This is a genomic window from Streptomyces sp. NPDC048278 (assembly GCF_040652195.1).
Lineage (GTDB): Bacteria > Actinomycetota > Actinomycetes > Streptomycetales > Streptomycetaceae > Streptomyces.
In genome coordinates this window covers 171,430-212,378 of sequence record NZ_JBEZLP010000016.1, presented here as the reverse complement: position 1 = coordinate 212,378, position 40,949 = coordinate 171,430, and the positions used below count along the sequence as shown (strand labels likewise).

The 40,949-nt window shown below is 71.8% G+C and carries 42 protein-coding genes and 1 riboswitch; of the genes, 17 read left to right on the top strand and 25 right to left on the bottom strand.

The window, feature by feature from the left end; all coding sequences use genetic code 11:
* Positions 1–131: 131 nt before the first annotated feature.
* Together AB0D74_RS27320 and galU are read right to left on the bottom strand one after the other, a co-directional pair.
* On the bottom strand, positions 132–1,121 hold the full coding sequence (locus AB0D74_RS27320; protein WP_362592265.1) for a ParB N-terminal domain-containing protein: 990 nt from the start codon (positions 1,119–1,121) through the stop codon (positions 132–134).
* Between the two features lie 110 nt (positions 1,122–1,231).
* Positions 1,232–2,128 (bottom strand): UTP--glucose-1-phosphate uridylyltransferase GalU, encoded by an 897-nt coding sequence (gene galU, locus AB0D74_RS27315; RefSeq protein WP_362592262.1) that lies wholly within the window; start codon positions 2,126–2,128, stop codon positions 1,232–1,234.
* 380 nt (positions 2,129–2,508) lie between these two features.
* On the opposite strand from galU, the gene AB0D74_RS27310 reads away from it, so the two are divergent.
* Positions 2,509–3,639 (top strand): transposase, encoded by a 1,131-nt coding sequence (locus tag AB0D74_RS27310; protein WP_362592260.1) that lies wholly within the window; start codon positions 2,509–2,511, stop codon positions 3,637–3,639.
* Between the two features lie 48 nt (positions 3,640–3,687).
* Here AB0D74_RS27310 and AB0D74_RS27305 read toward each other — a convergent pair whose 3' ends face one another.
* The 4 genes from AB0D74_RS27305 to AB0D74_RS27290 all read right to left on the bottom strand — a co-directional run bounded on the left by AB0D74_RS27305 (position 3,688) and on the right by AB0D74_RS27290 (position 7,073).
* Positions 3,688–4,293 carry a TetR/AcrR family transcriptional regulator gene (locus AB0D74_RS27305; RefSeq protein WP_362592257.1) on the bottom strand — a complete coding sequence of 202 codons (606 nt, stop codon included), beginning with the start codon at positions 4,291–4,293 and terminating at the stop codon, positions 3,688–3,690.
* Positions 4,294–4,733: 440 nt separating this feature from the next.
* The gene (locus AB0D74_RS27300) at positions 4,734–5,501 is read right to left on the bottom strand and encodes a glucose 1-dehydrogenase (protein WP_362592254.1); all 768 of its coding nucleotides are present in this window, start codon (positions 5,499–5,501) and stop codon (positions 4,734–4,736) included.
* Positions 5,502–5,559: 58 nt separating this feature from the next.
* Positions 5,560–6,453, bottom strand: coding sequence for an NAD(P)H-binding protein (locus AB0D74_RS27295; protein WP_362592251.1), 894 nt, complete (start codon positions 6,451–6,453; stop codon positions 5,560–5,562).
* Positions 6,450–7,073, bottom strand: a complete 624-nt coding sequence (locus AB0D74_RS27290) for a ScbR family autoregulator-binding transcription factor (RefSeq protein WP_362592248.1) — start codon at positions 7,071–7,073, stop codon at positions 6,450–6,452. The genes AB0D74_RS27295 and AB0D74_RS27290 overlap by 4 nt, the downstream gene beginning before the upstream one ends.
* Before the next feature lie 123 nt (positions 7,074–7,196).
* Here AB0D74_RS27290 and AB0D74_RS27285 point away from each other — a divergent pair, with 123 nt between their 5' ends.
* Positions 7,197–8,120 (top strand): ScbA/BarX family gamma-butyrolactone biosynthesis protein, encoded by a 924-nt coding sequence (locus AB0D74_RS27285; protein WP_362592245.1) that lies wholly within the window; start codon positions 7,197–7,199, stop codon positions 8,118–8,120.
* A gap of 67 nt (positions 8,121–8,187) precedes the next feature.
* On the opposite strand, the gene AB0D74_RS27280 is transcribed toward AB0D74_RS27285, so the two are convergent.
* From AB0D74_RS27280 to AB0D74_RS27260, 5 genes are all read right to left on the bottom strand, one after another.
* The gene (locus AB0D74_RS27280) at positions 8,188–9,660 is read right to left on the bottom strand and encodes a DHA2 family efflux MFS transporter permease subunit (protein ID WP_362592242.1); all 1,473 of its coding nucleotides are present in this window, start codon (positions 9,658–9,660) and stop codon (positions 8,188–8,190) included.
* 137 nt (positions 9,661–9,797) lie between these two features.
* Positions 9,798–10,220: a hypothetical protein gene (locus tag AB0D74_RS27275; protein ID WP_362592296.1), complete on the bottom strand. Its 423-nt coding sequence runs from the start codon at positions 10,218–10,220 to the stop codon at positions 9,798–9,800.
* Positions 10,221–10,324: 104 nt separating this feature from the next.
* A complete protein-coding gene (locus tag AB0D74_RS27270; protein WP_362592240.1) occupies positions 10,325–10,900 on the bottom strand; it encodes a hypothetical protein in 576 nt (191 codons plus the stop codon).
* A 222-nt stretch (positions 10,901–11,122) separates the two neighbouring features.
* Positions 11,123–11,890, bottom strand: a complete 768-nt coding sequence (locus tag AB0D74_RS27265) for a DUF4328 domain-containing protein (protein ID WP_362592237.1) — start codon at positions 11,888–11,890, stop codon at positions 11,123–11,125.
* Between the two features lie 115 nt (positions 11,891–12,005).
* Positions 12,006–13,676, bottom strand: a complete 1,671-nt coding sequence (locus tag AB0D74_RS27260) for a glycoside hydrolase family 20 protein (protein WP_362592235.1) — start codon at positions 13,674–13,676, stop codon at positions 12,006–12,008.
* Between the two features lie 164 nt (positions 13,677–13,840).
* Here AB0D74_RS27260 and AB0D74_RS27255 point away from each other — a divergent pair, with 164 nt between their 5' ends.
* The 5 genes from AB0D74_RS27255 (at position 13,841) to AB0D74_RS27235 (ending at position 18,000) form a co-directional block, all read left to right on the top strand.
* On the top strand, positions 13,841–14,389 hold the full coding sequence (locus tag AB0D74_RS27255; protein WP_362592293.1) for a 2-oxo-4-hydroxy-4-carboxy-5-ureidoimidazoline decarboxylase: 549 nt from the start codon (positions 13,841–13,843) through the stop codon (positions 14,387–14,389).
* A gap of 192 nt (positions 14,390–14,581) precedes the next feature.
* Positions 14,582–14,962, top strand: a complete 381-nt coding sequence (gene sdhC, locus AB0D74_RS27250; protein WP_362312441.1) for a succinate dehydrogenase, cytochrome b556 subunit — start codon at positions 14,582–14,584, stop codon at positions 14,960–14,962.
* A gap of 5 nt (positions 14,963–14,967) precedes the next feature.
* Positions 14,968–15,447, top strand: coding sequence for a succinate dehydrogenase hydrophobic membrane anchor subunit (locus AB0D74_RS27245; protein ID WP_351714984.1), 480 nt, complete (start codon positions 14,968–14,970; stop codon positions 15,445–15,447).
* A 19-nt stretch (positions 15,448–15,466) separates the two neighbouring features.
* Positions 15,467–17,221, top strand: coding sequence for a succinate dehydrogenase flavoprotein subunit (sdhA, locus tag AB0D74_RS27240; protein ID WP_362592231.1), 1,755 nt, complete (start codon positions 15,467–15,469; stop codon positions 17,219–17,221).
* Positions 17,221–18,000, top strand: coding sequence for a succinate dehydrogenase iron-sulfur subunit (locus AB0D74_RS27235; RefSeq protein ID WP_362592228.1), 780 nt, complete (start codon positions 17,221–17,223; stop codon positions 17,998–18,000). The genes sdhA and AB0D74_RS27235 overlap by 1 nt, the downstream gene beginning before the upstream one ends.
* Before the next feature lie 62 nt (positions 18,001–18,062).
* Here the strand turns inward: AB0D74_RS27235 and AB0D74_RS27230 are convergent, their stop codons facing one another.
* Complete coding sequence (locus AB0D74_RS27230) at positions 18,063–18,503, bottom strand: hypothetical protein (protein WP_362592225.1); 441 nt, start codon at positions 18,501–18,503, stop codon at positions 18,063–18,065.
* Between the two features lie 131 nt (positions 18,504–18,634).
* Here AB0D74_RS27230 and AB0D74_RS27225 point away from each other — a divergent pair, with 131 nt between their 5' ends.
* The 4 genes from AB0D74_RS27225 (at position 18,635) to AB0D74_RS27210 (ending at position 20,794) form a co-directional block, all read left to right on the top strand.
* Complete coding sequence (locus AB0D74_RS27225; protein ID WP_362592222.1) at positions 18,635–19,045, top strand: VOC family protein; 411 nt, start codon at positions 18,635–18,637, stop codon at positions 19,043–19,045.
* Positions 19,046–19,139: 94 nt separating this feature from the next.
* Positions 19,140–19,547 (top strand): hypothetical protein, encoded by a 408-nt coding sequence (locus AB0D74_RS27220; RefSeq protein ID WP_362592219.1) that lies wholly within the window; start codon positions 19,140–19,142, stop codon positions 19,545–19,547.
* Positions 19,544–20,038, top strand: a complete 495-nt coding sequence (locus AB0D74_RS27215; RefSeq protein WP_362592216.1) for a DCC1-like thiol-disulfide oxidoreductase family protein — start codon at positions 19,544–19,546, stop codon at positions 20,036–20,038. The genes AB0D74_RS27220 and AB0D74_RS27215 overlap by 4 nt, the downstream gene beginning before the upstream one ends.
* 9 nt (positions 20,039–20,047) lie before the next feature.
* The gene (locus AB0D74_RS27210) at positions 20,048–20,794 is read left to right on the top strand and encodes a TetR family transcriptional regulator (protein WP_362592213.1); all 747 of its coding nucleotides are present in this window, start codon (positions 20,048–20,050) and stop codon (positions 20,792–20,794) included.
* Here the strand turns inward: AB0D74_RS27210 and AB0D74_RS27205 are convergent.
* Complete coding sequence (locus AB0D74_RS27205; protein WP_362592290.1) at positions 20,787–23,207, bottom strand: MMPL family transporter; 2,421 nt, start codon at positions 23,205–23,207, stop codon at positions 20,787–20,789. The genes AB0D74_RS27210 and AB0D74_RS27205 overlap by 8 nt on opposite strands.
* 171 nt (positions 23,208–23,378) lie before the next feature.
* On the opposite strand from AB0D74_RS27205, the gene AB0D74_RS27200 reads away from it, so the two are divergent.
* Positions 23,379–24,068, top strand: a complete 690-nt coding sequence (locus tag AB0D74_RS27200) for a response regulator transcription factor (protein WP_351485385.1) — start codon at positions 23,379–23,381, stop codon at positions 24,066–24,068.
* The gene (locus AB0D74_RS27195) at positions 24,065–25,498 is read left to right on the top strand and encodes a HAMP domain-containing sensor histidine kinase (protein ID WP_362592209.1); all 1,434 of its coding nucleotides are present in this window, start codon (positions 24,065–24,067) and stop codon (positions 25,496–25,498) included. Before AB0D74_RS27200 ends, AB0D74_RS27195 begins: the two co-directional genes overlap by 4 nt.
* A 104-nt stretch (positions 25,499–25,602) precedes the next feature.
* Here AB0D74_RS27195 and AB0D74_RS27190 read toward each other — a convergent pair whose 3' ends face one another.
* The 3 genes from AB0D74_RS27190 to AB0D74_RS27180 all read right to left on the bottom strand — a co-directional run bounded on the left by AB0D74_RS27190 (position 25,603) and on the right by AB0D74_RS27180 (position 28,030).
* Positions 25,603–26,004 (bottom strand): ATP-binding protein, encoded by a 402-nt coding sequence (locus tag AB0D74_RS27190; RefSeq protein ID WP_362592287.1) that lies wholly within the window; start codon positions 26,002–26,004, stop codon positions 25,603–25,605.
* Between the two features lie 5 nt (positions 26,005–26,009).
* Positions 26,010–27,566, bottom strand: coding sequence for an ABC transporter substrate-binding protein (locus tag AB0D74_RS27185; protein ID WP_362592207.1), 1,557 nt, complete (start codon positions 27,564–27,566; stop codon positions 26,010–26,012).
* A 224-nt stretch (positions 27,567–27,790) separates the two neighbouring features.
* A complete protein-coding gene (locus AB0D74_RS27180) occupies positions 27,791–28,030 on the bottom strand; it encodes a hypothetical protein (RefSeq protein ID WP_362592205.1) in 240 nt (79 codons plus the stop codon).
* Positions 28,031–28,121: 91 nt separating this feature from the next.
* On the opposite strand from AB0D74_RS27180, the gene AB0D74_RS27175 reads away from it, so the two are divergent.
* Complete coding sequence (locus AB0D74_RS27175) at positions 28,122–29,384, top strand: D-alanyl-D-alanine carboxypeptidase (RefSeq protein WP_362592202.1); 1,263 nt, start codon at positions 28,122–28,124, stop codon at positions 29,382–29,384.
* Here the strand turns inward: AB0D74_RS27175 and AB0D74_RS27170 are convergent.
* The 4 genes from AB0D74_RS27170 to AB0D74_RS27155 form a co-directional block, all read right to left on the bottom strand.
* Positions 29,332–30,237, bottom strand: a complete 906-nt coding sequence (locus AB0D74_RS27170; protein WP_362592199.1) for a YihY/virulence factor BrkB family protein — start codon at positions 30,235–30,237, stop codon at positions 29,332–29,334. The two genes, AB0D74_RS27175 and AB0D74_RS27170, sit on opposite strands and share 53 nt — an antisense overlap.
* Complete coding sequence (locus tag AB0D74_RS27165) at positions 30,225–30,650, bottom strand: GtrA family protein (RefSeq protein ID WP_362592196.1); 426 nt, start codon at positions 30,648–30,650, stop codon at positions 30,225–30,227. The genes AB0D74_RS27170 and AB0D74_RS27165 overlap by 13 nt, the downstream gene beginning before the upstream one ends.
* Positions 30,647–31,591 (bottom strand): decaprenyl-phosphate phosphoribosyltransferase, encoded by a 945-nt coding sequence (locus AB0D74_RS27160; RefSeq protein ID WP_362592284.1) that lies wholly within the window; start codon positions 31,589–31,591, stop codon positions 30,647–30,649. The genes AB0D74_RS27165 and AB0D74_RS27160 overlap by 4 nt, the downstream gene beginning before the upstream one ends.
* 71 nt (positions 31,592–31,662) lie before the next feature.
* Positions 31,663–32,160 (bottom strand): phosphatase PAP2 family protein, encoded by a 498-nt coding sequence (locus AB0D74_RS27155; RefSeq protein ID WP_362592193.1) that lies wholly within the window; start codon positions 32,158–32,160, stop codon positions 31,663–31,665.
* A 139-nt stretch (positions 32,161–32,299) separates the two neighbouring features.
* On the opposite strand from AB0D74_RS27155, the gene AB0D74_RS27150 reads away from it, so the two are divergent.
* On the top strand, positions 32,300–33,655 hold the full coding sequence (locus AB0D74_RS27150; RefSeq protein WP_362592189.1) for an FAD-binding oxidoreductase: 1,356 nt from the start codon (positions 32,300–32,302) through the stop codon (positions 33,653–33,655).
* A 26-nt stretch (positions 33,656–33,681) separates the two neighbouring features.
* Positions 33,682–34,437, top strand: a complete 756-nt coding sequence (locus AB0D74_RS27145) for a decaprenylphospho-beta-D-erythro-pentofuranosid-2-ulose 2-reductase (protein ID WP_362592186.1) — start codon at positions 33,682–33,684, stop codon at positions 34,435–34,437.
* 98 nt (positions 34,438–34,535) lie between these two features.
* Here the strand turns inward: AB0D74_RS27145 and AB0D74_RS27140 are convergent, their stop codons facing one another.
* The 3 genes from AB0D74_RS27140 to AB0D74_RS27130 all read right to left on the bottom strand — a co-directional run bounded on the left by AB0D74_RS27140 (position 34,536) and on the right by AB0D74_RS27130 (position 37,826).
* Entirely contained in the window at positions 34,536–35,114 is a 579-nt protein-coding gene (locus AB0D74_RS27140) for a 2'-5' RNA ligase family protein (protein WP_362592184.1), read from the bottom strand.
* Positions 35,115–35,256: 142 nt separating this feature from the next.
* A complete protein-coding gene (gene trpS / locus AB0D74_RS27135) occupies positions 35,257–36,270 on the bottom strand; it encodes a tryptophan--tRNA ligase (RefSeq protein WP_362592180.1) in 1,014 nt (337 codons plus the stop codon).
* Between the two features lie 101 nt (positions 36,271–36,371).
* Positions 36,372–37,826, bottom strand: coding sequence for a glycine hydroxymethyltransferase (locus AB0D74_RS27130; protein ID WP_362592178.1), 1,455 nt, complete (start codon positions 37,824–37,826; stop codon positions 36,372–36,374).
* 32 nt (positions 37,827–37,858) lie between these two features.
* Positions 37,859–37,949, bottom strand: a riboswitch (ZMP/ZTP riboswitch).
* Positions 37,950–38,053: 104 nt separating this feature from the next.
* Between AB0D74_RS27130 and rocD the strand changes: the two genes are divergently transcribed.
* Positions 38,054–39,262, top strand: a complete 1,209-nt coding sequence (gene rocD, locus AB0D74_RS27125) for an ornithine--oxo-acid transaminase (protein ID WP_362592175.1) — start codon at positions 38,054–38,056, stop codon at positions 39,260–39,262.
* A 109-nt stretch (positions 39,263–39,371) separates the two neighbouring features.
* Here the strand turns inward: rocD and AB0D74_RS27120 are convergent, their stop codons facing one another.
* Together AB0D74_RS27120 and AB0D74_RS27115 are read right to left on the bottom strand one after the other, a co-directional pair.
* Positions 39,372–40,556: a glutathionylspermidine synthase family protein gene (locus tag AB0D74_RS27120; RefSeq protein WP_362592172.1), complete on the bottom strand. Its 1,185-nt coding sequence runs from the start codon at positions 40,554–40,556 to the stop codon at positions 39,372–39,374.
* Between the two features lie 7 nt (positions 40,557–40,563).
* Positions 40,564–40,908 (bottom strand): hypothetical protein, encoded by a 345-nt coding sequence (locus AB0D74_RS27115; RefSeq protein WP_362592169.1) that lies wholly within the window; start codon positions 40,906–40,908, stop codon positions 40,564–40,566.
* Positions 40,909–40,949 lie beyond the last annotated feature (41 nt).

Here is a 40,949-nt window from a genome sequence, read left to right as displayed (position 1 = left end):
GCATCCGCGACGACAACCCACCCGAACCACCCCCACCCACACCAGACCCCACCGACCCCACCGGCCCATCCACCACACCATCCACCACAGACATGTCTTTCCTCTCAGTTCTCATCGGTTCTCATCGGTTCTCATCGGTTGTCCGCCGCGGCCTTTTCGTCCAGGCCGAGGCGGGTGTGCTCGAATCCCGCCGCCATCTCCTGCCAGATCTGCCGGCAGCGGGCGGCCACGACGGCGACCGTCGCGATCTGGTGGGCAGGGACCACCGAGGCGATCCGGGCGGAACTCCGTTGTGCCGCCAGATGCAGATCGAGCAGCCTCAGCAGCAGCCGGCCGTCGGCGGAATGCCGTAGCGAGGGCTCGTTGCACAGGCGTTTCACCAGCGCCGGGAAATCCGCCGGGTCGATCGTCTGCGGGCCGCCGCGGGGCGGCGGGAACTCCGGGTGTCCGGGCCGTCTGCCCGGAATGGGGTCCTGGCCGCTGTCGATCCGGCGTTTCACGTCCCGCACCGTGGTCGCCGAGATCCCGGCGAGGCGTCCGACCCGGCGCAGCGAGGCATCGGGCTCGCTGCGCAGGATCTCGGCCGCACGCCGCCGCCGTTCGTCCGCGTCGATCGGGCGCAGCCGTCCGTCACGGCCCAGCCGATGGGTCGGATCCGTCCCGGACCGCGCGTCCTTGCGCAGGTCGGCGACGGTGCGCGGGGACAGTCCCGCGGCCCTCGCCACGGACCGGTCCGACCAGTGCGGATGCGCCGCCAGGATGCGTTCGGCCGCCGCCGCCCGGTCGGACCGGCTCAGCGGAAGGCCGTGCCGGACGTTCTCCCGGACCGAGCGGACGAACGCGGTCTCCAGCGGTTCGTCGCAGAACCGCACCGCGATGTCGGTCTCGCCCCGCAACCGCGCCGCGTGGAAACGGTGGACGCCGTCGAGTATCGCCATGGTGGGGCGATGGACCAGGATCGGCGGGAACTCACCGGATTCGGCGAGGGCCCTGGTGTGCCGTTCGTCCGGGCCGTCGAGTCTGACCCTGACGGAGGTGTTGAGCGCGGCCAGCGGGATCCGTTCCGTCTGCCCGGATCCGTTGTCGGTACCGCTTCGCTGTATTCGCTCGTGGTGGACCATACGGAGATCTCCTGTCGTCATCCAGGTGGCGGACCCGGGCCGTGGCGACATCGCCAACTCGCCGAAGAGGGGACGGCGTTCAACCGGTGCTCCGGGGACACTTGGACGCGTCAGGCGGTGAGCGCCGCCCGGTCGCCGGCCAGGAACCCGTGCAGCCACTCGACGAAGCCGGGGCCCAGGTCGTCGCGGTCGGCGGCGATCCGGACCACCGCGCGCAGATAGTCGGCGCGGTCACCGGTGTCGTAGCGCCGCCCCGAGAACACCACCCCGTGCACCGGATGCCCCTGGAGGGCGAGCGTCCGGATGGCGTCGGTGAGCTGGATCTCGCCGCCGCGTCCCGGCGGGGTCCGGCGCAGCACCGGGAAGACCGCCGGGTCGAGGATGTAGCGGCCGATGACCGCCAGATCGCTCGGCGCGGTGCCGGGGGCCGGTTTCTCCACCAGATCGGTGACCCGCACGATGTCCCCGCCGTGCTCCCGTTCCACGGCGGCGCAGCCGTAGAGATGGCTGCGCGCGGGGTCGACCTCCATCAGGGCGACGACCGAACCGCCGTACCGGCGGCGCACCTGCTGCATCTGCGCGAGGAGCGGGTCGCGCGGGTCGATCAGATCGTCGCCGAGCAGTACGGCGAAGGGTTCGTCGCCCACGTGCGGGGCGGCGCAGAGCACGGCGTGGCCGAGGCCGCGCGGGTCGCGCTGGCGGGTGTAGTGGATGTCGGCGAGTTCGGTGGAGGCGTGCACGGCGGCCAGCCGTCCGGTGTCGCCCTTCTTCTCCAGGGCGAGCTCCAGCTCGCAGTTGCGGTCGAAGTGGTCCTCCAGGGCGCGTTTGTTGCGCCCGGTGACCATGAGGATGTCGCGCATCCCCACGCTGACGGCCTCTTCGACGACGTACTGGATGGCCGGCTTGTCCACCACCGGCAGCATCTCCTTCGGGGTGGCCTTGGTGGCGGGCAGGAAGCGGGTGCCGAGTCCCGCGACCGGGATGACGGCTTTCGTTATCTCACTCATGTGGGATGTCCAAAGACGTGTGGGAGTGCCGTGTTGCACGGCCTGGGGAGGGGCGCGCGGCGCCCGGGGCGAGGGATGCGTACCGGCTCGCCGTCGGCCGTCATAGTGCGCACCACCGACCGCGCCGCCGCGAGCCCGGCGCCCCGAACGGACGCGACTTAAGGGAGTCGTCGAAGAGTCCGGGGGTCCACGCGCGCCCGCCGCGCGGGCTGTTTCGCGTTGCCTGCACGGTGCTGTCGCGGTGCTTTCGTGTTGCTTTCACGCCGTTCGCCGCACCGGACTTGCCAAAGTCGCCGTGGATCACCTTTTCGGCGCAGCAACATAAAGAACGCTATTTATGCTGGACGGGTCGACGTCGTCGTATGGGAGGGACTGTTCAGATGACCGTGCTGTACGAGCCGGATCCCGGGGGTCCGGCCGGCCTCGACGGGATGCGTCGGCTCAGCTCGTTCACCGACGCGGTCTTCGGCCGGCTGCCGCGGGCCGACCAGCGCCGCTGGGCCGAGCTGTACGTCAGGGCACTGCTGAGCACACCCGGGAAGAAGTCGGTGCGCAGGCTCGCGGACTCCGTCAGCGGCTCCCCCACCGCCTCGCAGTCGATGCACCAGTTCGTCAACGCCAGCCCCTGGGACTGGCAGGCGATCCGTCAGGACCTGCTGCGCTGGGTGGAGCAGCGGACCACCGCCACGGCGTGGGCGCTGGCCCCGGCGTTCATCCCCAAGAGGGGCGACCACTCGGTCGGGGTGCACCGGCGCTACGACCCCTTCCTGGGCCGGGCCACCACCTGCCAGCTCGGCATCGGGCTCTTCCTCTGCGGTCCCGCCGGTCCGCTCCCCGTCGACTGGAACCTCTACATCCCCGACGACTGGCCGGCCGACCCCCGGCTCGGCGCCCGGGTGCGGCTCCCCGAGGGCACCGGCGGCCCGATGTGGTCCCAGGCGGCCGGACTCGCGAGCCGGGCTCTGTCATGGACCTGCGGTCCGGAGGTGCCGCTCACCGCGGACCTGTCCTGGATGCCGGACCGGGGCGCTTTCCTCTCCCGACTTGCCTACGGGGAGCGGCCGTTCGTCGTGGAGGTGCCCGAGACGGCGGCGGTGCGGCCGGTCGCGGCCGGACATCCGGCGCCCGCCCCGGTGACGGTACGGCGGCTGCTCGACGGCCGGGGCGGTCTGCCGGCCGGCGGTGAGCACCACCACGGGGTGGACATCGTGTCGATGCCGGTGACCCTGCCCGGAGCCACCGCGCGGCAGCCCCGGCTGCGGCTGCTGGCCCGGCGGCGGGCGGGCGGCCGGGGCACCGCGGTGTGGCTGACGAACCTGGTCGACCGGCCGCTGGCACAGCTGCTGCCGCTGATGCGCCAGCCGCTGCTGGCGTCCGCGGTGGTGAACTCGCTCAGCGGCGACTTCGGCCTCCAGGACTTCGAGGGCCGTTCCTACCCGGGCTGGCACCACCACGCGACCCTGGTCTCCGTGGCCTTCACGCACTACCGGCTGCGCGGCCCGGACGCCTGAGCCGCAGGCCGGACCTCGACCCGGCGCGCGCGGCGGGGCGGCGGGGGCTCAGGGCAGGCCCACGGTGGTGGGCCGGGACCCCGCCGCCAGGCCGGTCAGGGCCGCCTGCCAGACCTCGGCGAAGTCCGCCGCGCCCGGGGCGGCCCGGCCCCTGGTCCCCCGGGCGTCGGCCGCCGACCCCTCCACCAGATGCCGGACGAGCCGGGCGGCCGTCCTCGGCCGGATGTCCTCGGCGAGCTCCCCGGCGTGCCAGGCGAGCTCGATCAGCTCCTCGACCTCGTCGCGCCAGTCCGCGGGCCAGGTGGAGTGCACCTGGCCCTCCGCGATCAGCCGTGCCGCCGACCGGGCCCGCACGCTCTCGCGCAGCACCACGGCCACCGCCTGGACCAGCGACGACAGGTCCTCCAACGGCCGCCCGGTGCGCGGGCGCGCGGCGCGGGCGCGCTGGAGCTCGGCGGCCCCCTCGTCCGCCACGGCCGCCGCCAGCGCGGCCTTGCTGCGGAAGTGGAAGGTCAGCGCCCCCATCGAGATGCCCAGCGCGCCGCAGACCGAGGCCAGCGAGGTGCCGTCGTAGCCGTGGCGGTCGAAGTTGTCCGCCGCGGCCAGGACCAGACTGCTGCGGGTGCGGGCGGCTTGCTCTGTCTTCTTCGTCATGTGGGGCCTCGGTGATCGCGGTCGTGAACTGAGGGGCGGACAGCGGCGGCTTCGGGGTCCGCGCCCTCACCGGTGCGGGCGCCGGCCGTGCGGGTCACACGGCCCGGGCGCCTTCCGGCCGGGGTACCGGAGGTCCATGGCCCGGGGGCGGGCGGACGGCTCGGCGCCGGGGCCGGGTCGCCCCGGTCACCGGCCGCCGGACCCGCTCCTCGGGGTGCTGCGACGGGGTGCGTCGGTTCTGGTCGCTGCGGCTCGGTCACATGCGTCCTCGGAGGTCACCGGCTGCCAGGGGTCGCCGCGCCGGCCCGCGCACCGGGCGCGGCGGGCGATTCGACCATAAGGCGGCCGGCGGAGGACGGGAACGGAAACGGGAGCAGGCCGGAACGTTCTCGGCAAGTCCGCCCCTGCGACCGGTCCGCCCCTGCGACCGGTCCGCGCCGCTACCTGGAGGTCCAGCCCCCGTCCACCTGGACGGCCGCGCCGGTGGTGAACGACGCGCGGTCCGAGCAGAGCCAGGCCGCCGTCTGCGCGACCTCCTCCGGTCCGGCCAGCCGCCGTTGCATGGCCCGTTCGGTGAACGGCCCCAGCAGGGAAGGGGTGTTGGTGAGCACCTCGTCCATCAACTCGGTACGGGTGCTGCCGACGACCAGCGCGTTGACCCGGATCCCGCGGTCCGCGTACTCGTCGGCGGCGGCCCTGGTGAGCCCGATGACGGCGTGCTTGGCCGCGATGTACGGGGCGGACGCCCCGGTCGCCCGCATCCCGGCCACGCTGGAGGTGTTGACGACGGCGCCGCCGCCGTGGTCCAGCATCACGGCCACCTGGGCGCGCAGGGCGTTCCACACCCCGCGGGCGTTGACGTCCATGATCCGGTCGTACTCGTCGTCGGTCATCAGGTGCATCGGGGTGCCGGTGGACGTCCAGCCCGCGTTGTTGAACGCGGCGTCCAGCCCGCCGTGGGCGTCCAGCGCGGCCCGCGCGACCTTGCGCATGTCGTCGGCGCTGGTGACGTCGGCGACGACGGCGGTCGCCGTACCGCCGGCCGCCCCGATCCGCTCGACGACCTCCCGGAGCCGGTCCCCGCGGCGCGCGGCCAGCACCAGACGGGCGCCCTCCCGGGCGAAGAGCAGGGCGGCGGCGGCGCCGATCCCGCTGCTGGCCCCGGTGATGACGACGGACTTGCCGTGCAGCAGACCTCGTTCGGACATGACTCTCCTCGGAACGTGGGACATGGGTGTCCTCCGGCTGGGCGCAGCCGCCGGCGGATCAGATGAAGCGGTGCAGATGGGCGGTGGCCCACCGGGTGAAGCTGGTCGGCGGGCGGCCGGTCAGGCGCTCCACGGTGTCGCCGGTCGCGCTCTTCGCACCGGCGGCCTGCCGGTCGGCAGAGAGCAGCAGCGCCTCCGCCATCGCCGGGGGGTACCGGCGGAGGAAGCCGGCGCGGGCCTCGCTCCGGGTCAGCGCCCGGCAGGTGAGGGGCCGGCCCAGCAGCTCGGCCAGGATCCGGGTCTGGTCCTGGGCCGAGAGGGCCTCGGGGCCGGTGAGCTGGTACGACCGGCCGTGATGGCTGTCGTCGGTGAGGGCGAGGGCGATCACCTCGGCGATGTCCTCCGGCGCCACGCAGGCGTTGCGGCTGTGCGGATGCAGCGCCGCGGTGGCCGACCCGGCCCGGATGTCCGGCGCCCAGGCCAGGGCGTGCGTCATGAAGGACCGGGGCTGGATCATGGTCCAGGGGATGCCGGCGGCCCTGATGCGCCGCTCGTTCTCCCGCTGCCACGAGGTGACCAGGTCGTCGGCGCCGGAGTCGTGGACGGCGGCGGCGGAGAGTTTGACGAGGTGGCCGACCGACGCGTCCAGCGCGGCCCGGACGATGTTCCGGTCCTGCTGCGGACGGGTCGGGTCGTTGGTGACGACGAGCACCGCGTCCGCGCCCCGGAACGCCGCCCGCAGGCTCGCGGGGTCCTCGTGGTCGCAGACCAGGTGCCGTACCGCCGCCCCGGGACCGCCCGTGCCGTCCCAGGGCCGGTCCGCGGGGACGGTGCGGCCGGTGAGGGTGAGCCGGTGTCCGGAGGGCGCCAGCCGCCGGGCCACCAAAGAGGCGACCGTACCGCCGGCCCCGGTCAGCACCAGGTGCCGGGTTCGGTGCGCGGTGGCGGTCACGTGGCCGGCACCCGCTGCGGGTCGACGCTGATGTTGGCGCGCACGGCGGCCGGGGAGAGGCTGGGCAGCAGCAGCCGCCACATGTCGCAGACGCGCTCCATCAGGTCAGCGCGGCCGGTGGCGAGCTGGGAGTAGACCTGCATCCCGGTACAGGCGGCCACCACGAAACGGGCCACCCGGTCGGGTTCGGCCGTCGCCTCCAGCTCCCCGTCGGCCCGCGCCGTCTCCAGCAGATCGCGCATCAGCCTGCGCCAGTCCTCGAACGACGTCGCGTCGTTCATGCCGTGACTGCCCTGTTCGACGGCGAGCCGGACACCGGCGCGCAGGATCGGGTCGTGCTGCATCCGCTGGGCCCACACCAGCGTGATGTCGACCAGCCGCTGCAGCCCGGTCGACTCCAGATGCGGCTCGATGGTCGTGGCCTGGGCGTTCATCAGCGCCTCGGCCACGCCCTGCTTGGAGCCGAAGTGGAAGTAGAGCGCGCCGAGGGTGAGTCCGGCGCGCTCCACGATCCGGGTGACCGCGGCGCCCTCGTACCCCGCCTCGTCGAAGATCTCCGCTGCCGCGAGGAGGAGGCGCTGGCGGGTCCGCGCGGCACGCTCTGCGTTGGCCGTCTTCATGGGCAATCCATTCCTCGACAAAAATAGAGAACGTATTTTATGTTAGCGCGGTCACCGCAGCCAGCGGCCAGTCACACAGGGGGAGAGTCAGCAATGTTGCCTACGCACACCAGCGGCTTTGACATGTCCCAGCTCAGCACCGCGGTACCCAGAGAACTCGTCCACAAGCGGGCGCACGCCGAAGTGCTGCTCACCGGTTGGACCACACACGCCGACGACCGGCACACCGTCCGGGCCCAGTGGCCCCGGTTCCACAGCTTCTACTGGCCGCGGGGCCAGCGGTTCGACCCCATGCTGTTCGTCGAGTCGGTCCGCCAGATCCTGCCACTGCTGTCCCACACCGCCTACGGCGTCCCGTTCGGCAACCATCTGATCTGGGACGACTTCAGCTACCGCGTCGAACCGACCGCGATGGCCGTCCCCGCGTCCCCCGCCGACGCGGTGCTCGACGTCGTCTGCGAGGACGTACGCACCAGGAACGGCGCACTCGTCTCGATGGTCATGCACACCACCGCCCACCTGGACGGCGAGCGCATGGGCACGGCCACCGCCCGCTTCGCCAACCGCGCCCCGGCCCTCTACCGCCGGCTGCGCGGCGACCGCAGCGACCCCGCGGCCGTACGCTCCACCGCGCTGCCGCTGCCCCCGGCGCTGCGGCCCGCCGCGGTGGGCCACTGCCTGCCGTACAACGTGGTGCTGGCCGACAGCACCCGCACGGACCGCTGGCAGCTGCGGGCCGACCTGGACCACCCGGTGCTCTTCGACCACCCGGTCGACCACGCGCCCGGCATGCTCCTGCTGGAAGCGGTACGGCAGGCCGCGCACGCGCACCGGCCGACCGACACCGGCATGGTCACCGGGATGTCCGTCACCTTCGACCGCTGGGTGGAACTGGACCAGCCCGCCTGGGTGTGCGTGGCGCCGCTGGGCGGCGACGGGCTGCGGATCACCATCGAGCAGGGAGAGGAGGTCTGCCTGGGCGCCGAGGTGACCACCACCCGACCGGTCCCGCTGCCCACGGCCGAGCGGATCCCCGCCCTCACCTGACCGACGGCCGTCCGGGCCCGTGGCCGGAGCCGGTGCGCCGGTTGCGGCCGGGGGCCCGGCGGGCGGCTCAGGTGGCCGAGTCCACCGGTTCCGGGGTCCGTTCCTGGGCGGCCTGCGGCATGGGGGCACGGTCCGCGTTGACGACGACCCCGGCGATCAGGGCGCCCAGCAGCAGCGCGGCCATCGCCCACCAGGTGGCCACGTTGAAGCCGTGCACCGCGGCCTTCGCGGCCAGCAGCGTGCGGTCCGGGATGGTCGCGGCGTGCGCGGTGGCGTACCGGGTGGTGACGCTCGCGGCGATGGTGTTGAGGAGCGCCGTACCGATCGAACCGCCCACCTGCTGGGCGGTGTTGAAGGTGGCCGAGGCCGCGCCCGAGTCGCGTGGGGCGACGTTGCCGGTCGCCAGGGAGACGGAGGTCATCATCGCCGTGCCCATGCCGAGGCCGAGCATCAGCATGCCGGGCAGGATGTGCGAGGCGTACGCCGGTTCCACCCCGACCTGGGCTATCAGCGCCAGCGCCCCGGCCGCCAGCAGCAGCCCGGGCACCATCAGCACGCGGGGCGGGACCCGGTGCAGCAGCCGGGCGGCGACCTGGGTGGAGCCGGTGACCATGCCCACGGTGATGGGGAGATAGGCGACGCCGGTCTTCACGGGCGAGTAGCCGAGGACGCGTTGCATGTAGTACGTCAGGAAGAGGAAGACGCCGAACATGCCGATGGTCACCAGCAGCACGGTGAGGAAGGCGCCGACGCGCTGCCGGTCGCGGACCACGGTCATGGGGAGCAGCGGGACCGGGGCGCGGGTCTGCCAGAACCCGAAGAGGCCGAGCAGCGCGACCCCGCCGATCAGCAGCGTCAGGACCAGACCGTCGGTCCAGCTCCGGGACTCCGCCTCGGAGAAGCCGTAGACCAGGGCGAGCATGCCGGCCGAGCCGAGCAGCGCGCCGGGGACGTCGAGGCGGGCGTCGGGATGCCGGCCGCCGCCGGGCAGCAGGGCCCAGGCGCCGGCGAACGCGACCAGCGCGATCGGCACGTTGACGTACAGGCACCAGCGCCAGTCCAGGTACTGGGTGAGGAAGCCGCCCGCGAGCAGCCCGACCGCGGCACCCGCGCCGATGATGGCGCCGAAGATGCCGAACGCCTTCCCGCGTTCCTTCGGGTCGGTGAACGTCGTCGCGAGCAGCGACAGCGCGGCCGGCGCGAGCAGCGCGGCGAACACGCCCTGGAGGGCCCGCGCCCCGAACAGCATCCCCTGGTTCACCGCGGCCCCGCCGAGCGCGGAGGCGGCGGCGAAGCCGACCAGCCCGGTCATGAACGCGATCCTGCGTCCGGCCAGGTCGGCGATCCGGCCGCCGAGCAGCAGCAGTCCGCCGAAGGCGAGGGTGTAGGCGGTGATCACCCACTGCCGGTTGCCGTCGGACATGTGCAGAGCGACCTGCGCGGAGGGGAGCGCGATGTTGACGATGGTCATGTCGAGCACGACCATCAGCTGGGCCAGGGCGATGACGACCAGAGCCCACCAGCGTCGGTTGTCGGCCATGGGCCAATCGTGCTCCCCCACCGCCCAGTTGGGAACGCCCGCGTCTCTTATTACGGTGTTTTTGCCGAACCGCGCGCCTCCCGCCGCCCCGGGCCCGCCCCACTCCCCGGGCCCGTCCCTCTCTCCGGGCCTGCCCGTCACCCCAGGGCGTCCCGGCACAGCAGCCGCAGCGAGCCGTGGCCGCCGTAGCAGCGGCCGGCCTCCTCGATCGGGGCCCAGAGCCGGCCGTCGGGGGTGCGGATCCAGTACTCGCCGCCGGACGCCCACCACTCGGCGTCGGTGTGACGGGCGATCACCTCACCGGCGTAGGCCCCGAGGCCGCGCAGCGTCTCCCGCACGGCGTCGAAGGGCGCGCCCTCCCGGCGTATCTCCTCGATCACCCGGTCGACCCGCCACAGGCTCTGCGCCGAGTAGTCGAGCCGGACCCGGGCGCCTTCGCGCATCATCGCCACCGCGTCCGCCGCCCACCGGGCCGGTCTCGCGGCGGCATGCGGCCTGGTCTGCTGCTGTGCTGTCCCGTGGCGGGGTGTCACGTCGTGGTGGGCTGTCGCGCCGGTCACATGGGTCACACAGGAAAGAGCGAGTCGGGCGGCGGATTCGTCACCCGGATCCGGGGGTGTTCCCGCAACCGGCGCAGGACCCGCGCACCGCCCTCACCATTGGTTCACCCGAGCCCGCGGGCCCGCCGCGACACCACCGCGCGCAGCACCCGGCGGCCCTCGGTGGAGACGTCCAGCGCGCGGCGCAGCCCGGCCGCGCCGTGCCCCGCGAGCAGTTCGAGCACCGTGACCTGGCGGCGCAGTTCGGCGGCGACCAGCGGGGACATGCCCTCCGTGCCGCCCTCCCGGCGGCTGTCCACCGAGGGTGCCCTGTCCTCGGCGGGGTCGAGCAGCCGGTGTATCTGCAGCGAGGCGACGGAACAGGCGTCGGCCCACAGGCGGACCCCGGCGGCCTCCGGCGAGCCGGGCGCGGCGTCGAGCATCCGGCGGGCGAGCGCCTCGGCCTCGTCGGCCCGGCCGCCCGGCCCCGCCCCCGCGCCGGTCTCCTCGCCGGCGCCGAGCGAACCGCGCGCCTTCTCCAGTCCCGCGCTCCAGTCGGAGCCGTCGGCGAGGCTCGCCCACAGCGGTCGCAGCACGAGGTCGTCCCCGCCCAGCAGGGGTACGCACCGATCCAAACAGGCCAACCCGCTGGCGGCCAGTCCGCGTTCATCGGCCTGAGCGATCAGCTCCACCAGGCTCATCCCACGCCTCCCAGAAACGGTACATACCAAGGCCCCACTTGCACGGAGCTCGTACTTTCCCTAACTGCGTGCGACGGTACGGCAGTGTCACACGGGCAGGGCACCCGGGATCCGGAGGAGTCCGAAGAAAGGCTTTTCGGCCAAAGGCGGGTGGCGTGGGTGCGCGGATGTGCCGATGTGCCGGTGGGCCGATGTGCCGGTGGGCCGATGTGCGGCCGTGGGTCAGAGCCCGGCCGGAGCGGTGCCCGCCATCGCCTTCTCGTGCTGCATGCGGGTCAGCCGCAGTACGAGGGCGATCGCGAGCACGGCGGCGGCGATGTCGAGGGAGTCCGAGAGCATCATCCGCAGGGCGCCGTCGCGGACCTGGGCCGCGCCCTCGGTGTCGTCGGCGTAGCCGGTCGTCCCGACGCGGTCGGCGAACAGCGAGGCCAGCCACAGCGCCCACCAGGTGTTGACCAGCGTGTGCGAACGGGTGGTGCCCCAGGGGCTGCTGGCGTCCCAGATGTCGAGGGTGATCCGGCGCGGGTACCAGAGGTTCACCACCGGCACGAACCAGCCGCCGATCGCCCAGCCCGGCGACTTGCGGTGCCCGAGCGGGTCGAACACCTGGGCGTTGGCCCGTACCCGCTGGAACCAGCACAGGTAGACGATCACGCAGGCGACCAGCGAGACGGCCTGGGCCCCGGCGGCGACGGTCAGCAGTTCGTCGGCGCGGTCGGCCCGGCGGAACGCGGCGGCGCCGGTCTCGCCTTCGGCCAGCGCGCCCGTGGCGTCGTACTGCAGGAAGTCCGCCCAGAGGGCGAACAGGTCGGCGGCGACCACCGTCCCGAGCAGTACGGCGGCGGCCCAGCCGAGGCCCACCGGCGAGCGCAGCCACAGTCCCGGCGTGCTGCCGAAGACGGGGGCCGGCTCGGGCGAGTCGCCGAGGCAGCGGTGGCACAGGGTGGCGCCGGGCGCGGCGGCGAAGTGGTGGCAGCGGGCGCAGATCAAGACGGTTCCCCCGGGACGCGGCAGTGCACGGAGCCCTCCCCTGGCCCGCGCGCGGAATGCGGAACATACGGCCCGCCACCGCCGCACGTCCACCCGTATCGCCTTGTCCCCCGGGTCAGCCCAGTCTGTTCGCGAGGGCCCTGAAGTCCGTCCAGGACATCGTCGGGGGGTCCGGGTCCCAGAGTTTCTGGATGGTCGCCCGCAGCGGCATCCGGATGCCGGCCGCCACCTGGTCCTGGGTCTGGGAACCGGCGAGGTCGCACCAGACGGCGAAGGAGCCGCCGAGGACCTGGGGCTCGTACCGCGCGGCCACCGCCGAGGTGCCGCGCAGCATGCGCGGGATCCACTGCTCGTAGATGCGCTGCCCGGTCGGGTAGACGAAGGTGTTCGGTTCCCCGAGGACGTAGTAGAGGTACTCGTCGTTGTAGTTGAGGACCTTGCGGCCCGCCCTGAGGTACTCCACGGGCTGCCGGGCGCCGATCTCCTTGCCGGTCCAGTAGGCGACCTGGAGGTCGTCGGCGGGCTGCACGGAGGCGCCCCGGAGGAATCCGTCGTTCCAGGCCCGCAGGGTGCGTTCGTGGGCGCGGACGGTGTCGGCGCGGGCGTTCAGCCAGCCGGTGGTGAGGTCGGCGACGGTGGCCCCGTCGCCGTACTCCTGCTCGGCGGCTGCCGCGAGCTGCGGGTAGGAGGCCTGCGGGTCCGCGACCGTCAGGGCCTGGTACTCGTCGCCGCCGAGGTTCCAGTCGGAGCCGGGGAACAGGTCGGCGTACTCGTCGAGCAGGTCGTCGACGAGTTTCGCCGAGGCGTCCAGGGAGATGTCGACGGCGCCCCTGGTGGCGACGCCCTGCGCGTTGCGCAGTTGCAGCTCCGGGTGGGCGGCGAGGACGGCGCCGAGGTGTCCCGGCGAGTCGATCTCCGGTACGACCTGGATGTGCCGGGAGGCGGCGAGCGCGACGATCTCCCGTACCTGCGCCTTGGTCAGGTGGTCCCGGGAGACGATCTCGGGGTGGGTGTCGGACTCGATCCGGAAGCCCTGGTCGTCGGAGAAGTGCAGCCCGAGCTCGTTGAACTTCAGGTCGCCGAGTTCTCGTATCCGGTCCTCTATCCAGCCGGCGGTGAACGGCTTGCGGGCGATGTCCAGCATGAACCCGCGCTGCGGCTTGGCGGGCTGGTCCCGCACCACCCCTTCCGGGGCCGTACCTCCGCCGTGCACCTCCTGCTTCAGCGTCCGGGTGCCGTAGAAGACGCCGGCGTCCCCGGGCCCGCTGATCCGGACCGACCCGCCGCGCACGGTCATGGTGTACGACTCCGGGTCCCCCGTGCCGCCGAGGTCGAGCCGCACGTCGCCCGGCCGGACGTCGTCGTCCGCGCCCTTCTGCCCGGCGTACGCGAGCCCCAGCTCGCCCGCGGTCAGCCGCCCCTCGTCGGCGAGCGCCGGATCGCTCACCACGACCCGGCCGCCGCGCTGCGGGCGCCAGCCGGGTCCGCGGGCGGCGGTGTGGGAGCGGACGGCGGGGATGGTGCGCGGGGCCTGGGAGAGGGGGTAGCTGCGGGTGGGCGTGGGAGCGGGGGTCGGCGCCCCGGAGCTCGCCCCCGACGACGCCCCCCGGTCGCTGCCGGAGGGCTGCCGGGCCGCTCCGGCGGTGTTCCCGCCGTCGCCGCCGCCCGAGGAGGCCCATACCCCGATGCCCGTGCCGAGCGCGACGGTCCCCGCGAAGGCCGCGGCGACCACCGCCCGCCTCCGCGTGAACTGCCGTGCCGACGGCCTGCGCCTGTGCTGGCTCACGGCTACAACTTACGACGCACCCGCCGCACCTCCGTCACCGACGCAATCCGAAACTCTCCCGTTCGGGTGAAATTCAGGCAACCAACGGACACACCGTGAACGTCCTCGATAACGTCGACGACACATCTCTCACGGCATCCACTGCCGCCCCGGCCACACCGCATGTGACGCGAGGACCCACGCTGCCCGCCCACCGCCTGCCCCATCTCCCCACCCCGCTGGACGCGTTCAACGCCGCCCCCGACGACGAGGCCGGCGCGCTGCTCCTGCACTGCCTGCACAGCCGCCGCTGGTCCCACCGGCTCACGGCCCACCGCCCGTACCCCGACCTGGACTCCCTCCTCGCGGCAGCCGACGAGGCCACGTACGACCTGTCACCGGGCGACCTGGCGGAGGCACTCGCGGGCGAGTCCCTGCCAGACCTCCCCCATGACACCTACTCGGCAGCCGCCACCGCCCTGACTGCGGCGCACGCGGCCTACGAAGCCAAATTCGGGCACGTGTTTGTCATCTACCTGGGCGACACCCCTCCCGAGGAGCGCTTGGACCGCGTCCTGGAAGGCATCTACTCCCGTTCGACGACCGATCCGGAGGACGAGCGCGTGATGTGCGTGGAGCAACTCCGGCGCCTTGCACGAGCGCGTCTGGACACTTACCTGAGGGGCGCGGGGAACTGCGCGACCAGCCACCCACAACCCGCACCCGGCGCATAACAGCACAGCCCACCCCAGAAGCCGCCCGGCTAACCCATCCGCGTGCCACTTTGATCACACCGGTAGGCCCGGCGTAAGCCCAGCGGCAGCGCCTCGCTACGATGCTGGGGGCCGGTGGACCGTACCCGGCCGGGCCCGACCGACACCCACAAGCCGGCGCGGCCCCGATACCCCGCTCCCGGAGGGACTTCCGTGCCGGCTGGAACGCTGTACCGCGGCCGGGAAGGAATGTGGTCCTGGGTGGCTCACCGAGTCACCGGCGTCCTCATTTTCTTCTTCCTGTTCGTTCACGTGCTGGACACCGCTCTCGTCCGCGTCTCCCCCGAGGACTACGACAAGGTCGTAGCCACGTACAAGACGCCGATCGTCGCACTGCTGGAGTACGGCCTCGTGGCCGCCATCCTCTTCCACGCGCTCAACGGCCTGCGTGTCATCGCCGTCGACTTCTGGTCGAAGGGCCCGCGCTACCAGAAGCAGATGCTCTGGACGGTCGTCGGTGTCTGGGTCGTCCTCATGGTCGGGGCCATCTACCCCGTTCTCGGCCACGCCGCTCGTGTCCTGTTCGGGAGCTGACGCAGATGTCGACCACTGAAACCACCGCCGGCGTCGGTCCCGTCGAGGGCGCACCCCTCTTCAACGTCGACAACCCGGCCCCCCTCATCGAGGCCCCGCGCAAGCGCACCAAGAAGACCCCGCGCTCCACCCGCGGCAACTTCGAGATGGCCGCCTGGCTGTTCATGCGCCTGTCCGGCGTCGTGCTGGTCGTCCTCGTCCTCGGCCACCTGCTGATCCAGCTGGTGCTCGACGGCGGCGTGTCGAAGATCGGCTTCGCCTTCGTGGCCGGCCGCTGGGCGAGCCCGTTCTGGCAGGTCTGGGACCTGCTGATGCTGTGGCTCGCGATGCTGCACGGCGCGAACGGCCTGCGCACGATCATCAACGACTACGCGGAGCGCGCGAACACCCGGCTGTGGCTCAAGGGCCTGCTCTACACGGCCACGGTGTTCACCATCCTGCTGGGCTCGCTGGTGATCTTCACCTTCGACCCGAACATCCGCTAGGCACGGGGCTGCGAGAATCATGAAGATCCACAAGTACGACACCGTCATCGTCGGCGCCGGCGGCGCGGGCATGCGCGCGGCCATCGAGTCCACGAAGCGCAGCCGCACCGCGGTCCTGACCAAGCTCTACCCGACCCGCTCCCACACGGGCGCCGCGCAGGGCGGCATGGCCGCCGCGCTCGCCAACGTGGAGGAGGACAACTGGGAGTGGCACACCTTCGACACGATCAAGGGCGGTGACTACCTGGTCGACCAGGACGCCGCCGAGATCCTGGCGAAGGAGGCCATCGACGCCGTCCTCGACCTGGAGAAGATGGGCCTGCCGTTCAACCGGACCCCGAACGGCACCATCGACCAGCGCCGCTTCGGCGGTCACTCCCGCAACCACGGCGAGGCCCCGGTCCGCCGGTCCTGCTACGCCGCGGACCGCACCGGCCACATGATCCTCCAGACGCTGTACCAGAACTGCGTCAAGGAGGGCGTGGAGTTCTTCAACGAGTTCTACGTCCTGGACCAGCTGATCACCGAGGAGGACGGCGTCAAGAAGTCGTCCGGCGTGGTCGCCTACGAGCTGGCCACCGGCGAGATCCACATCTTCCAGGCGAAGGCCGTCATCTACGCCTCCGGCGGCACCGGAAAGTTCTTCCGGGTGACGTCGAACGCCCACACGCTCACCGGTGACGGCCAGGCCGCCGTCTACCGCCGCGGGCTGCCGCTGGAGGACATGGAGTTCTTCCAGTTCCACCCGACCGGCATCTGGCGCATGGGCATCCTGCTGACGGAGGGCGCCCGCGGTGAGGGCGGCATCCTCCGCAACAAGGACGGCGAGCGCTTCATGGAGAAGTACGCGCCGGTCATGAAGGACCTCGCGTCCCGTGACGTCGTGTCCCGCTCCATCTACACGGAGATCCGTGAGGGCCGCGGCTGCGGTCCCGAGGGCGACCACGTCTACCTCGACCTCACCCACCTCCCGCCGGAGCAGCTGGACGCGAAGCTCCCGGACATCACCGAGTTCGCGCGCACCTACCTGGGCATCGAGCCGTACACGGACCCGATCCCGATCCAGCCGACCGCGCACTACGCCATGGGCGGCATCCCGACCAACGTCGAGGGCGAGGTCCTCTCGGACAACACCACGGTCGTCCCGGGCCTGTACGCGGCCGGCGAGGTCGCCTGCGTCTCGGTCCACGGCGCCAACCGCCTCGGCACCAACTCGCTCCTCGACATCAACGTGTTCGGCCGCCGGGCGGGCATCGCGGCCGCCGAGTACGCGCACACCGTCGACTTCGTCGAACTCCCGGAGAACCCGGCCGAGTTCGTCGTCGACCAGATCGAGCAGCTGCGCACCTCGACGGGCAACGAGCGGGTCGCCACGATCCGCCGGGAGCTTCAGGACACGATGGACGCCAACGTCATGGTGTTCCGCACCGAGCAGACGATCAAGACGGCGGTCGAGAAGATCGCGGAGCTGCGCGAGCGCTACAAGAACGTCTCGATCCAGGACAAGGGACGCCGCTTCAACACGGACCTCCTGGAGGCGATCGAGCTCGGCAACCTGCTCGACCTCGCCGAGGTCATGGCGGTCTCCGCGCTGGCCCGCAAGGAGTCCCGCGGCGGTCACTACCGCGAGGACTACCCGAACCGCGACGACGTCAACTTCATGCGCCACACCATGGCGTACCGCGAGGTCGGCGACGACGGCGCCGAGTCCATCCGTCTCGATTACAAGCCGGTCGTCCAGACCCGCTACCAGCCGATGGAGCGTAAGTACTGATGGCAACCCCCGTTCTGGACAAGGCGGACGCGGCCGGCCAGCCCGAGCCCGGCTTCGCCGACTCCCCCTACATCACGGTCACCTTCCGGGTCCGCCGCTTCAACCCGGAAGTCTCCGCGGACGCGGTCTGGGAAGACTTCCAGCTGGAGATCGACCCGAAGGAGCGCGTCCTCGACGGCCTCCACAAGATCAAGTGGGACGTCGACGGCACGCTGACCTTCCGCCGCTCCTGCGCGCACGGCATCTGCGGCTCGGACGCGATGCGGATCAACGGCAAGAACCGGCTCGCCTGCAAGACGCTGATCAAGGACATCAACCCCGAGAAGCCGATCACGGTCGAGCCCATCAAGGGCCTGACGGTCCTGAAGGACCTGGTCGTCGACATGGAGCCGTTCTTCCAGGCGTACCGGGACGTCATGCCCTTCCTCATCACGAAGGACACGAACGAGCCCACGCGCGAGCGTCTCCAGACCGCCGAGGACCGCGAGCGCTTCGACGACACCACGAAGTGCATCCTCTGCGCGGCCTGCACCTCCTCGTGCCCGGTCTTCTGGAACGACGGCCAGTACTTCGGCCCGGCCGCCATCGTCAACGCGCACCGCTTCATCTTCGACAGCCGTGACGAAGCGGGCGAGCAGCGCCTGGAGATCCTCAACGACCGCGACGGCGTCTGGCGCTGCCGCACGACCTTCAACTGCACGGACGCCTGCCCGCGCGGCATCGAGGTCACCAAGGCGATCCAGGAAGTCAAGCGCGCCCTGATCACGCGCCGCTTCTGATCCCCTCACCCGCTGGAAGGCCCCGCCCCCACCCGGGGGCGGGGCCTTCCGCGTACCCGGCCTCACCTCGCGGGCGGTCTGCGCCACTCCCGGGCGCCCGCCGCGCGCATGAGGGCGAGGGCGGTGTCCGGGTCGCCGGAGACCAGGGGGTGCACGAGTTCGACGTAGTGCACCTGGCCGGCCAGGGACCTGCGGAGCCGGCGGAGGGTGCGGGCGTCGAAGGAGACGTGGCCGGGGCGGTCCACGAGGCCGGCCGAGACGGCCAGCGTCTCTATGCCGACCTTGCACTCGGTCAGTGCGGTCCTGCGGCAGACGTGGATCTCGACGTCGCCCTGCCACAGGCCGAGGACCGCCGTGTAGGTCACTCCCGAGCCGGCGTAGGCCGCGACCGCGAGATGCGGGTCCCCCTCCCCGCCGCCCGGTCCGTCCAGGCCCAGCCGCCGCGCGACCCCGGCGAAAGCCGCCCGCGCCTCGCCGTGGAAGGCCTCTGCTCCCGGAGCCATCCCCGCCCCCTCGTTCGCCCGGCACCGACGACGGCTCAGCGTAGCGACGTACCGGGCCCCTTCTCGGCCCATTGAGTGACCCGACGGTCAGCCCGCCCGGCAACCGTCAAGTCCGCTCCTAATCTGATCGCATGTCAGATGACGAGTCGTACGAACTGCTCGGGTTCGACAACGTGGTGATGCCCGTCGGGAGGCTCGCGGACGCCGTGGGCTTCTACGAGCGGGCCGGGTTCACGGTGGGGTTCCGGTTCGACGAGGGCGGGATCGCGCTGCTGAAGGTCGGGGGCGAGACACCCGGGATCCTGCTGCGGGCCGAGGAAGGGCTCGGGCACCGGCCGGCGGTGTGGGCGTCGCCGCGCGTGTGGCTGGAGGTGCCGGACGCGCGGGCCGCGGCCGAGCGGTTCAGGGCGGCGGGGATCGCCGTGCTCGACGAGCCGTTCTCCGTGGCCACCGGCTGGACCGTCGAGGTCGCCGACCCCTGGGGGAACATCCTCGGTTTCACGGACTACAGCAAGCGGCCGGAGCTGGCGCGGCGGGGGTGAAACGGGTCACTCCGCAACCGAGTTGAACATGTTCAAAAGCAGGTCTACAGTCATCCCTGTCAGCGTTTTGAACGCGTTCAAGAAGGGGTGGGGCATGGACCGCACGGTCATCGCCTACGTCATCTACCTGCTCGTCAGCATCGGTCTGACCATCTGGGTGGCCCGCACGCTCAGCCGCAACGGCCGGATCTTCCTCTCCGACGTCCTGCACGGCAACGAGCAGCTCGCCGACGCCGTCAACCACCTCCTGGTGGTCGGCTTCTACCTCGTCAACCTCGGCTTCGTCGCGCTCTACCTGCACACCACCGACACGGTCGCCGACACCCGGGGCATCTTCGAGGCGCTCTCCTCCAAGCTCGGGGTGGTGCTGCTGGTGCTCGGCGCGATGCACCTCGGCAACGTCTACGTGCTGAACCGGATCAGGCGCCGCGGGATCATGGAGAAGGAGCAGTTCCCGCCGGTCCCGCCGCAGGGCTGGACCGCGCCGGCGGCCGGGGCGTGACCGCCGTGACCGCGACCGACGACCGGGGCGCCGCGCGCGTCCCGGTCCACGGGCTCACCGTCCTCTACGACGCCGAGTGCGGCCTCTGCACCCATCTGCGCGACTGGCTCGTGCGCCAGCCGCAGCTGGTGCCGCTGGAGCTGGTCCCGGCGGGCTCGCCCGAGGCCCGGACCCGGTTCCCCGGCCTCGACCACTCGGCCACCTTCGACGAGGTCACCGTCGTCGGTGACGCCGGCCAGGTCTACCGGGAGACCGCCGCCTGGATCGTCGTGCTGTGGGCGCTGCGGGAGCAGCGACCGCTCGCCCACCGGCTGAGCACCCCGGCCGGGGCCCGGCTGGCCCGGGGCGCGGTGCTCGCCGCCGCCTGGTGGCGGGGCGGCTTGGGGAACGGGAAGCCCTTCCGCAGGGAGGACGGGTGGGTGTACGAACCCGCTGTCGGGTGGATCTTCAACCCTCCGGGCTGTTCCGACGGCGCATGCGCCACTGGTTAGGCTCTGTCCGTGTCCGCGAAGAACGACGGCCCGGTCGAGGCCGCTGCCCAGAGCAAGTCCGAGCAGACCCGCGCGCTGATCCTGGAGACGGCGATGCGCCTGTTCCGGGAGCGGGGCTACGAGAAGACGACGATGCGGGCCATCGCCACGGAGGCCGGGGTCTCCGTCGGCAACGCGTACTACTACTTCGCCGGCAAGGAACACCTGATCCAGGGCTTCTACGACCAGCTCGCCGCCGAGCACCGGGTGGCGGTCCGCGAGGTCCTGGACAAGGAGACCGACCTGGAGGCGCGGCTCGCGGGGGTGCTCAAGGTGTGGCTGGACATCGCCCGGCCGTACCACGAGTTCGCGGTCCACTTCTTCAAGAACGCCGCCGACCCCGACAGCCCGCTCAGCCCCTTCTCCCCGGAGAGCGAGCACGCGCGCGTGGAGGCGATCAGCGTGCACCGGGAGGTGCTCGCCGGGGCGAAGACCAAGGTGGCACCCGAACTGCGGGACGTGCTGCCCGAGTTGATGTGGCTCTCGCAGATGGGCCTGGTGCTCTACTGGATCTTCGACCGGACCGAGGGGCGGGAGCGCAGCTACCGGCTCGCCGAGCGGGGGGCCCGGCTGACCGCGCGAGGGGTGTCCCTCGCGCGGTTCCGGGTGCTACGACCGCTGGTCCTTGAGGTGCACGAGCTGTTCACGGACTTCCTGCCGGGGATGACCCGGGTACTGCCGGATCCGGGCGGCAGGGCCAGGGGTCCGGCTAGCTGACCGCGTCCACCTCGTCCCCGGTCAGCTCCACGTCGTACACCACCGGCCCCTCCGCCACCGTCACGTGCCGGGCCTTCGAGCCGTACGACGACGACGCGACGGCCAGCAGGTACGAACCCGGCTCCGGGACCGACACGATGTACGAGCCGTCCGCCAGGGACGTCACCCGGTCCAGCTGACGTCCGCCCTTGGACATCAGCGTCACCGACGCCTCCTCCACCGGCTCACCGTCCGGCGTGCGGACGAAGCCGTGGATCGCCGTGGCCGGGCCCGCCGGGCCTGCCGGGCCTGCGGCCTGCTCCGGGGCGGGCGTCTCCCGGGGTTCCACCGCGAGGTGCGGGAGCCGCTTGTCCAGCCAGGCCGGCAGCCACCAGTTGGAGTTGCCCAGCAGGTGCATCGCCGCCGGGACCAGGGCCGTACGGAGGATGAAGGCGTCCAGGGCGACCGCCGCCGCCAGGCCCACGCCGGCCGTCGCCGCGCCCGAGTCGCCGCTGAGGACGAAGGCCAGGAAGACGCAGACCATGATCAGGGCCGCGGAGTTGATGACCCGGCTGGTCTCCGCGAGGCCGACCCGGACCGCCCGCGCGTTGTCCTTGGTGTGCACCCACTCCTCGTGCATCCGGCTCACCAGGAACACCTGGTAGTCCATGGAGAGGCCGAAGAGCAGGGAGAGCATGATGACCGGCAGGAACGCGTTGATCGGGCCCTCCTTGCCGAGGCCCAGCAGGTCCAGGCCCCAGCCCCACTGGAAGACCGCCACCAGGACGCCGAAGGAGGCCGCCGCCGCGATCAGGTTCATCAGGGCGGCCGTCAGCGGGACGACCAGGGAGCGGAAGGCGACCAGGAGGAGCAGGAAGCCCAGGGTGATGATGGTCGCGATGAAGAGCGGGAGACGGTCGCCGGTGACGGAGGCGAAGTCCTTGGACACCGCCGTCACACCGCCGACGTGGGCCTCCGCGCCCGCCTTCGGGATCACCTGGTCGCGCAGGGTGTCGATGAGGTCGTCGGTCTCCTTCGACTGCGGGGAGGTGGTCGGGACCACCTGGATGACCGTGACGCCCTGGGACGACGGCAGTTCGGCGACCTGGGCGATCCCCGGGGTCGACTTCAGGCCCTGGACCAGTTGCGCCGTGTCGCCGCCGACGCTGACCACCTGGAGGGGGCCGTTGAAGCCGGGGCCGAAGCCCTCGGCGAGCAGGTCGTAGGCCTTCCTGGTGGTCGTGGACGCGTCGTCGTTGCCCTGGTCGGTGGCGCCGAGGCGGAGCGAGAAGACCGGGATGGCGAGGACCGCCATGACGACCACGGCGAGCGCGGCGATGCGGCGCGGGCGCTTCTCGACGTTCGCCGACCAGCGGGCCGCGAGACCGCTCGCCCTCTCCGGCTCCGGGCCCTCGGCGGCCAGCCGGCGGCGCTGGCGGCGGCTGAGGACGCGCGGGCCGAGGAAGCCGAGCAGGGCGGGCAGGAGGGTGGTGGCCGCGAGGACGCTCAGGACCACCGTCAGGGACGTGGCGATGACCACGCCCTGCAGGAAGGCCAGCCGCGTGACCAGCATGCCGGCGAGTGCGATGCAGACCGTGCCGCCCGCGAACAGCACCGCCCGGCCGGAGGTGTTGAGGGCGGTGACCGCCGACTCCTCCGGGTCCATGCCGCGCAGGATGCCGCGCCGGTGCCGGGTGACGATGAACAGGGCGTAGTCGATGCCGACACCGAGGCCGATCAGGGAGGCGAGCAGCGGCGCGATGTCGGGGATGTCGGTGGTGTGGCTGAGCAGCTGGGTGGAGAACAGGCCCATGCCGACGCCGAAGACGGCGATCGCGATGGGCAGGGTCATCGCGAAGAACGAGCCGAAGGCGAGGAACAGCACGACGGCCGCGGCGATGATGCCGACCATCTCGGACAGGCCCTGCGGCGGCTCCTGGACGCGCTGGATGGCCTGGCCGCCCACCTCGACCTGGAGGCCGTCGCGTTCGGCGGCCTGCGCGGTGTCGAGGACCTTCTGCACCTGCTCCTTCGGGATCTCGTTCGCCCGCTTGGTGAAGGTCAGCTGGGCGTAGGCGATCGTGCCGTCCTTGCTGATCTGTGCGGATCCCCGGGCGCCCGCGTAGGGGCTGGTGACCGCGCCCACGCCGGGCAGCTTGGCGATCTTGTCGAGGGCCGGCTGGACGCGGTCCTCGACCGCCTGGTCCGTCACCGAGCCGCTGTCGGCCTTCCACACCACGGTGTCCGTGTCACCGGAGGTGTTCGGGAAGGCCTTCTCCATCAGGTCGTACGCGGTCTTGGAGTCCGTGTCGGGAAGGGAGAAGACGTTCGCGTAGTTCGTGCCCGCCGACGAGGCCGAGAAGCCCACGCCGACGAGTGCCCCCACCCACAGCAACAGGACCACCAGCCGGTGCCGATAGCACCACCGTGCCAATGCCGTCACGCTCAACAGCTCCTTTTCGTCGATCAGTTCGGTCGGTCCCCCAGGTCCTGGGCAACAGGATCGGCAGCGGGCCGCGTGCCGGGACACGGGGCGCGCATGACTCTCAAGGAACTCCAAAGCTGCGCGCCCCCCGCTGTCGGCGGCGGCGCCGATACTGGGGGCATGACGGCTCCAGGCAGCACCGTGCTGATCGTGGAGGACGAGCCGAGCATCGCGGACGTCCTCGCCATCGCCCTGCGCTACCACCGGTTCGAGGTGATGACGGCCGGCACGGTCCGGGACGCCCTCGCGCTGGCCGAGCGCACCCGGCCGGACGCGGCGCTGCTCGACGTGATGCTGCCGGACGGCGATGGCCGCGCCCTCGCCCGTGAGCTGCGCGCCCGGCAGCCCGACCTGGCACTGGTGTTCCTCACCGCGCGGGACGCCCCGGCCGAGATAGTCGGGGCGCTCGGCTACGGCGACGACTACATCACCAAGCCGTTCAACATCGACGAGGTCGTCGCCCGGATCGGCGCCGTGCTGCGCCGCACCCGCCCGGCGGACGTCATCCAGCAGCGCCCGCCGCTGCGCTACGGCGACCTGGAGCTGGACGAGACGACGTACTCGGTGCACCGCGCGGGCCGCACGGTCGAGCTGACCCCGACCGAGTACGCGCTGCTGCGCTTCCTGGTGCGCAACGGCGGCCGGATCGTGCCGAAGGAGCAACTGCTCAGGCACGTCTGGCAGTACGAGCACATACCGTCCGAGTCGACCGTGGTGGAGACGTACATCAGCTACCTGCGGCGCAAGCTCGACGCCCTGGGCGCACCGGTGATCACCACCCGGCGGGGCGTCGGGTACGGCCTGACATGAACCTCGGCAAGCGCCGGCACCGGCACGGACTGCACTCGCTGCGCGGCAAGCTCACCCTGGCCAACGTCGGGCTGCTCGCCGTCGGCATCGTCGTGGCGACCGCCGTGAGCATCATGGGCATGCGGCTGTACCTGCTCGACCAGGTGGACTCCGAGCTGCTCAAGATGCGGACGTCACTGGGCAGTTCGGGACTCACACTGCGGCAGGTCGACTCGCTGGGCGCGCTCGGCGTGATCCGCGACCGGATCACCCCCGCCGAGTCCGACCCGACACCGGACTCGATCTTCACGGTCATCGACACCAGGGGCGACGCGATCTCCCTCTTCGGCATGAAGCCGACCGAGGCCCAGCGCTCCCTCGCCGCCGTCGTCTCCGACCCGCGGGCCCTCACCGCCGCCCCCGACCCGCGCGACGTCGACGTGCACGGCGCCTCCTACCGGGTGACGGCGACACGGCTCGCCGACGGCTCCTACATCCTGCTGGCCACCTCGACCGAGCTGCTGCACAAGGGCATAGCCAAGGCGCTCAGGCTCGACTTCGCGGTCGGCTCGCTGCTGCTCGCGCTGCTGTGCTGCCTGACCATGTACAGCGTGCGGCAACGGCTGCTGCCGCTGGAGGACATGGTGGAGACGTCGTCGGCGATCGCCGAGGGCGACCTGACCCGGCGGGTGCCCTCCAGCCAGCATCCGACGGAGGAGGTCGAGCAGCTGCGGCTGGCCCTCAACGCCATGCTGCACCAGGTGGAGACGGCGTACCGGACCCGCGAGCGCAGCGCGGGCCAGCTGCGCCGGTTCGTCGCCGACGCCTCGCACGAGCTGCGCACCCCGCTCGCCGCCATCCGCGGCTATCTCCAGCTGTACGAGAAGGGGATGCTGAGCGACCCCGGGGAGCGGCGGCGGGCCTGGGACCGGATGAACGGCGAGGTGGAACGGATGGGCCGCCTCGTCGACGAGCTGCTGCTGCTCGCCCGGCTCGACCAGCGGCCGGAGATCAGGTTCCGGAACGTCGACCTGAGCCGGCTGGTGCGGGACGCGGCGGAGGACCTGCGGGCGCAGCAGCCGGGGCGGCCGGTGGCCGTGGAGGCCGACGGGGCGGTGCTGGTGCGGGCGGACGAGTCGGCGCTGCGGCAGGTGCTGGGGAACCTGATGGCCAACGTGCGGACGCATACGCCTCTCGAGGCGGGGGTGACGTTGGGGGTGGAGCGGTCGGACGGGGTGGTGCGGGTGTGTGTGGCCGACGAGGGGCCGGGGTTGGAGGAGGAGGACGCGGCGCGGATCTTCGACCGGTTCTTCCGGGTGGGGAGTGCGGAGGGAAGCGGGCTGGGGATGGCGATCGTGCAGGGTGTGGTGGAGGCGCACGGGGGTGAGGTGGGGGTGCGGACGGCGCCTGGAGAAGGGCTGGCGGTGACGGTGACGTTGCTGTCGGTATGAGTTTCGAGTGCGGGTCCCTTGTGGCTGGTCGCGCAGTTCCCCGCGCCCCTGAAGGGGCGCGGGGAACTGCGCGAGCAACCACGACGGCGCCGCAGCCGCGACGGCTACGGGTCGACCGAGACCAACGCCCAGACGGTCTTGCCGTGGGCTCCCCTGCTCCATACGCCCCAGGCCGCGGCGATCGTCCCCACCAGGTGCAGGCCCCGGCCCGTCTCGTCGGCCTCCCGGACCATCCGCAGGCGGGGTTCCGCGCGGCCCTCGTCGGAGACCTCGATGAGGCAGGAGCCGTCGGCCAGGGCGGTCACCGCGACCTCGAACTCCCGCTCCCGCAAAGGGCCGTGACGGACGACGTTGGTGGCCAGCTCGGAGACGAGGAGCAGGGCGTCGTCGACCGCCGGGGTGTCCGGGCCGTGGCCCCAGGCGGCCAGATGGTCCCGGACCCGGTGCCGGGCGAGGCCGACGGACGCCGGGTGCCGGGGAAGCCGGAAGGCGTTGCGTCTCAGCACGCCCGTCAGATCCAGTCCAGACTCCACAGGCGGAAGATGCCCGAACTGTCGTTGAGGTACTGGGCTCCGCCCACGTCCTCGCTGCTGAGGACGTAGTCCGTGCGCTGCCACAGCGGGATCAGCGGGACGTCGTCCGCCACGTCCGTCTGGACGGTGCGGAAGTCCTGCTCGGCGTCGCTGCGGTCGGCGTACCGCTGGCTGTTCCGGAGCAGGCCGTCGACGATCTTGTTGCTGTAGCCGGTGCTCATGACGGAGTCACTGCCGACCAGGGCGGCGCCGAAGGTGTCCGGGTCGGGATAGTCGGCGACCCAGCCGACCGCCCAGGCGTCCATCTTCCCCTCGGCCCAGGACTTCTGGAAGTCGGTCCACTCGTACCCCTTGACGTCGACCTTGAACAGGCCGCCCTTCTCCAGCTGCTTCTTCAGCGCGGCGGCCTCCTCGGCGCCCGCGCCGTGGCCGATGCCGTAGCCGAAGGAGAACTCGACGGGGGTGCTGACGCCGGCCTGCTCCAGGAGCGCCTTCGCCTTGTCGACGCTCTGGGTGGGGTAGGTGTCGAAGAAGGACGTGGTGTGGCCGGTGAGGCCGCTCGGGATCAGCGAGTACAGCGGCTCCACCGTGCCGTCGTACACGGACGCGGCGAGGTCCTCGCGGTTGACCAGCCAGGCGAGGGCCCGGCGCACCAGCACGTCGTGCAGGGGCGACTTCGCCCGGGTGTTCAGGTACAGGTTGCGGGTCTCGGAGCTGTCGGACTCCAGGACGCGCTGGTCGGGGTCGCTCGGCGAGAGCTTGGAGACCATGGCGGGCGGCAGCGTCCGGGTCGCCACGTCGACCTGCTTGGCCTTGTACGCGCTCGCGAGCTTGGCCGAGTCGGCGTAGTAGTCCAGCTCGACGGGGCGGCCGGTGCCGCTCAGCTCGCCCTTGTAGCGGCTGTTGGGCCGCAGGACGGCCCGCTTGTCCTTCGTGTACGACGTCAGGGTGTACGGGCCGGTGCCGTCCACCGATTCGTCGGTGCGCAGCTTGTCCGCCGGGTACTTGTCCTTGTCGACGATCGCGCCGGCGCCGGTGGCGAGCTTGAACGGGAACGTCGCGTCCGGGGACGACAGGTGGAAGGTGACGGTCCTGCCGGAGGCGGTCACCGACTGCAGCGTCGAGAGCAGGGAGGCCGGGCCGACATCGGAGTTGATCTTCTTGACCCGGTCGAAGGAGTACTTCACGTCCTCGGCGGTCATCGCCCGGCCGCTCGGGAAGGTGATCCCGTCGCGCACCACGCAGCGGTACGTCTGGAGACCCGAGTCCGTGAACTCACAGCTCTCCGCCGCGTCCGGGACCGGCTTGACGCCGTCGGGCTCGAAGGTGAGCAGGGTCTGGAAGACGTTGTTGAACAACGCCCAGGAACCGGCGTCGTACGCACCGGCCGGATCGAGCGAGGTGACCGCGTCGGTCGTACCGACGGTGATGGTCTTGTTCTTGTTCTCCTGCGACGGCAACAGCTGCCAGCCGCCGATCCCCACGATCGCCAGGACGACGAGTGTCACGAGAATCCGCATGCGAACAGATCGCATGGTCGGTGCCCTCCCCAGGACCAGCACGGGTCCGTTCCAGGCCCTGCCCAGGCCCTCCACAAGTGCCACTCCCCTAAGTGACGCGGCTCACCTAATCACAGGAGTTTCATGTGGGGGAAGAGTGATCTGACTAGATGAGGAAGAACTTACCGATGGCTTGTTTCCGCCGGATTTCACAGCTCTTCCACAGCCGGCGCGGGGCGGTTCGGCCCGCTGTCCCGCCGCTATGACGTACGGCGCAGTGCGCGCACTCCGCGCAACCCGATGCCCCCGATGACCGTCCCCAATACGAAGGACACGACGGCCAGCGTCAGGTGGATCCAGAAGTACGCCGTGGGATGCCCGTCGTCGAAGGCGAGTCCGCTGCCGTCCTTGACGAGGTTTTTGACGAAAGTGATCCAGATGAACCAGCTCCACACCCCGAACGCGAGCAGGAACCAGGAGACCGGACGGCTGAGCTTCATGGAGTCAGTATCGCCCGCCGCTGTCCGGTTCCGGTTCCGGGGTGGAGTCGGTGACGGGACTTCCCCCTCCGCGGCAGGTACGTTCTCGTCCGTGCCCGCTCCGAAGCCGAAGGCCAGCCGCGCGCTGCTGGTCCTCTCCGCCGCCCTGCTGTCCCTGTCGTCCACCGCGCCGGCCGCGCTCGCCGCGCCGACACCCTCCACCACTCCGTCGGCCACTCCCCCGGCGGGCATGTCGACGGTGGGCGGCACCCGGCTGGGGCAGCCCGGTACCCAGGTGAACCTGGCCGACGGGGTGCCGGTGCTGCCGAAGGACGTCACGGGGCGGTCCTGGATCGTCTCCGACGCCGAGTCGGGCGAGGTGCTCGCCGCGCACAACGCACACTGGCGGCTGCCCCCGGCGAGCACCCTGAAGATGCTGTTCGCGGACACCGTGCTGCCCCGGTTCCCGAAGTCGACCCCGCACACGGTGGTGCCGGCCGACCTCGCGGGCATCGGCGCCGGTTCCAGCATGGTCGGGATAAAGGAGGGCCAGACCTACACGGTCCGCGACCTCTGGCTCGGGGTGTTCCTGCGCTCGGGCAACGACGCCGTGCACGTGCTGTCCGCGATGAACGGCGGGGTCGAGCAGACGGTGAAGGACATGCAGGACCACGCGGAGGAGCTTCAGGCGCTGGACACCCACGTGGTGAGTCCGGACGGCTACGACCAGCCGGGGCAGGTGTCGTCGGCGTACGACCTGTCGCTGTTCGCGCGTTCCGGGCTGCAGAAGAAGGACTTCCGGGAGTACTGCTCGACCGTGCGGGCCAGTTTCCCGGGCGACACGACGAAGAACGCGAAGGGCAAGTCGGTCCGCGGGTCCTTCGAGATCCAGAACACCAACCGGCTGCTGAGCGGGGACACCGACATCCCGGTCTACCAGGGCATCGCGGGCGTGAAGAACGGCAACACCACCAACGCGGGCGCCACCTTCACCGGGGTCGCCGAGCGGAACGGCCGGGTGCTGCTGGTCACCGTGATGAACCCGGAGAAGAAGGAGCACAACGAGGTCTACAAGGAGACCGCCCAGCTGTTCGACTGGGGGTTCCAGGCGGCCGGCAAGGTGACTCCGGTGGGCGAACTGGTGCCGCCCAGGGGCGCGGTGACCTCCGGTGCCTCGCCGCGGGCCACGGACGTCGGCAAGGACGCCGACACGAGCTCGAAGCCGGTGGCCGCGGCCTCCGCGCAGGGCTCCGGCGGGGTCGGGGTGGCGCTGGGGATCGCGGGCGGCGCGGTGGTGCTGCTGACGGTCGCGGCGTTCCTGGTCAACCGCCGTTGGCCGCTGCCGGATCTGGTCCGCCGGCGGACTCGCCCCTGAACTCGGCGGTGGTCTCCTCCGCCGTCCAGGCGGCGCAGTACAGGACGATCCTGGCCGTGAAGTTGATCCACAGCAGCAGGGCCACCGGGACGCCGAACGCGCCGTACATGCTTTTGCCGGCGACGCCCTGGATGTAGCCGCTGAGCAGCAGCTTGAGGAGTTCGAAGCCGACCGCGCCGATCAGGGCCGCGACCAGCAGGCGGCGGCGCGGCGGTTCGACGCCGGGCAGCAGGGTGAGGACGTAGAGCAGGAGCAGGAAGTCGGCCGTCACGGCGACGGCGAAGGCGGCGGTACGGAGCAGGAGGCTGCCCCAGCTGTGTTCGGCGATGCCGAGCTGCCGGGACGTCCAGCCGACCGCCGCCGAGGCGACGGTGGAGACGGCGAGCGTGACGAGCACGGCGCCGCCGAAGCCGACCAGGATGACGCCGTCCTTGGCCTTGGCGAGGATCGGGTTCTGCTCCTGGTCGGGCAGCTGCCACACCGCGCGCAGGCAGTCCCGCATCTGGCCGACCCAGTTGATGCCGGTGAACAGCAGGACGGCGCCGGCGATCAGGCCGACCGTGCCGGCGTTCTGCACCAGGGAGTGGATGTCCAGCTGGTCGGAGATGCCGGGCACCTGGTCGGCGATCTTCTTCTGGAGGTCCTGCTGCCGGGACTCGCTGAGCGTGGCGGCGCCGATCGCGGCGCCCACGGTCAGCAGCGGGAAGAGCGAGATGAAGCTGATGAAGGTCATGGCGGCGGCCAGCCGCGACCACTTCACCTCGTCGAGCCGCTCGTACGACCGCCACACGTGCGTCGTCATCAGCCAGCCCACGAGGGGGCCGACGACGGGAAGTCTTCTCAGCCAGTCCATGATCCGACTCTGCCCCCTCCGCGGAACACCAATGTCCGGGTACCCCAGAAGCGCAGGATCGTGGCCAGCGCCATGCCGACGACCGCGCCGGAGACGGTGTCGGCGCGCTGCGAGGTGAGGCCGAGCCCGTAGTGGCTGACGGTGAGGCAGAGCAGCTGGACGAGGGCGCCGGCGAGGTTCACGGCGACGAAGACGGCGTAGGCCCGCGCGCCGGTTGCGCGGGCGTGGCGGTAGGTGCCGCAGGCGTTGCCGAGGTAGGCGACCGTGCAGCCGGCCACGAAGGACAGCGACTTGGCGGTGAGCGGGTCGAGGGCGGCCGGCCCGCGCAGCCAGCTGAAGAGGCCGAGGTCGGCCGCGTAGGCGAGCAGCCCGACGGTCGCGAAGCCGATCAGCTCGCGCGCGGGCGCGGTCACCAGTGGGCCACCGCGAGGCCGTACATGGCCAGCCACGCCAGGCCGATCAGGGCGAGCGCGCGGTCGCGCAGGACGACGTCCTCGGGTTCGCCTGCGGTGCCGCGGTCGGCGAAGACGGCGTACCGGAGGATCGCCAGGATGAAGGCGACCATGGACAGCTGGCGCCAGGGCAGCAGGCCGGCGCCGGGTCCGTCGCGGCCCTCCAGCGCCCACAGGCAGTAGGCGAGGACGGCGACCCCGGCGGCCAGCTGCCAGACGAAGCGGAGGTAGCCGGTGGTGTACTCGGTGAGCAGCGCGCGCGTGGCGCCGGCTTTTCCGGCCATCTGCACGGCCTCGGAGTAGCGCTTGGCCGCCACCATGAAGAGCGCGCCGAAGCCGGTGGTGATCAGGAACCAGCGGGACAGCGGGATGCCGAGGGCGACCCCGCCGACCATCGCCCGCATCAGGAAGCCGGTGGTGACGACGACGAGGTCGACGACCAGGACGTGCTTCAGGGCGACGCAGTAGGCCAGTTGCATGCCCAGGTAGGCGGTCAGGAGGACGGCGACCAGGGGCGGGGCCAGCCGGGCCGCGAGCAGGGGCGCGAGGACGGCCAGGAGGCCGCCGACGGCGTAGGCGACGGGGACCGGGACCTGGCCGGCGGCGACGGGGCGGTGGCACTTGACGGGGTGGGCGCGGTCGGCCTCGGCGTCCCGGGCGTCGTTGATCAGGTAGACGGCGGCGGCGCAGGCCGTGAAGAGGGCGAAGGTCAGGGCGAGGCGGCCGAGGGCGGGCACCGAGAAGAGCCGGCCGGCGGCGGCCGGGGCGGCGACGACGAGGGTGTTCTTGACCCACTGCTTGGGGCGGGCGGTCTTCAGCAGGCCCGTGAGCAGGCCGCCGGGGGTGACCCGCGCGCGTGCCGTCGCGTGGGCCCGGGAGGGGTGGCCGCGCTGTTCGCGCAGAGTCGTTTCTGCAGCGCCCGTCGCCGACGCCGTTTCGGCGACCCCTTCCGCGGCGGCGTGCGCGGTCTCGGTCACGCCGTGCCTCCGCTCATCCAGCGCGCCCCGGCGCGGGCGGTGAGCGCCCCGAGGGCCGCGCCCGCCGCCACGTCCGTCGGGAAGTGCACGCCGACGACCAGCCGGGACAGGCACATGGCGGTCGCGAGCGGCGCGAGGGCGGGCACCCCGAGCGCCCCGAAGGCGACCGCGGCGGCGGTCGCGGAGGAGGCGTGCGAGCTGGGGAAGGAGTGCCGGCCCGCGGTGCGCATCCGGGGCCGGACATGTGCGGGGCGCGCCCGGCGTACGACCCGTTTGACGCCCATGCTGCCGAGGTGCGCGACCGCGACGAGCGCCGTGCCGCGCAGCCAGGCGCCGCGCCGGGCGCCGTCCACGGCGGCCCCGGCGAGGCCGGCCGCGAGCCAGAGCGCGCCGTGCTCACCGGCGAGGGAGAGACCACGCGCGGCCGACGCGACGCGTGGATCGGCACCGCAGGCGTGCAGCGCGGAGAGGATCCGGTGGTCCATGTCGTCCATTGGACTCACTGTTCACCCTCATCCCGCCAAAGCTACGACCATATTGAGCGACATTCGGATAATCACCCGTTTCGGGGAGTCAGGCGATCTCCCGTGGCCAATAGCGCTAATTACCCATAACGGGCGTTACGGTCGCCGTATGTCTGGAGAGACCGTCCCCGTCACCGGCTGGGGCCGCACCGCCCCCACCGCCGCCCGCCTGATCCGCCCCCGGACCTATCAGGAGGCGGCGGACGCGATCCGGAACTGCGGGGCGCGCGGCGGTATCGCGCGGGGCCTCGGCCGGGCCTACGGGGACGCGGCGCAGAACGCCGGCGGTGCCGTGCTCGACATGACGGGCCTGGACCGCGTCCACGCCATCGACGCCGACGGCGGCACCGTGCTGTGCGACGCCGGGGTCTCGTTGCACCGCCTGATGGAGGTGCTGCTGCCGCTCGGCTGGTTCGTCCCGGTGACCCCGGGGACCCGCCAGGTGACGGTGGGCGGCGCGATCGGCGCCGACATCCACGGCAAGAACCACCATGTCTCGGGATCCTTCTCCCGTCACGTGCTGTCCTTCGAACTCCTCACCGCGGACGGCCAGGTCCGCACGGTGAGCCGCGGTACCCCGCTGTTCGACGCGACGGCCGGCGGCATGGGTCTGACCGGAGTGATCCTCACGGCGACCGTCCGCCTCCTCCCCGTCGAGACGTCGTACATGTCCGTCGACACCGAACGCGCCGCCGACCTCGACGACCTGATGGCCCGGCTGACCGGGACCGACCACCGCTACCGCTACTCGGTCGCCTGGATCGACCTGCTCGCGCGCGGGGCGGCGACCGGGCGCGCGGTGCTCACCCGCGGCGACCACGCGCCCCGGGAGGCGCTCGCCGGGAACTCCCGCGCCGGGCGCGCCCCGCTGGCCTTCCGCCCCCGCGAGCTGCCACCCGCCCCGGCCTGCTTCCCCGAAGGCCTCCTGGGCCGCACCACCGTCGGCCTCTTCAACGAACTCTGGTACCGCAAGGCACCCCGCGCCCGCACCGGCCAACTCCAGCGCATCTCCGCGTTCTTCCACCCCCTGGACGGCGTCCCGCACTGGAACCGCGTCTACGGCCGGGCCGGCTTCGTCCAGTACCAGTTCGTCGTCGGACACGGCCAGGAGGCCGCCCTGCACCGGATCGTGGCCCGGATCTCGGAGCGCCGCTGCCCGTCCTTCCTGGCCGTCCTCAAGCGGTTCGGCGAGGCCGACCCCGGCTGGCTCTCCTTCCCCGTGCCCGGCTGGACGCTCGCCCTCGACATCCCCGCCGGGCTGCCCGGCCTCGGCGCCTTCCTCGACGAACTCGACGAGGAGGTCGCGACCGCCGGCGGTCGCGTCTACCTCGCCAAGGACGCCCGGCTCCGCCCCGACCTGCTCGCCGCGATGTACCCACGACTCACCGAATTCCGCGCCCTGCGCGCGGAGTTGGACCCGCGCGGGGTCTTCGTCTCCGACCTCTCCCGCCGCCTCGGTCTCTAGCCCTCCTCCAGCCCTCAGGAGTTGCCGTGAAGGACGCCTTCGGAATGCCCCAGTCCCTGCTCGTCCTCGGCGGTACGTCGGAGATCGCGCTGGCCACCGCGCGCCGGCTGATCGCCCGCCGCACCCGCACGGTCTGGCTGGCCGGCCGCCCCTCCCCCGCCCTCGAACAGGCCGCCGAGCAGCTGCGCGCCCTCGGCCCCGACGTCCACACCGTCCCCTTCGACGCGCTCGACCCCGAGTCCCACGAGAGCACCCTCGGCAAGGTCTTCGCCAACGGCGACATCGACCTGGTCCTGCTCGCCTTCGGCATCCTCGGCGACCAGGCGACCGACGAACGCGAACCGGTCAACGCCGTGCGCGTCGCCCAGACCAACTACACGGGCGCCGTCTCGGCGGGCCTGGTCTCCGCACGGGCCGTGCAGACCCAGGGCCACGGCTCCCTGGTCGTCCTCTCCTCGGTGGCCGGGGAACGCGCCCGCCGCTCCAACTTCATCTACGGCTCCAGCAAGGCGGGCCTGGACGCCTTCACCCAGGGGCTGGGCGACGCCCTGCACGGCACCGGCGTGCACGTGATGGTCGTACGGCCGGGGTTCGTCCGCACCAGGATGACGAGCGGCCTGGAGGAAGCCCCCCTCGCCACGACCCCGGAGGCGGTGGCGACGGCGATCGAGCTGGGCCTGCGCAGGCGCTCGGAGGTGGTGTGGGTACCGGGGGCACTGCGGGTGGTGATGTCGGCACTGCGGCACGCACCGCGTTCGGTCTTCCGAAGGCTGCCGATCTAGTTCCGGCCCGCGGGAACGCGCCCCTTCAGGGGCGCGGGGCTGTATTCGATATGCGGCTGCCGCCGCGTGGGCGCGACCAGCCCCCACCGCCCCGCGGCCTACCGACCGGCGACACTCCCCTGCTCCACATGCCCCACCTGAGGAGGAACGACAGAACCCCCGAACGCGTACTCGCGCAGCTTCCGCCACACCCCGTCCGCCCCCTGCTCGTACAACGCGAACCCCATGCACGGCCACTCGGCCTCGAAGTCCGCGAGCTCGGCGAACGCCCGGTCCATCGCCGCCTCGTCGATCCCGTGCGCGACGGTCACATGCGGGTGGTACGGGAACTGCAGCTCACGGTCGAGCGGCCCGGACGCGTCCCGCACCCGCTGCTGCAACCACGCGCAGTCGTCCGCGCCCTGGACCACCCGGACGTACACCACCGGCGACAGCGGCCGGAACGTCCCCGTACCGCACAGCCGCATCGGGAACGGCCGGCCGACCGCGGCGACCTCGCCCAGGTGGGCTTCCACGGCGGCCAGCGCCTCCGCGTCGATCTCCGTCGGCGGCAGCAGGGTCACGTGCGTGGGGATGCCGTGGGCCGCGGCGTCGCCGAAGCCCGCGCGCCGCTCCTGGAGCAGGCTGCCGTGAGGCTCCGGGACCGCGATCGACACGCCGATCGTTACGGTCCCCACGTCATCTCCCGTCGGTCGTGGTGGGCGGACGCATGTCGGGTTCGTACCCGGGCGTCCGTCTATCGACTGTACGGCCACGGCCGCCTCGCGGGCAGCCGTGGCCGAAGTGATGTGCAGCGCTTCGTTTCGCGCCGTGTCCGGCTCAGTGCTTGGCGGGCAGGAAACCGACCCGGTCGTAGGCCTGGGCCAGGGTCTCGGCGGCCACGGCACGGGCCTTCTCCGCGCCCTTGGCGAGGATCGAGTCGAGGGTCTCCGAGTCGTCCAGGTACTGCTGGGTGCGCTCCCGGAACGGGGTGACGAAGTCGACCATGATCTCGGCGAGGTCCGTCTTGAGGGCGCCGTACATCTTGCCCTCGTACTCCTGCTCGAGATCGGCGATCGACTTGCCGGTGAGGGTGGAGTGGATGGTGAGCAGGTTGGAGACGCCCGGCTTCTGCTCGGCGTCGTAGCGGATCACGGTGTCCGTGTCGGTGACCGCGCTCCTGACCTTCTTCGCGGTCGCCTTCGGGTCGTCCAGGAGGTTGATGAGGCCCTTCGGCGTGGACGCCGACTTGCTCATCTTGATCGCCGGGTCCTGGAGGTCGTAGATCTTCGCCGTCTCCTTGAGGATGTACGGCTTCGGGATGGTGAAGGTCTCGCCGAACCGGCCGTTGAAACGCTCGGCGAGGTCACGGGTGAGCTCGACGTGCTGGCGCTGGTCCTCGCCCACGGGCACCTCGTTGGCCTGGTAGAGCAGGATGTCGGCGACCTGGAGGATGGGGTACGTGAACAGGCCGACGCTCGCGCGGTCCGTGCCCTGCTTGGCCGCCTTGTCCTTGAACTGGGTCATCCGGCTGGCCTCGCCGAAGCCGGTGAGGCAGTTCATGACCCAGGCGAGCTGGGCGTGCTCGGGGACGTGGCTCTGCACGAAGAGGGTGCAGCGGTCCGGGTCCAGACCGGCCGCGAGCAGCTGGGCGGTGGCGAGCCGGGTGTTGGCGCGCAGGTCGGCGGGGTCCTGCGGGATCGTGATCGCGTGCAGGTCGACGACCATGTAGAAGGCGTCGTGGGTCTCCTGGAGGGCCACCCACTGGCGGACGGCGCCGAGGTAGTTGCCCAGGTGGAACGAGCCGGCGGTGGGCTGGATGCCGGAGAGCACGCGAGGTCGATCTGAGGCCATGCTCACCATTCTCTCAGAGAGCTCGGGTGGTTTCGGTGCGTGGGGAACTGCGGGCCGGTGGGGGTCGTTCGCGCAGTTCCCCGCGCCCCTTACAGGGCGCTTCAGCCGAGGTCGATCTCCGGGTACAGCGGGAAGCCGGCGACCAGGTCGGTCGCGCGCTGGGCGATCTCCGTGGAGACCTTCTCGTCGAGGACGTGGGAGGCCTTGGACGGGGCGCCCGACTTCGTCGTGCCCGGCTCCGTCGCCGTCAGGACGCGGTCGATCAGGCCCGCGACCTCGTCCATCTCCGCCGTGCCCAGGCCGCGCGTGGTCAGCGCCGGGGTGCCGATGCGGATGCCGGAGGTGTACCAGGCGCCGTTCGGGTCGGCCGGGATCGCGTTGCGGTTGGTGACGATGCCGGAGTCGAGGAGGGCCGACTCGGCCTGGCGGCCGGTGAGGCCGTAGGAGGACTCGACGTCGATCAGGTTGAGGTGGTTGTCGGTGCCGCCCGTGACCAGGGTGGCGCCCCGCCGCATCAGGCCCTCGGCCAGCGCGCGCGAGTTGTCGACGATGCGCTGGGCGTAGTCCTGGAAAGAGGGCTGCCGGGCCTCGGCGAGGGCGACGGCCTTGGCGGCCATGACGTGCGGGAGCGGGCCGCCGAGGACCATCGGGCAGCCGCGGTCGACCTGGTCCTTGAGGGAGTCGTCGCACAGGACCATGCCGCCGCGCGGGCCGCGCAGCGACTTGTGGGTGGTCGTGGTCACGATCTGGGCGTGCGGGACCGGGTCGAAGTCGCCGGTCAGGACCTTGCCGGCGACCAGACCGGCGAAGTGTGCCATGTCGACCATGAGGGTCGCGCCGACCTCGTCGGCGATCTCCCGCATGATCCGGAAGTTCACCAGGCGCGGGTACGCGGAGTAGCCGGCGACGACGATCAGCGGCTTGAAGTCACGGGCCTGGGCGCGCAGCGCGTCGTAGTCGATCAGGCCGGTGGCCGGGTCAGTGCCGTAGGAGCGCTGGTCGAACATCTTGCCGGAGATGTTCGGGCGGAAGCCGTGGGTGAGGTGGCCGCCGGCGTCCAGGGACATGCCGAGCATCCGCTGGTTGCCGAAGGCCTGGCGCAGCTCGGCCCAGTCGGCCTCGGAGAGGTCGTTGACCTGGCGGGCGCCGGTCTTCTGGAGGAAGGGGACCTCGACGCGGTCGGCGAGGACGGCCCAGAAGGCGACCAGGTTGGCGTCGATGCCGGAGTGCGGCTGGACGTACGCGTGCCGGGCGCCGAACAGCTCACGGGCGTGCTCGGCGGCGAGCCCCTCGACGGTGTCGACGTTGCGGCAGCCGGCGTAGAAGCGGCGGCCGATGGTGCCCTCGGCGTACTTGTCGCTGAACCAGTTGCCCATCGCGAGCAGGGTCGCCGGGGAGGCGTAGTTCTCGGAGGCGATCAGCTTGAGCATCTCGCGCTGGTCGGCGACCTCCTGGCCGATCGCGTCGGCGACCCGCGGCTCGACCGCGCGGATCACGTCGAGGGCGGCGCGGTAGGCGGTGGACTCGGTGGACAGGGGCGCGGACTTGTCAGTCATTCGGGACCTCCGGAGATGGCGTTCGGCATTCACGGTTCGGCCCAGGCGCACGGCACTCGGTCACGACGCGGGCCGCTCCCCGATGGTCCGTCCCATCCCAGCGCGCCAGTCACGGCCCGTGGATCACATTACCGGGCACGCCGGGCCCGAGGGCCGTGGCGTCCACCAGTCGGTCAGGGGCAGAGGGTAGGAAAGGGGGCAATCCCGCCGCGCCATCTGGAGTCGCCGTGACCCGTACGGAAGCCCTCGTCGCCGCCGCCGACGCGCACAGCGCGCACACCTACGACCCGCTGCCGGTGGTGATCGCGACGGCCGACGGCGCCTGGGTGACGGACGTCGAGGGGCGTCGGTACCTGGACTTCCTGGCCGGGTACTCGGCGCTGAACTTCGGGCACGGCCACCCGCGGCTGGTCGCGGCGGCGAAGGCGCAGCTGGAGCGGGTGACGCTGACGTCGAGGGCGTTCCACCACGACCGGTTCGCCGCGTTCTGCACGGAGCTGGCCGAGCTGTGCGGGAAGGAGATGGTGCTGCCGATGAACACGGGCGCGGAGGCCGTGGAGACCGCGGTGAAGACCGCCCGGAAGTGGGGGTACCGGGTCAAGGGCGTGCCGGCCGGGAGGGCGAAGATCGTGGTGGCGGGCGGGAACTTCCACGGCCGTACGACGACCGTGATCAGCTTCTCCACGGATCCGGAGGCCCGGGCGGACTACGGGCCGTACACGCCGGGCTTCGAGATCGTCCCGTACGGCGACCTCACCGCGATGCGGGCCGCGGTGACCGAGAACACGGTCGCGGTGCTGCTGGAGCCGATCCAGGGCGAGTCGGGGGTCGTCGTGCCGCCCGAGGGCTATCTGACGGGGGTGCGGGAGCTGACCCGGGAGCGGGACGTGCTGTTCGTCGCGGACGAGATCCAGTCGGGGCTGGGGCGGACCGGGCGGACGTTCGCGTGCGAGCACGAGGGGGTCGTACCGGACATGTACGTCCTCGGGAAGGCGCTGGGCGGCGGGGTGCTGCCGGTGTCGGCGGTGGTGGCGGACGCGGAGGTGCTCGGGGTGTTCCGGCCCGGGGAGCACGGGTCGACCTTCGGGGGCAATCCGCTGGCCTGCGCGGTGGCTCTGGAGGTGATCGCGATGCTGCGGACCGGGGAGTTCCAGGAGCGGGCGGCCGAGCTGGGCGACCTGCTGCACGGGCGCCTTGCGGAGATGACCGGGAGCGGGCGGGTGACGGCCGTACGGGGGCGGGGGCTGTGGGCGGGGGTGGACGTGGATCCGGCGGTGGGGTCGGGGCGGGCGGTGGCGGAACGGCTGATGGAGCGGGGGGTGCTGGTGAAGGAGACGCACGGGGTGACGGTGCGGGTGGCTCCGCCGTTGACCGTCGGGGAGGAGGATCTGGAGTGGGGGGTGGAGCAGCTGTGGGAGGTTTTGAGCGCGCCGTAGAGGGGGCCGAGCGGGTTGGTACGCGGCTGCGGGCCGGTGGGGGTTGTCCGCGCAGTTCCCCGCGCCCCTTACGGGGCGCTCCTGTGCGGGGCGCTCCTGTGCGGGGTGTTCAAAGGATCACGTGGGGCAGGAAGCGGGCGTAGTCGTCTGTGACCAGGCCCTGGGACTCGCGGATGCCGAGGCCCGCCGGCTCGTCGCCGACGACCCACGCGCCCAGGACCACGTGGTTGCCGTCGAAGTCGGGGAGCGGGGCCAGCTCCTGGTAGCAGCAGGGCTCTTCGCGCGGGACGGGCTCGGCGCCCGGCGTGTGGACGAGGATGCCCGCACCCTCCCGGCCCAGCAGCGGCTTGCTGACGTAGCCGCGTCCGGTCGCCAGCTCTCTCGGTCCGTCGACGTAGGCGGGGAGGAGGTTCGGGTGGCCGGGGTGGAGCTCCCAGAGGATCGCCAGCAGGGCCTTGTTGCTGAGCAGCATCTTCCAGGCGGGCTCGATCCACATCGTCGTGCCGGTGCCGCCGCCGTTGTCGAGGGTGTCGAGGACGTGGCCGGCGAAGTCGTCGGTGGTGAGCCACTCCCACGGGTAGAGCTTGAAGCAGCCGCGGATGAAACGGAGCCGGTTGTCGACGAAGCGGCCGGAGAGGGAGTCCCAGCCGATCTCCTCCATGGAGATCCAGTCGGTGGCGAGGCCCGCCTGTTCCGCCGTCTCCTTCAGGTACGCGACCGTCATGAGGTCCTCGCCGAGTTCGTCGGCGGACGAGTGGGCGAAGTGCAGCGGGGCGCCGGGCGGGAGCAGGGCGGCCTGTTTCCGCCAGGCGGCGACCAGGTGTTCGTGGAGGCTGTTCCACTGGTCGGCGCCCGGGAAGCGGTCCTCCATCCAGAACCACTGCGCCGACGCGGCCTCCACCAGCGAGGTGGGCGTGTCGGCGTTGTACTCCAGGAGCTTGGCCGGGCCGGTGCCGTCGTAGCGGAGGTCGAAGCGGCCGTAGAGGGAGGGGAGTTCGGCGCGGCGGTGCCAGGACTCGGTGATCGCCGACACCACGCGCGGGTCGGCGATGCCCAGGTCGGCGAAACGGTTCGCCGTGACGATGTGGTCCGCCGCCGCCAGGCACATCGCGTGCAGTTCCCCGACGGCCTCCTCCAGCGTCTCCACCTCGTCGAGGGTGAACGCGTAGTAGGCGCTCTCGTCCCAGTACGGGCGCAGGGTGCCGTCGGGGTGACGGGTGAGCGGGTAGATCAACCCCTGTTCCTCGACGGTCCGTTGCCAGTCGGGGCGGGGTTCGGTCGTACGGCGTTCCACGGCGCGGTCAGCCGCCGGAGCTGTCGTGGCCGCCGCCGAAGCCGCCCCGCTTCACGCTGTGGCCGCCGCCGGAGGAGGAGCCCGAACCGCTGCGCGGCTTGGTGAAGGAGCCGCCGCTGACCCAGCCGGCCTTCTTCTTGCCGCCGTAGTAGTAGTCCGCGTCGACCGCGGACTTGGCCGAGGTGCAGTTCTTGTCGGAGACGACCTGGTAGCCCTTGGCCGCGGTGTAGCTGTCGCGGTCGACGCAGCGCTTGTCGGGGTCGGAGGAGCAGGCGGTCAGGGCGGCGGCCAGCAGGCCCATGCCGCCGAGGACGACCGTGCCCGAGCGCAGTTGCCGGCGCGCGTCTGCCATGTTCGTGCTCCCCCGTGTGATCATCGCTGCATTCCGGTGAC

Bases quoted from the DNA above. Each gene is read 5' to 3' on its own strand.
- AB0D74_RS27130 (WP_362592178.1), bottom strand. From the start codon at position 37,826: ATGACTGACAAGTCCGCGCCCCTGTCCACCGAGTCCACCGCCTACCGC.
- AB0D74_RS27200 (WP_351485385.1), top strand. From the start codon at position 23,379: ATGACGGCTCCAGGCAGCACCGTGCTGATCGTGGAGGACGAGCCGAGC.
- AB0D74_RS27320 (WP_362592265.1), bottom strand. From the start codon at position 1,121: ATGGTCCACCACGAGCGAATACAGCGAAGCGGTACCGACAACGGATCC.
- AB0D74_RS27195 (WP_362592209.1), top strand. From the start codon at position 24,065: ATGAACCTCGGCAAGCGCCGGCACCGGCACGGACTGCACTCGCTGCGC.
- AB0D74_RS27235 (WP_362592228.1), top strand. From the start codon at position 17,221: ATGGCAACCCCCGTTCTGGACAAGGCGGACGCGGCCGGCCAGCCCGAG.
- AB0D74_RS27285 (WP_362592245.1), top strand. From the start codon at position 7,197: ATGTCCCAGCTCAGCACCGCGGTACCCAGAGAACTCGTCCACAAGCGG.
- AB0D74_RS27220 (WP_362592219.1), top strand. From the start codon at position 19,140: ATGGACCGCACGGTCATCGCCTACGTCATCTACCTGCTCGTCAGCATC.
- AB0D74_RS27280 (WP_362592242.1), bottom strand. From the start codon at position 9,660: ATGGCCGACAACCGACGCTGGTGGGCTCTGGTCGTCATCGCCCTGGCC.
- AB0D74_RS27230 (WP_362592225.1), bottom strand. From the start codon at position 18,503: ATGGCTCCGGGAGCAGAGGCCTTCCACGGCGAGGCGCGGGCGGCTTTC.
- AB0D74_RS27270 (WP_362592240.1), bottom strand. From the start codon at position 10,900: ATGAGCCTGGTGGAGCTGATCGCTCAGGCCGATGAACGCGGACTGGCC.
- AB0D74_RS27300 (WP_362592254.1), bottom strand. From the start codon at position 5,501: ATGTCCGAACGAGGTCTGCTGCACGGCAAGTCCGTCGTCATCACCGGG.
- AB0D74_RS27225 (WP_362592222.1), top strand. From the start codon at position 18,635: ATGTCAGATGACGAGTCGTACGAACTGCTCGGGTTCGACAACGTGGTG.
- AB0D74_RS27150 (WP_362592189.1), top strand. From the start codon at position 32,300: ATGTCTGGAGAGACCGTCCCCGTCACCGGCTGGGGCCGCACCGCCCCC.
- AB0D74_RS27155 (WP_362592193.1), bottom strand. From the start codon at position 32,160: ATGGACGACATGGACCACCGGATCCTCTCCGCGCTGCACGCCTGCGGT.
- AB0D74_RS27305 (WP_362592257.1), bottom strand. From the start codon at position 4,293: ATGACGAAGAAGACAGAGCAAGCCGCCCGCACCCGCAGCAGTCTGGTC.
- AB0D74_RS27185 (WP_362592207.1), bottom strand. From the start codon at position 27,566: ATGCGATCTGTTCGCATGCGGATTCTCGTGACACTCGTCGTCCTGGCG.
- AB0D74_RS27290 (WP_362592248.1), bottom strand. From the start codon at position 7,073: ATGAAGACGGCCAACGCAGAGCGTGCCGCGCGGACCCGCCAGCGCCTC.
- AB0D74_RS27115 (WP_362592169.1), bottom strand. From the start codon at position 40,908: ATGGCAGACGCGCGCCGGCAACTGCGCTCGGGCACGGTCGTCCTCGGC.
- sdhA (WP_362592231.1), top strand. From the start codon at position 15,467: ATGAAGATCCACAAGTACGACACCGTCATCGTCGGCGCCGGCGGCGCG.
- AB0D74_RS27170 (WP_362592199.1), bottom strand. From the start codon at position 30,237: ATGGACTGGCTGAGAAGACTTCCCGTCGTCGGCCCCCTCGTGGGCTGG.
- galU (WP_362592262.1), bottom strand. From the start codon at position 2,128: ATGAGTGAGATAACGAAAGCCGTCATCCCGGTCGCGGGACTCGGCACC.
- AB0D74_RS27180 (WP_362592205.1), bottom strand. From the start codon at position 28,030: ATGAAGCTCAGCCGTCCGGTCTCCTGGTTCCTGCTCGCGTTCGGGGTG.
- AB0D74_RS27310 (WP_362592260.1), top strand. From the start codon at position 2,509: ATGACCGTGCTGTACGAGCCGGATCCCGGGGGTCCGGCCGGCCTCGAC.
- trpS (WP_362592180.1), bottom strand. From the start codon at position 36,270: ATGGCCTCAGATCGACCTCGCGTGCTCTCCGGCATCCAGCCCACCGCC.
- AB0D74_RS27245 (WP_351714984.1), top strand. From the start codon at position 14,968: ATGTCGACCACTGAAACCACCGCCGGCGTCGGTCCCGTCGAGGGCGCA.